General features: G+C 66.8%; 57 protein-coding genes (2 of these 57 running past the window's edge). 27 read left to right on the top strand and 30 right to left on the bottom strand.

From position 1 onward, the window contains the following. The 9 genes from ACORJG_RS14795 to ACORJG_RS14755 form a co-directional block, all read left to right on the top strand. Positions 1 to 433 carry the 3' portion of a CopD family protein gene (locus ACORJG_RS14795; RefSeq protein ID WP_427790194.1) on the top strand. Its footprint begins 35 nt before the window's first position, so only the last 433 of its 468 coding nucleotides appear in the window; its start codon lies beyond the left edge, outside the window; its stop codon occupies positions 431 to 433. Between the two features lie 271 nt (positions 434 to 704). Next, positions 705 to 2,201, top strand: a complete 1,497-nt coding sequence (gene rho, locus ACORJG_RS14790; RefSeq protein WP_427790192.1) for a transcription termination factor Rho — start codon at positions 705 to 707, stop codon at positions 2,199 to 2,201. A 126-nt stretch (positions 2,202 to 2,327) separates the two neighbouring features. Next, entirely contained in the window at positions 2,328 to 2,567 is a 240-nt protein-coding gene (locus ACORJG_RS14785; protein WP_003166554.1) for a DUF6489 family protein, read from the top strand. Positions 2,568 to 2,697: 130 nt separating this feature from the next. Beyond that, positions 2,698 to 4,011, top strand: a complete 1,314-nt coding sequence (mnmE, locus tag ACORJG_RS14780; RefSeq protein WP_427790189.1) for a tRNA uridine-5-carboxymethylaminomethyl(34) synthesis GTPase MnmE — start codon at positions 2,698 to 2,700, stop codon at positions 4,009 to 4,011. A 63-nt stretch (positions 4,012 to 4,074) separates the two neighbouring features. Beyond that, positions 4,075 to 5,988 carry a tRNA uridine-5-carboxymethylaminomethyl(34) synthesis enzyme MnmG gene (mnmG, locus tag ACORJG_RS14775; protein WP_427793073.1) on the top strand — a complete coding sequence of 638 codons (1,914 nt, stop codon included), beginning with the start codon at positions 4,075 to 4,077 and terminating at the stop codon, positions 5,986 to 5,988. Then, the gene (gene rsmG / locus ACORJG_RS14770; protein ID WP_427790187.1) at positions 5,988 to 6,608 is read left to right on the top strand and encodes a 16S rRNA (guanine(527)-N(7))-methyltransferase RsmG; all 621 of its coding nucleotides are present in this window, start codon (positions 5,988 to 5,990) and stop codon (positions 6,606 to 6,608) included. Before mnmG ends, rsmG begins: the two co-directional genes overlap by 1 nt. Further along, on the top strand, positions 6,598 to 7,419 hold the full coding sequence (locus tag ACORJG_RS14765; protein WP_427790185.1) for a ParA family protein: 822 nt from the start codon (positions 6,598 to 6,600) through the stop codon (positions 7,417 to 7,419). The genes rsmG and ACORJG_RS14765 overlap by 11 nt, the downstream gene beginning before the upstream one ends. A gap of 31 nt (positions 7,420 to 7,450) precedes the next feature. Beyond that, positions 7,451 to 8,338: a ParB/RepB/Spo0J family partition protein gene (locus ACORJG_RS14760; protein WP_427790183.1), complete on the top strand. Its 888-nt coding sequence runs from the start codon at positions 7,451 to 7,453 to the stop codon at positions 8,336 to 8,338. A 36-nt stretch (positions 8,339 to 8,374) separates the two neighbouring features. Next, entirely contained in the window at positions 8,375 to 8,566 is a 192-nt protein-coding gene (locus ACORJG_RS14755) for a hypothetical protein (RefSeq protein ID WP_427790181.1), read from the top strand. Between the two features lie 81 nt (positions 8,567 to 8,647). Here the strand turns inward: ACORJG_RS14755 and holA are convergent, their stop codons facing one another. The 4 genes from holA to ACORJG_RS14735 form a co-directional block, all read right to left on the bottom strand. After that, entirely contained in the window at positions 8,648 to 9,700 is a 1,053-nt protein-coding gene (holA, locus tag ACORJG_RS14750; RefSeq protein WP_427790179.1) for a DNA polymerase III subunit delta, read from the bottom strand. A 10-nt stretch (positions 9,701 to 9,710) separates the two neighbouring features. Beyond that, positions 9,711 to 10,199, bottom strand: a complete 489-nt coding sequence (gene lptE, locus ACORJG_RS14745) for an LPS assembly lipoprotein LptE (RefSeq protein WP_427790177.1) — start codon at positions 10,197 to 10,199, stop codon at positions 9,711 to 9,713. Next, positions 10,196 to 12,790, bottom strand: a complete 2,595-nt coding sequence (leuS, locus tag ACORJG_RS14740; protein ID WP_427790175.1) for a leucine--tRNA ligase — start codon at positions 12,788 to 12,790, stop codon at positions 10,196 to 10,198. The genes lptE and leuS overlap by 4 nt, the downstream gene beginning before the upstream one ends. Positions 12,791 to 12,895: 105 nt before the next feature. Further along, complete coding sequence (locus tag ACORJG_RS14735) at positions 12,896 to 13,345, bottom strand: DUF3576 domain-containing protein (RefSeq protein WP_427790173.1); 450 nt, start codon at positions 13,343 to 13,345, stop codon at positions 12,896 to 12,898. A 359-nt stretch (positions 13,346 to 13,704) separates the two neighbouring features. On the opposite strand from ACORJG_RS14735, the gene ACORJG_RS14730 reads away from it, so the two are divergent. Continuing rightward, positions 13,705 to 14,103 carry an NtrZ family periplasmic regulatory protein gene (locus tag ACORJG_RS14730; RefSeq protein WP_427790172.1) on the top strand — a complete coding sequence of 133 codons (399 nt, stop codon included), beginning with the start codon at positions 13,705 to 13,707 and terminating at the stop codon, positions 14,101 to 14,103. A gap of 15 nt (positions 14,104 to 14,118) precedes the next feature. Here the strand turns inward: ACORJG_RS14730 and ACORJG_RS14725 are convergent, their stop codons facing one another. Beyond that, positions 14,119 to 14,781 carry a thiamine phosphate synthase gene (locus tag ACORJG_RS14725; protein ID WP_427790171.1) on the bottom strand — a complete coding sequence of 221 codons (663 nt, stop codon included), beginning with the start codon at positions 14,779 to 14,781 and terminating at the stop codon, positions 14,119 to 14,121. Here ACORJG_RS14725 and ACORJG_RS14720 point away from each other — a divergent pair. The 4 genes from ACORJG_RS14720 to ACORJG_RS14705 all read left to right on the top strand — a co-directional run bounded on the left by ACORJG_RS14720 (position 14,780) and on the right by ACORJG_RS14705 (position 17,439). Next, complete coding sequence (locus ACORJG_RS14720; protein WP_427790170.1) at positions 14,780 to 15,490, top strand: YggS family pyridoxal phosphate-dependent enzyme; 711 nt, start codon at positions 14,780 to 14,782, stop codon at positions 15,488 to 15,490. The genes ACORJG_RS14725 and ACORJG_RS14720 overlap by 2 nt on opposite strands. A gap of 74 nt (positions 15,491 to 15,564) precedes the next feature. After that, entirely contained in the window at positions 15,565 to 16,251 is a 687-nt protein-coding gene (locus ACORJG_RS14715; RefSeq protein WP_427790168.1) for a response regulator transcription factor, read from the top strand. A gap of 28 nt (positions 16,252 to 16,279) precedes the next feature. Next, entirely contained in the window at positions 16,280 to 17,203 is a 924-nt protein-coding gene (gene gcvA, locus ACORJG_RS14710) for a transcriptional regulator GcvA (RefSeq protein WP_427790166.1), read from the top strand. Positions 17,204 to 17,316: 113 nt separating this feature from the next. After that, positions 17,317 to 17,439: a hypothetical protein gene (locus tag ACORJG_RS14705; protein ID WP_346529424.1), complete on the top strand. Its 123-nt coding sequence runs from the start codon at positions 17,317 to 17,319 to the stop codon at positions 17,437 to 17,439. A gap of 7 nt (positions 17,440 to 17,446) precedes the next feature. On the opposite strand, the gene ACORJG_RS14700 is transcribed toward ACORJG_RS14705, so the two are convergent. Continuing rightward, positions 17,447 to 18,358, bottom strand: a complete 912-nt coding sequence (locus ACORJG_RS14700) for a hypothetical protein (RefSeq protein ID WP_427790164.1) — start codon at positions 18,356 to 18,358, stop codon at positions 17,447 to 17,449. A gap of 86 nt (positions 18,359 to 18,444) precedes the next feature. On the opposite strand from ACORJG_RS14700, the gene ACORJG_RS14695 reads away from it, so the two are divergent. Continuing rightward, the gene (locus tag ACORJG_RS14695) at positions 18,445 to 19,833 is read left to right on the top strand and encodes an SLC13 family permease (RefSeq protein ID WP_427790162.1); all 1,389 of its coding nucleotides are present in this window, start codon (positions 18,445 to 18,447) and stop codon (positions 19,831 to 19,833) included. Between the two features lie 7 nt (positions 19,834 to 19,840). Here ACORJG_RS14695 and xth read toward each other — a convergent pair whose 3' ends face one another. From xth to ACORJG_RS14680, 3 genes are all read right to left on the bottom strand, one after another. Further along, positions 19,841 to 20,638 (bottom strand): exodeoxyribonuclease III, encoded by a 798-nt coding sequence (xth, locus tag ACORJG_RS14690; protein WP_427790160.1) that lies wholly within the window; start codon positions 20,636 to 20,638, stop codon positions 19,841 to 19,843. A gap of 252 nt (positions 20,639 to 20,890) precedes the next feature. Next, entirely contained in the window at positions 20,891 to 21,532 is a 642-nt protein-coding gene (locus ACORJG_RS14685) for a LolA family protein (protein ID WP_427790158.1), read from the bottom strand. 239 nt (positions 21,533 to 21,771) lie between these two features. Continuing rightward, entirely contained in the window at positions 21,772 to 24,276 is a 2,505-nt protein-coding gene (locus ACORJG_RS14680) for a DNA translocase FtsK 4TM domain-containing protein (protein ID WP_427790156.1), read from the bottom strand. 174 nt (positions 24,277 to 24,450) lie between these two features. Here ACORJG_RS14680 and ACORJG_RS14675 point away from each other — a divergent pair, with 174 nt between their 5' ends. After that, entirely contained in the window at positions 24,451 to 25,704 is a 1,254-nt protein-coding gene (locus ACORJG_RS14675; RefSeq protein WP_427790154.1) for a UbiH/UbiF/VisC/COQ6 family ubiquinone biosynthesis hydroxylase, read from the top strand. A 167-nt stretch (positions 25,705 to 25,871) separates the two neighbouring features. Here the strand turns inward: ACORJG_RS14675 and ACORJG_RS14670 are convergent, their stop codons facing one another. The 5 genes from ACORJG_RS14670 to ACORJG_RS14650 form a co-directional block, all read right to left on the bottom strand. Continuing rightward, positions 25,872 to 26,066, bottom strand: a complete 195-nt coding sequence (locus ACORJG_RS14670; RefSeq protein ID WP_427790152.1) for a Trm112 family protein — start codon at positions 26,064 to 26,066, stop codon at positions 25,872 to 25,874. A gap of 121 nt (positions 26,067 to 26,187) precedes the next feature. Further along, positions 26,188 to 26,847 carry an LON peptidase substrate-binding domain-containing protein gene (locus ACORJG_RS14665; protein WP_427790150.1) on the bottom strand — a complete coding sequence of 220 codons (660 nt, stop codon included), beginning with the start codon at positions 26,845 to 26,847 and terminating at the stop codon, positions 26,188 to 26,190. Between the two features lie 10 nt (positions 26,848 to 26,857). Next, on the bottom strand, positions 26,858 to 27,757 hold the full coding sequence (locus ACORJG_RS14660; RefSeq protein WP_427790148.1) for a tetratricopeptide repeat protein: 900 nt from the start codon (positions 27,755 to 27,757) through the stop codon (positions 26,858 to 26,860). Between the two features lie 310 nt (positions 27,758 to 28,067). Beyond that, positions 28,068 to 28,718: a hypothetical protein gene (locus ACORJG_RS14655; RefSeq protein WP_427790146.1), complete on the bottom strand. Its 651-nt coding sequence runs from the start codon at positions 28,716 to 28,718 to the stop codon at positions 28,068 to 28,070. 102 nt (positions 28,719 to 28,820) lie between these two features. After that, on the bottom strand, positions 28,821 to 29,369 hold the full coding sequence (locus ACORJG_RS14650) for a prolyl-tRNA synthetase associated domain-containing protein (RefSeq protein WP_427790144.1): 549 nt from the start codon (positions 29,367 to 29,369) through the stop codon (positions 28,821 to 28,823). An 86-nt stretch (positions 29,370 to 29,455) separates the two neighbouring features. Between ACORJG_RS14650 and ACORJG_RS14645 the strand changes: the two genes are divergently transcribed. Further along, positions 29,456 to 30,196, top strand: a complete 741-nt coding sequence (locus ACORJG_RS14645; protein WP_427790142.1) for a DUF6065 family protein — start codon at positions 29,456 to 29,458, stop codon at positions 30,194 to 30,196. Positions 30,197 to 30,384: 188 nt separating this feature from the next. Here the strand turns inward: ACORJG_RS14645 and ACORJG_RS14640 are convergent, their stop codons facing one another. The 3 genes from ACORJG_RS14640 to ACORJG_RS14630 form a co-directional block, all read right to left on the bottom strand. Further along, entirely contained in the window at positions 30,385 to 30,936 is a 552-nt protein-coding gene (locus ACORJG_RS14640) for a CC0125/CC1285 family lipoprotein (RefSeq protein ID WP_427790140.1), read from the bottom strand. 88 nt (positions 30,937 to 31,024) lie between these two features. After that, entirely contained in the window at positions 31,025 to 31,657 is a 633-nt protein-coding gene (locus tag ACORJG_RS14635; protein WP_427790138.1) for a LysE family translocator, read from the bottom strand. 123 nt (positions 31,658 to 31,780) lie between these two features. Continuing rightward, positions 31,781 to 32,248 carry a translation initiation factor IF-2 gene (locus tag ACORJG_RS14630; protein ID WP_427790136.1) on the bottom strand — a complete coding sequence of 156 codons (468 nt, stop codon included), beginning with the start codon at positions 32,246 to 32,248 and terminating at the stop codon, positions 31,781 to 31,783. Between the two features lie 116 nt (positions 32,249 to 32,364). Between ACORJG_RS14630 and ACORJG_RS14625 the strand changes: the two genes are divergently transcribed. Continuing rightward, positions 32,365 to 33,684 carry a PQQ-dependent sugar dehydrogenase gene (locus ACORJG_RS14625; RefSeq protein WP_427790134.1) on the top strand — a complete coding sequence of 440 codons (1,320 nt, stop codon included), beginning with the start codon at positions 32,365 to 32,367 and terminating at the stop codon, positions 33,682 to 33,684. Between the two features lie 22 nt (positions 33,685 to 33,706). Here ACORJG_RS14625 and ACORJG_RS14620 read toward each other — a convergent pair whose 3' ends face one another. Both ACORJG_RS14620 and metK read right to left on the bottom strand, forming a co-directional pair. Further along, positions 33,707 to 34,936, bottom strand: a complete 1,230-nt coding sequence (locus ACORJG_RS14620; RefSeq protein WP_427790132.1) for an argininosuccinate synthase — start codon at positions 34,934 to 34,936, stop codon at positions 33,707 to 33,709. Between the two features lie 188 nt (positions 34,937 to 35,124). Next, positions 35,125 to 36,324 (bottom strand): methionine adenosyltransferase, encoded by a 1,200-nt coding sequence (gene metK, locus ACORJG_RS14615; RefSeq protein WP_427790130.1) that lies wholly within the window; start codon positions 36,322 to 36,324, stop codon positions 35,125 to 35,127. Between the two features lie 242 nt (positions 36,325 to 36,566). On the opposite strand from metK, the gene ACORJG_RS14610 reads away from it, so the two are divergent. Next, complete coding sequence (locus ACORJG_RS14610; protein ID WP_427790128.1) at positions 36,567 to 37,829, top strand: Glu/Leu/Phe/Val family dehydrogenase; 1,263 nt, start codon at positions 36,567 to 36,569, stop codon at positions 37,827 to 37,829. A 21-nt stretch (positions 37,830 to 37,850) separates the two neighbouring features. Here the strand turns inward: ACORJG_RS14610 and ACORJG_RS14605 are convergent, their stop codons facing one another. The 4 genes from ACORJG_RS14605 to ACORJG_RS14590 all read right to left on the bottom strand — a co-directional run bounded on the left by ACORJG_RS14605 (position 37,851) and on the right by ACORJG_RS14590 (position 41,045). Further along, positions 37,851 to 38,657: an SDR family NAD(P)-dependent oxidoreductase gene (locus tag ACORJG_RS14605; RefSeq protein WP_427793071.1), complete on the bottom strand. Its 807-nt coding sequence runs from the start codon at positions 38,655 to 38,657 to the stop codon at positions 37,851 to 37,853. Between the two features lie 11 nt (positions 38,658 to 38,668). Then, positions 38,669 to 39,145, bottom strand: coding sequence for an Rrf2 family transcriptional regulator (locus ACORJG_RS14600; RefSeq protein WP_427790126.1), 477 nt, complete (start codon positions 39,143 to 39,145; stop codon positions 38,669 to 38,671). Between the two features lie 74 nt (positions 39,146 to 39,219). Continuing rightward, entirely contained in the window at positions 39,220 to 40,740 is a 1,521-nt protein-coding gene (gene glpK / locus ACORJG_RS14595) for a glycerol kinase GlpK (RefSeq protein WP_427790124.1), read from the bottom strand. After that, positions 40,737 to 41,045 (bottom strand): hypothetical protein, encoded by a 309-nt coding sequence (locus tag ACORJG_RS14590; RefSeq protein ID WP_427790122.1) that lies wholly within the window; start codon positions 41,043 to 41,045, stop codon positions 40,737 to 40,739. The genes glpK and ACORJG_RS14590 overlap by 4 nt, the downstream gene beginning before the upstream one ends. Positions 41,046 to 41,109: 64 nt before the next feature. On the opposite strand from ACORJG_RS14590, the gene ACORJG_RS14585 reads away from it, so the two are divergent. Together ACORJG_RS14585 and ACORJG_RS14580 are read left to right on the top strand one after the other, a co-directional pair. Continuing rightward, entirely contained in the window at positions 41,110 to 42,084 is a 975-nt protein-coding gene (locus tag ACORJG_RS14585; RefSeq protein WP_427790120.1) for a threonine ammonia-lyase, read from the top strand. A gap of 55 nt (positions 42,085 to 42,139) precedes the next feature. Next, positions 42,140 to 42,595, top strand: coding sequence for a MaoC family dehydratase (locus tag ACORJG_RS14580; protein WP_427790118.1), 456 nt, complete (start codon positions 42,140 to 42,142; stop codon positions 42,593 to 42,595). Positions 42,596 to 42,631: 36 nt separating this feature from the next. Here ACORJG_RS14580 and ACORJG_RS14575 read toward each other — a convergent pair whose 3' ends face one another. Both ACORJG_RS14575 and ACORJG_RS14570 read right to left on the bottom strand, forming a co-directional pair. After that, a complete protein-coding gene (locus ACORJG_RS14575) occupies positions 42,632 to 43,561 on the bottom strand; it encodes a Gfo/Idh/MocA family oxidoreductase (protein ID WP_427790116.1) in 930 nt (309 codons plus the stop codon). Positions 43,562 to 43,566: 5 nt separating this feature from the next. Then, positions 43,567 to 44,727, bottom strand: a complete 1,161-nt coding sequence (locus ACORJG_RS14570; protein ID WP_427790114.1) for a DegT/DnrJ/EryC1/StrS family aminotransferase — start codon at positions 44,725 to 44,727, stop codon at positions 43,567 to 43,569. Positions 44,728 to 44,926: 199 nt separating this feature from the next. On the opposite strand from ACORJG_RS14570, the gene ACORJG_RS14565 reads away from it, so the two are divergent. From ACORJG_RS14565 to ACORJG_RS14555, 3 genes are all read left to right on the top strand, one after another. Further along, positions 44,927 to 46,036: an AGE family epimerase/isomerase gene (locus ACORJG_RS14565; RefSeq protein WP_427790112.1), complete on the top strand. Its 1,110-nt coding sequence runs from the start codon at positions 44,927 to 44,929 to the stop codon at positions 46,034 to 46,036. Then, on the top strand, positions 46,033 to 46,539 hold the full coding sequence (locus ACORJG_RS14560; protein WP_427790110.1) for a D-glycero-alpha-D-manno-heptose-1,7-bisphosphate 7-phosphatase: 507 nt from the start codon (positions 46,033 to 46,035) through the stop codon (positions 46,537 to 46,539). Before ACORJG_RS14565 ends, ACORJG_RS14560 begins: the two co-directional genes overlap by 4 nt. 65 nt (positions 46,540 to 46,604) lie before the next feature. After that, on the top strand, positions 46,605 to 47,498 hold the full coding sequence (locus tag ACORJG_RS14555; RefSeq protein WP_427790108.1) for an alpha/beta fold hydrolase: 894 nt from the start codon (positions 46,605 to 46,607) through the stop codon (positions 47,496 to 47,498). A 54-nt stretch (positions 47,499 to 47,552) separates the two neighbouring features. Here the strand turns inward: ACORJG_RS14555 and ACORJG_RS14550 are convergent, their stop codons facing one another. From ACORJG_RS14550 to ACORJG_RS14540, 3 genes are all read right to left on the bottom strand, one after another. After that, positions 47,553 to 47,777 carry an alkylphosphonate utilization protein gene (locus tag ACORJG_RS14550; protein ID WP_427790106.1) on the bottom strand — a complete coding sequence of 75 codons (225 nt, stop codon included), beginning with the start codon at positions 47,775 to 47,777 and terminating at the stop codon, positions 47,553 to 47,555. 63 nt (positions 47,778 to 47,840) lie between these two features. Next, a complete protein-coding gene (locus ACORJG_RS14545; protein ID WP_427790105.1) occupies positions 47,841 to 48,443 on the bottom strand; it encodes a DUF4168 domain-containing protein in 603 nt (200 codons plus the stop codon). Positions 48,444 to 48,600: 157 nt separating this feature from the next. After that, a complete protein-coding gene (locus ACORJG_RS14540; RefSeq protein WP_427790103.1) occupies positions 48,601 to 50,652 on the bottom strand; it encodes an NAD(+) synthase in 2,052 nt (683 codons plus the stop codon). A 178-nt stretch (positions 50,653 to 50,830) separates the two neighbouring features. On the opposite strand from ACORJG_RS14540, the gene ftsY reads away from it, so the two are divergent. The 3 genes from ftsY to ACORJG_RS14525 all read left to right on the top strand — a co-directional run bounded on the left by ftsY (position 50,831) and on the right by ACORJG_RS14525 (position 53,300). Further along, the gene (gene ftsY / locus ACORJG_RS14535) at positions 50,831 to 51,766 is read left to right on the top strand and encodes a signal recognition particle-docking protein FtsY (RefSeq protein WP_427790101.1); all 936 of its coding nucleotides are present in this window, start codon (positions 50,831 to 50,833) and stop codon (positions 51,764 to 51,766) included. A 6-nt stretch (positions 51,767 to 51,772) separates the two neighbouring features. Further along, positions 51,773 to 52,417 (top strand): inner membrane-spanning protein YciB, encoded by a 645-nt coding sequence (locus ACORJG_RS14530; RefSeq protein WP_427790099.1) that lies wholly within the window; start codon positions 51,773 to 51,775, stop codon positions 52,415 to 52,417. 199 nt (positions 52,418 to 52,616) lie between these two features. After that, positions 52,617 to 53,300, top strand: coding sequence for a MarR family winged helix-turn-helix transcriptional regulator (locus ACORJG_RS14525; RefSeq protein WP_427790097.1), 684 nt, complete (start codon positions 52,617 to 52,619; stop codon positions 53,298 to 53,300). 69 nt (positions 53,301 to 53,369) lie between these two features. Here the strand turns inward: ACORJG_RS14525 and ACORJG_RS14520 are convergent, their stop codons facing one another. Together ACORJG_RS14520 and ACORJG_RS14515 are read right to left on the bottom strand one after the other, a co-directional pair. After that, complete coding sequence (locus ACORJG_RS14520; RefSeq protein ID WP_427790095.1) at positions 53,370 to 53,594, bottom strand: oxidoreductase; 225 nt, start codon at positions 53,592 to 53,594, stop codon at positions 53,370 to 53,372. Positions 53,595 to 53,716: 122 nt separating this feature from the next. Beyond that, on the bottom strand, positions 53,717 to 54,182 hold the 3' portion of the coding sequence (locus ACORJG_RS14515) for a MarC family protein (RefSeq protein ID WP_427790093.1). Its footprint extends 233 nt past the window's final position; the window shows 466 of its 699 coding nt (coding positions 234-699); its start codon lies off the right edge, out of view; its stop codon occupies positions 53,717 to 53,719.

Here is a 54,182-nt window from a genome sequence, read left to right as displayed (position 1 = left end):
CCTGGCGGTGATCGCCTGGATGGCCGGAATGCTCTTCCTGCCGCGCCTGTTCGCCTATGACGCCGAGCAGAACGCCAAGCCAGAGCCCCTGCGCGGCGAGATGCAGGCCCTGTTGCGGGTCTGGCAGACGCGCTTGCTGCGCATCATCATCAACCCCGCCATGATCCTGGCCTTCATCTTCGGCGGCTGGCTGTTGTGGCTGCGCAGCGGCGACGGCGCCGACTGGTCTTTCGCGCAGCAGCCGTGGATGGTTACCAAGCTGGTCGGCGTCTTCCTGCTGGCGGGCTGGCACGGCTTTCTGGCTGGTCAGCGCAAGAAAATCGCTGCCGGGACATCGAAATATTCCGGCCGTTTCTGGCGTATGACCAATGAGATTCCCTTCGTCCTGGCCATCATCATGGTGCTGTCGGTCACGCTGGAGTGGACATTCTAGAGGCCCTAACGCGAGCGACGCGGTCGCTCGCTGCTTGAGGGAGAGGGGCATCTTCTGCTTTCGCTTGACCCCGACCCTCCTTTCGTGGTTCCGCTGAGGTGAATCGTGCGGCCGATCCGTGCAGTGCGGTCCCTCTCTTTTTGCGACGCCTGCCGGTTTGAGCCTGCGGGAGACCGTCGCCCTCCCTCCCAGCCCCTGCGGCTGAAGCCATCGACGACCTTCTGCTCCTGGGCGCCCTGCGGTGTCCGGGCGCGCGAACGAGCACGCCATCATGACCGATACGCCTGACACTCCGGAAAACGAAGCCACTGAAAATGCAGGAGAAAATCCTGCTGAGCGTCCGCGCCGCACTCTGAGCCTGGGTGGAAGTCGCGCTGCGGCTCCGGTCGAGGAGGCTCAGCCTGAAGAGGCTGTCGCCCCGGTTGTCGCCGACCACGACGATCACGGCGTCGACACCACAGCCGAGGATGATGAGGACGACGACGGCGAGCCCATCGTCCCCAACGGCCGCATCACCCTTCAGGAACTGAACGAGAAGACGCCGGAAGATCTGGTCGCCTTCGCGGAAGGTCTGGACATCGAGAACGCCGGCAACCTGCGCAAGCAGGACCTGCTGTTCGCCATCCTGAAGACCCTGGCCGACGAAGAGGTCGAGATCATCGCCTCGGGCGTGCTGGAGATCCTGCCGGACGGCTTCGGCTTCCTGCGCAGTCCCGACGCCAACTATCTGCCGGGTCCGGACGACGTCTATGTCTCGCCGTCGCAGATCCGCCGCTTCGGCCTGCGTTCGGGCGACACGGTGCACGGCGCCGTGCGCGGCCCGCGCGAGGGCGAGCGCTACTTCGCCCTGCTGAAAGTCGACACGATCAACTTCGAAGATCCGGAGATGGTCAAGACCAAGGTCCTGTTCGACAACCTGACGCCGCTCTATCCTGAAGAGCGTCTGCACATGGAAATCCAGGACCCGACGCTGAAGGACCGCTCGGGCCGGGTCATCGACATCGTCGCCCCGCTGGGCAAGGGCCAGCGCTGCCTGATCGTCGCACCGCCGCGCGTGGGTAAGACGGTCATGCTGCAGAACATCGCCAAGTCGATCGAGCGCAACCACCCGGAAGTCTTCCTGATCGTCCTGCTGATCGACGAACGCCCCGAAGAAGTCACCGATATGCAGCGCACGGTGAAGGGCGAGGTCGTCGCCTCCACCTTCGACGAACCGGCCACCCGCCACGTCGCCGTGGCCGAAATGGTGATCGAAAAGGCCAAGCGTCTGGTCGAGCACAAGAAGGATGTGGTGATCCTGCTGGACTCCATCACCCGTCTGGGGCGCGCCTACAACGCCACCGTCCCGTCGTCGGGCAAGGTGCTGACCGGCGGCGTCGACGCCAACGCCCTGCAACGGCCCAAGCGCTTCTTCGGCGCCGCGCGTAATGTGGAGCAGGGCGGTTCGCTGACCATTATCGCCACGGCTCTGATCGACACCGGCAGCCGCATGGACGAGGTCATCTTCGAAGAGTTCAAGGGCACGGGTAACTCGGAAATCGTCCTGGACCGCAAGGTCGCTGACAAGCGCATCTTCCCGGCCATCGACGTGCTCAAGTCGGGCACCCGCAAGGAAGACCTCATCACGCCGAAGGACCAACTGGCCAAGACCTATGTTCTGCGCCGCATCCTTAACCCGATGGGTCCGCAGGACGCGATCGAGTTCCTGCTCGACAAGCTGCGCCAGTCGAAGAACAACGGCGACTTCTTCCAGTCGATGAACACATAATAAGGTCCCTATCGCCTGGCGCGCGGCGCCAGGCTGCTTGAGGGAGGTTCTCTCAAGCAGCCGCACGCCGCGCGTGCGGGGGTAGAGAATCAGGAATGTGTTTCACGTGAAACAGGAGCGTGGGTCATGAAGCTGAACATTGAGATCGACTGCACCCCCGCCGAGGCTCGCGCCTTTCTGGGCCTGCCGGATGTGACGCCGCTCAATGACCATCTGGTCGCTGAAATGCAGAAGCGCATGGACGCCAACATGGCCGCCATGCAGCCCGATGAACTGATGAAGACCTGGACCAGCTTCGGCGTTCAGGCCCAGGACCAGTTCCGCCGCCTGATGGAAGCCGCCGTCACGGGCGCGGCCAAGCCGTGATCCGCTTTTCCTCCCCATGCAATGGGGAGGGGGACCGCGAAGCGGTGGAGGGGCTCTTCCACCGTTGCCCCTTCGTCTCGTCGCCTTCGGCGTCCATGCACCTCTCCATGAAATGGGGAGGAGAAAAGATATGACCGACACCATCTTTGCCCTAGCCACTCCGCCGGGGCGCGGCGCCATCGCCGTGTTGCGCTTGTCCGGACCGGCTACGGAAAGCGCACTGACGGCGCTGGGGGCAGGGGGACTGACCCCGCGTCTGGCCTTTGTGCGCGCTCTGCGTCACGACGGCCGTCTGATCGACGAGGCGCTGGTCCTGCGTTTTGTCGCCCCACGATCCTATACGGGCGAAGACTCGGCCGAACTGCATCTGCACGGCGGCCGCGCGGTGATCGAGGCCGCCAGCGTGGCCCTGATTGCATTGGGTCTGCGTCCGGCTGAGCCGGGCGAGTTCACCCGTCGCGCCTTCCAAAACGGCCGTATGGATCTGGCGCAGGCTGAGGCTGTCGCTGATCTGATCGACGCAGAAACTGAGGCGCAGAAGTCTCAGGCTCTGGGCCAACTCGACGGCGCCCTGTCGGCGGCATACAGCGGATTCCGTCGCGATCTGCTGAAGGCACTTTCGCTGGTCGAGGCCGAGATCGATTTCCCTGACGAGGAAGTGCCGGACAATCTGGCGCGCACGGCTGGACCGGTTCTGGATCAGCTCGCGGCTGACCTGAGGGCTGCATTGGCGGATAGCGATCGCGGACGACGGGTGCGCGAGGGCTATCGCATCGTCCTGATCGGCGAGACCAACGCCGGCAAGTCGTCCTTGTTCAACGCGCTCGTAGCGCGTGAGGCGGCTATCGTCACGCCCATCGCCGGAACGACGCGCGACGTTCTGGACGCCGACATCATGATCGGCGGTTACGCGGTGACCCTGTCGGATACGGCGGGTCTTCGTGACAGTGATGATCCCGTTGAGGCCGAGGGCATCCGCCGCGCCCGACTGCGCGCCGAGGGCGCCGATCTGCGTCTGTGGGTGCGTTCGCCGTCTTCACAGGACGTCGAGGACCCGGCCGCGGCCTTTGTGGGGCCATCTGATCTTCAGGTTCTGAACAAGGCGGATCTGGGCGCGGTGACGCCGACGGCGAGTCTGCAATCCCTCACGGTCAGTACGACGACGGGGCAGGGGCTGCTCGAGTTGCACGACTGGATCGCTGCGCGTCTGGCCAGAGACCTGTCGGGCGCCGACTTCCCCGCCGTGACACGCGAACGGCATCGCCGCCGCTTGGCGGAAGCCTTGGCTGATGTTGAGGCCGGGCGCCGTGCGCTCGACCTCGCGCCCGAGATGGCGGGGGATGACCTGCGCCGTGCAGCCGACGCTCTGGCGCGCGTCACCGGGGGCATCGGCGTTGAGGACATTCTGGGCGAGGTCTTCTCCTCCTTCTGTATCGGTAAATAGGCCCGGCTTAAGCCTGTTTCACGTGAAACAATGGTTCTTCAGCCGGTGGCGATTCCGGCTCGAATGGACTATGTGAACGCCATGAGTTCGACCCCCGATCACACCTTCGACGTCGTCGTTATCGGCGGCGGTCACGCCGGATGCGAGGCCGCGACGGCGGCTGCTCGCGCAGGCGCTCGCACACTGCTTCTGACGCAGAAGCTGGAAACCATCGGCGAGATGAGCTGCAATCCTGCCATCGGCGGTCTGGGCAAGGGCCACCTGGTGCGCGAGATCGACGCTCTGGACGGCGTCATGGGCCGGTTGGCGGACGTGTCGGGCATCCAGTTCCGGATGCTGAACCGCTCCAAGGGCGCTGCGGTGCGCGGTCCCCGCAGCCAGATCGACCGGCGCCTGTATCGCGAGGCCATGCAGGCCGAACTGGCGGACTATCCGAACCTGACCCTTATGGCGGGCACGGCCGAGGGACTGGTCCTGAACGGCGACCGCGTGGTCGGCGTGAAGACGGGGGTGGGGGAGACCATACGCGCGGGGGCTGTGGTGCTGACAACCGGCACCTTTCTCAACGGCGTGATCCATCGGGGCGACCTGCGTATTCCGGCGGGGCGCTATGGCGAAGACCCGTCGACGGGTTTGGCCGGCGACCTGCATTCTGCTGACCTGATGATGGGGCGGTTGAAGACCGGCACGCCCGCACGTCTGGATGGTCGCACCATCGGCTGGGAGCGGCTGGAGATGCAGGCCGCGGACGATCAGCCTGTACCTTTCAGTTTCCTGACCGACCGGATTGAGGTGCCGCAGATCGCTTGCGGTGTCACCCATACGACGGAAGAGACGCACCGCATCATCGCCGATAACCTCGGTGAAAGCGCTGTCTACGGCGGGCGTTTGTCGGGTCGCGGACCGCGCTACTGCCCGTCGATCGAGGACAAGGTGGTCCGTTTCGCGGACAAGACCAGTCACCAGGTCTTCCTGGAGCCGGAAGGGCTGGATGATCCCAGTGTCTATCCGAACGGCATTTCTACGTCGGTGTCTGACGCCACCCAGATGGCGTTTCTGCGCACCATGCCGGGCCTGGAGCAGGTCGAGGTCTTTCGCTTCGGCTACGCCATTGAGTATGATTACGTCGACCCGCGCGAGTTGACCCCCGCGCTAGAGGTGAAGAAGCGGCCCGGCCTGTATCTTGCCGGACAAATCAACGGCACGACCGGCTATGAAGAGGCGGGGGCGCAAGGCCTCATCGCCGGCCTGAACGCTGCCCGAGTCGCCGCCGGTTCTGACCCGCTGATCCTCGGCCGGGATCAGGCCTATATCGGCGTCATGATTGATGACTTGGTGACGCGGGGCGTTACTGAACCCTATCGTATGTTCACAAGCCGGGCGGAGTATCGGTTGACTCTGCGTGCCGATAACGCCGACCAGCGCCTGACGCCGATTGGGATTGAGGCGGGGATCGTCGGCTCAGAGCGCGCGCGGGTATGGCTGGATAAGGTCGACCGGTTAGACCGGGCGAACCGTGTTTCACGTGAAACGCAGTTCACGCCGAAGGAGGCGGGCGCCCTTGGAATCACCGTCAACGCCGATGGCCAGCGCCGCTCGATCCGCGATCTGTTGGCCTTTCCAAACGTGACGCTGGATCAGTTTGTCGCCATCCGTCCGGAGATTGCTGACTGGTCGCTTTCGGTGCGTGAGCAGGTCGAGATCGACGCTGTTTACGCGGGCTATCTGGACCGTCAGGCGCAGGACGCTGAGGCTTTGCGTCGTGAGGAGGGCTTGGCTCTGCCGGCTGATCTGGACTATGCCGCGATCGGCGCCCTGTCGAACGAGGTGCGCGAGAAACTGGCCATGATCCGCCCACTGACCCTTGGCCAGGCCGGACGGATCGAAGGCATGACCCCGGGCGCGCTGACGGCGCTTCTGGCCCATGTGAAAAAGGTCAAAGCCGTGCAAGCCGACCTTGCGGCGGTCGTCGCCTGATGTCCGAAGCTATCCAGACTTTCCGCGATCAGACAGGCGCCAGCGACGCCAACATCGCCGATCTGCAGACCTTCCTCGGCATGCTGAGCGAAGCCAATGAGGTGATGAATCTGGTGGGGCCGGATACCCTGCCTGACTTCTGGAACCGCCATGCGTGGGATAGCGCCCAACTGCTGAACCTCGCGCCTGATGCAAAGACCTGGGCGGATCTGGGTGCCGGAGCCGGGTTTCCCGGCGTGGTTCTGGCCATCCTGCTGAAGGGCCGCCCGGGCGCCTATGTCTGGCTGGTCGACAGTCTGGGCAAGCGGTGCCGCTTCTTGCGGACCATCGTCGATGCGCTTGAACTGCCCGCCACGGTGGTCAACGGCCGTGCGGAAGAGCAGGCGATTACGGTGGATGTCGTCACCGCTCGCGCCGTCGCAGCGATGGAGAAACTGCTGGGTTATGCACAGCCCTACTTCCAACGCGGTGCAAAAGGCCTGTTTCTCAAGGGAGAGAAGGCCGAGGCTGAGTTGAAAGAGGCCCGTCGGGTCTGGCAGTTTGATGCTGAGCTTACGGTCTCGCGCAGTGATCCGCGCGGCCGCATCGTTTCACTGGGGAGCCTCCGCCGTGTCCGTTGAGTCCGTAAAGCAGCCCCGGATTTTAGCCGTCTCCAACCAGAAGGGCGGGGTGGGCAAGACCACGACAGCGATAAACCTCGGCACCGCCCTTGCGGCCATCGGCGAGAAGGTTCTGATCGTCGACATGGACCCGCAGGGCAATGCCTCGACCGGGCTGGGTGTTCCACGTGAAACACGGCGGGTGACCATCTATGACGTCATCGTCGACGGCCGTCCGGTAGATGAGGCGGCCATAGAAACCGCTGTGCCGGGCCTGTTCATCGTTGCGGCCGACGCTGACATGTCGGGCGTCGAAATCGAGTTGAGCCAGTCTGATCGTCGCTCCTACCGCCTGCGCGACGCCTTGGCGAAACAGGGGGGGCATGGTCATTCGCGGTATGATTATGTGCTGATCGACTGCCCGCCGTCGCTGAATCTGTTGACGCTGAACGCCATGGCTGCGGCTGATGCGGTTCTGGTGCCGCTGCAGTGCGAGTTCTTTGCTCTGGAAGGCCTGACCCAGTTGATGCGGACCATCGACATGGTGCGTCAGAGCCTGAACCCGGCGCTGGAAATCCAGGGGCTGGTGCTGACCATGTATGACCGTCGGAACGCCCTGTCGGGGCAGGTGGCGGCCGATGTGCGCGCTCACTTCGGCGACAAGGTCTATGACAGCGTCATTCCTCGTAACGTCCGGGTGTCGGAGGCGCCGTCGTTCGGCAAGCCCGCGCTCATCTATGATCTGAAGTGTGCGGGCAGTCAGGCCTATCTGAAGCTGGCCCGGGAAGTGGTGGCGCGTGAGCGTCAGCGTCGTCAGGCCATCGCGGCTTGATCAAATCTAATAAGTAAACGGAAACAGCATCTTGTCTGAACGTCAGCGTGGTCTGGGCCGGGGTCTCTCGGCGCTCATGGGTGAAAACGCGCAGGAGCCTGTCGCCGTTGATGCGAGCGGCCCGGCGCCTGCGGGCGTGCACCGTGCGCCTATTGAGACGCTGAAGCCTAACCCGGACCAGCCGCGCAAGATCTTCTCGAAGACGGATCTGGAAGAGTTGACGGCCTCCATCCGCGACAAGGGCGTGCTGCAGCCCATCCTGGTTCGCTCTCAGCCGGGCGAGCAGGGCGTATGGCAGATCATCGCCGGCGAACGTCGCTGGCGGGCCGCTCAGGCTGCGCGGCTGACCCAGGTGCCGATCGTCGTGCGCGAGATGGACGATATCGAGGTGCTGGAAGTCGGCGTCATCGAAAACGTCCAGCGCGCCGACCTGAACCCGATGGAAGAGGCCAATGCCTATGCCTTGCTGATGGAGCGTTTCGGCCGGACGCAGGACGCTTTGGCGGGCGTAGTGGGCAAGAGCCGTAGTCATGTCGCCAACACCCTGCGCCTGTTGCAACTGCCTGAAGCGGTGCGTGAGCATGTGGTGCGGGGCGATCTGTCGGCCGGACACGCGCGGGCGCTGATCACCGCTCCGAACGCCGAAGAGTTGGCGCGGGATGTCATCGCCAAGGGCTTGAACGTTCGTCAGACCGAGGCGCTGGCTCGTCGCGCTGCCGAGGGGCCCAAGCCCGTCAAGACGAAGGCGGTCCTGAACGGCGAGGGCGCTGCTGACATCGCGGCGCTGGAGCAGGATCTGTCTGACGCTTTGGGCCTGAAGGTGTCGCTGGCCGACAAGGGCGGCAAGGGCGAGATCACCGTCAAATACGGCACGCTGGAACAGCTTGACGATCTTTGCCGTCGTTTGATGCGGGGCTGAGGCGCTTTCCGGCGCTATTCATGCCAAGGTGAGGGCATGACTGAAAACTCAGATAAAAACAGTGCAGCTGATGCGCTGAAACGAGCCCTGGCCGCGAAGAAAGCCGCCAGCCGAAATGCCGGAGCCTTTGGCGGCGACACCGGCGCCATCACGTCCGGAAAGTCTGTTCAGCGTGCTTCTGTGGCGCTGAACAAGCCTGCTTTCCGGCGCGCATCCAAGCGCGGGTGATATTTCAGGTTTCTTGAGCGGGTATGAAAGGGCCGGAAATGGCGCTTCCTGCTCTGCTGCGTTCAAGCTCGGGGCGCTGTATCAGAGTCCCATCCGCTTGGCGCGGGCGGCGATTTCAAGCAGCAGGCGTTCGGCGATCAGGGCCTCGGGCATGCCTGTGGTCTTCGTCATGATGTCGGCCGTGTTGATGCTGTCCTGCACCTGATCGAGCAGGTCCAGACGCCAGCCGCGCGCCTGACGCAGCATTTCGGCCTCCTGCTTCCAGAAGACGCCGGCGGCCTTGGCGGCTTCCTTGGCGCCTGCGCCATTGGCCTGCAGGATATTGATTCGACGCAGTTTTCCGAGATGAATTGAGGCCATGCGGACGGCCATGACAGCGCTTTCGCCCTCGGCCAGCGCGCGGCGCAGGCCTGATTGGGCGGGGCCGGGGCGACCGCCGAAGGCCTGAAGCGCGGCGTCGGACAGGGAGGCGTCGGGTTCGACCCCCAGATGGGCGTCCAGTTCCTCGACATCGATGGTGCGGCCGGATCCGGGGCCGATGTAGAGGATCAGTCGCTCGATCTCCTGACGCATCAGGCCGCGTTCGCGGGGCAGGCGGGCGACGAAGCGGTCCAGGGCGTCGGAGCTAAGGCCGACTTTGTCGGCGCCCAGAGCCTCACGCGTCATGCGGGCCACGTCGCCGACCTCGTCTTCATAACAGGCGATAGCCACTGCGCCCTGAGCCTTTTCTGCGGCTTTACGCAGGGCGGATTCGCGGCCCAGAGCCCCGGCCTCGATCACCAGCATGGCGTCGGGATTATAGGCGCCCTCGGCGTGGGCCGTCAGGGCGGCGGCGACCGCCTTGTCCACCCCTGCCTTGCCGTCTGACAGACGGATGCGGACCAGACGCCGCCCGCCGATCATGCTGAGCGCCGTCAGCGCCTCTTCCAGCCGCACCGCGTCGCCGTCGATGTCGGTCTCGGTCAGCAGGGTGACGTTGAAGGGGTCGTTCAGATCCGGCGTGATCGCCTTGCACAGCGTCAGGGCGCGTTCGGTCACGCCTGAACGGTCCTTGCCGTGGATGACGGCGGCGCGGACGCCTGCGTCTGGCGCCTTCAGGAAGCGGTCGACGTCGGGCCGCCGGGACAGGATCATGCGGCGGCCTTCAGCGTCCGGCCAGGACGCGCATCATGTCCATGCGGATCAGACGCGCCAGGTCGGCGGCGGCGCGGTCCTCGCCATCCTGCTGGGCGGCGATGGCGGCGTAGGGCTGGTCGGCGGCGGCATAGGTGACCGTGGTGGTCTGTACGCCCTTCACCGTTTCACTGCCTGCGACAGGGGTCAGGGACCAGGCGGCCCTGACGGTCAGTTCATAGCGGCTGGCGGTGTCATCGATGCGGCGGCCCAGCGGGCGGCGGCGGTGTTCGACCTCGGTCGACAGGCGATAGAGCGGCGCCTGGGCGCCGTCGCGGCCGAAGGCGTCTTCCAGCTGCTCGCGCAGGCGATAGCCCAGACGGTCGTCCGGCGTGGTCACGGCGATCCGCGACAGGCCGCCGCTGACGCCGGTTTCGCCGTACATGGGCGTGAAGCCGCAGCCGGACAGCAGAACCGTCCCGGCTAGGGCCAGCAGGAGGCGACGCCCGCCGGGCATCATCCGGCCACCAGATTGACGATACGGTCGGGCACGACGATCACCTTGCGGATGCTGAGGTTGTTGGCGGCAAGGTAGGCCTGAACCGTCGGATTGGCGAGAGCGGCGGCCTCGACCGTCGCATTGTCCGATCCGCGCGGCAGGACGACCTCGCCCCGACGCTTGCCGCCGATCTGGACGGGCAGGGTGACCTGATCGTCGGCGGCCAGGGCGGCGTCATAGGCGGGCCAGGGCGCATCCAGAACCATTCCCGCTTCGCCCAGCTGGCTCCAGCATTCCTCGGCCAGGTGCGGGGTGAAGGGCGCCATCAGCCGCGCCAGGGCCGACAGGGCGGTCTTCTTCGCCTCGGCGCCCGCCTTGTCGTGCTGACGGATGGTCGCCAGGAAGGCGTAGAGCTTGGCCACGGCCGAGTTGAAGCGGAAATGCTCGACGCCTTCGCTGACGGCCTTGATGGCCTTGTGCGTCTCGCGGATCAGGGCGGCGTCGACATCGGCGTTGGCGGGCGCGGCGGCGTCGAAGGCGGCGTATTCGCCCCAGACGCGCTGGACGAAGCGGGCGGCGCCCTCGACCCCGCCGGTCGACCACTGAATGTCACGCTCGGGCGGGCTGTCGGACAGGATGAACAGGCGTCCGGCGTCGACGCCATAGGCGGCGATGATGTCCTGCGGGGCGACCACGTTCTTCTTGGACTTGGACATCTTTTCGATGTCGCCGATCGAGATGGCGGCGCCGGTGGACAGGCGGGTGGCGACGCGTTTGCCGTCCACCGACTCGATGCGCACGTCCGACGGCTCGACCCAGCGCGGCTTGCCGCTGTCTTCATGGCCGTCGAAATAGGTCTCGTGGACCACCATGCCCTGGGTGAACAGCCCGGCGAACGGCTCCTTCACGTCCATCAGACCGGCGTCCGACAGGGCGCGGGTGATGAAGCGGGCGTAGAGCAGGTGCAGGACCGCGTGTTCCACGCCGCCGATATACTGATCGACCGGCAGCCATTTGGCGGCGGCGGCCTTGTTGATCGGCTCGGCGGCCTTGGGGTCGGCGAAGCGGGCGAAATACCAGGAGCTGTCGACGAAGGTGTCCAGCGTGTCCGTCTCGCGCCGGGCGGCGGCGCCGCACGACGGACAGTTGACGTGTTTCCATGTCGGGTGGCGGTCCAGCGGGTTGCCGGGGACATCGAAGGTGACGTCCTTGGGCAGTTCGACCGGCAGCTGATCGGCCGGGACCGGCACGACGCCGCAGGTTTCGCAGTGGATGACCGGGATGGGGCAGCCCCAGTAGCGCTGGCGGCTGACGCCCCAGTCGCGCAGGCGGTAGATGGTCGCGCCTTCGCCGGTTCCGGCGGCCTCGACCCGGCGGATGGCCTCGGCCTTGGCGGTCTCGATGTCCAGACCGTTCAGGAAGTCGGAATGGAAGATGGAGCCGGGGCCGGTATAGGCCTCGTCCGTCACGGCGAAGTCGTCGCCCGCGCCTTCAGGGCGGACGACCGGGATCACCGGGAGGTCGTATTTGCGGGCGAAGTCCAGATCGCGCTGGTCATGCGCCGGGCAGGCGAAGATGGCGCCCGTTCCGTAGTCGGACAGAATGAAGTTGGCGATCCACACCGAAACCTCGGCGCCGGTGAAGGGGTGGATGACCTTCAGCCCCGTGTCCCAGCCGATCTTTTCGGCCTGTTCGATGTCGGCCTGGCTGGCGCCGCCCTTGCGGCATTCGGCGACGAAGGCGGCGACCTTGGGGTCAGCCTCGGCCAGTTGCTTCGAGATCGGATGATCGGGGGCCAGGCCCATGAAGCTGGCGCCGAACAGGGTGTCCGGGCGGGTGGTGTAGATCTCCAGCCCGTCGTCGAAACCAACCGGGGCGGCGCCCGCCCAGGCCCATTTCATCTGCAGACCCTTGGATCGGCCGATCCAGTTTTCCTGCATCAGGCGGACTTTCTCGGGCCAGCGGCCTTCCAGCTCGGCCAGGCCGTCGATCAGATCATCCGCATACTGAGTAATGCGCAGGAACCACTGGTTCAGCTTGCGCTTCTCGACCACGGCGCCCGAGCGCCAGCCGCGCCCGTCGATGACCTGTTCGTTGGCCAGAACGGTGTTGTCGACCGGGTCCCAGTTGACCACGCCGTCCTTGCGATAGACCAGACCGCGCTTGAACAGTTCGAGGAACCATTCCTGCTGCTTGCCATAATATTCGGGATCGCAGGTGGCGAACTCGCGGCTCCAGTCCAGCGACAGGCCCAGCAACTTGAGTTGGTCGCGCATCGTGGCGATGTTGGACCAGGTCCAGTCGCCGGGGTGGACGCCGCGCTCCATCGCCGCGTTCTCGGCGGGCATGCCGAAGGCGTCCCAGCCCATCGGGTGCAGCACGTCGTAACCGCTGGCCCGCTTCCAGCGCGCCACCACATCGCCCATCACATAGTTGCGGGCGTGGCCCATGTGGATGTTGCCCGACGGATAGGGGAACATCTCCAGCACATAGTATTTCGGGCGGCCGGTATCGGCGTTGGACACCGAAAAGGCGTCAGCCTCGGCCCAGCGGGCCTGCTGGCGGGGTTCGGCGGTCTTGGGCTCGTAGCGGGACGGGCTGGAGGGGGCCACGGCGTATCCTGAAGCGGCGCCTCAGGCGCGAAGCTTGAGGCGGGCCTGAGAACGCATTGAAGACGAAGGATGAGAGGCCGCCGGTCTTGGGCGGCGGCCTGTATTTTAGCGGCGCGCCGCGTTGGCGAGGTTGAGCTGGCGCGCCTTGGTCAGGATGGCGTTTTCCAGATCGGTTTCGGTCTGGGCCGCGACCGGGGCCGAAACCCAGGCGCCGGATGCATCCTTGGCCTCCTTGGTGATGGAGACGTTCAGAGCGTCGGCGCGCAGGCGGCGATCCAGGATGAAGACGGTCGCCTTGAAGCGCTCGTTCGGCGCCTGCGGATTGACGTACCAGTCATAGTTGACCACGCCGCCCCACGGGTCGGCGCTGTCCAGGGGCATGAAGGACAGGGTGTCCAGCGTGGCGCGCCACAGATAGGCGTTCACGCCGATGCCCAGCTGGGCCTCCATCGTGGGCGCCTTGGCCTTCGACCCGCCGAACGGCAGGCTGGAGCAGCCCCCGAGCAGCAGGCCCGAGGCGATCAGGGCGACCGCAGCGCCGCGAACAAGAGCCATTCGGTGATCTCCGTAAAGGGTTTGACGGCGCGTGAGGGAAACATCGCTCGGCGACGCTCTCGCACACATACGTCAGCAACGCTCTATAACACGGTGAAAAGGGGCGATGACAAGGCGATCCGACGCCGTGGCATTCCGAATGAGCGTCAGATGGCGACCCGGACCATGCCTGATGTGACCTGCAGGCGTGACACAGGCGCCACAGCCCCGCCCGGAGTCGTCCTTAACCTCGGCCATAAGGGCATCTGCGCGTTGACCGGGCGGATGCAGTCCATATGTTATCCCCAGCCTCATAAGGGGCGGAAGACTTCTAACGAAGGATCGGCGCAACAGACGTCTGATCCATTTGGGTAGGTGGAATGCGCATCGTCGCCGTCATCGCTGCAAGCGTGGGCGTCCTGGCCTTGGCCGGGACGGCGACCGACGCTGCCGCACAGACGCGCGGTCGGGCGCCTGCCGTCTCTCTCGCCGACGCCGCCGCCCAGTCGCCCAGCACCCCCGCCGCCACGCAACGTCGCGGCCTGCGCTGGAACGAGAACGGTCGCTGGGGCCTGAACTTCAACCTGAACCAGCCCGTCGGCCGCGAAGCCGACTGGGGCGATGTCGAGGCCGGGGCCTATTACCGCCTCAGCCCGCGCCTGCGCGTCGGCGCCGCCGCCAACCTGGCCTCGCCCGAAGTCGATCCGGCCCGCGCCCCGGAAAGCAGCGACCGCCGCGCCGCGCCGCGCGTCCGCCTCGAAACCATCTTCAAGTTCTGAATGTCGCTTCCTGCTCTATGGGCGGGAAAAGGCGGTCTGGATCGCGTCGACGCCTGCCAGTCCGCACGCGCCTGATTCGTTCAAGGCTTCGACGTTGCGCGCCGTGATCCCGCCCAGCGCATAGACGGGGCAGGGGGCCTGCGCCGCCAGATCTGCAAATCCCTCAACGCCCAGCGCAGGTTTGACGGATGATGCCCCGCCCGCCGGAAAGACCGGCGACACGACAAGGGCGTGCAGGTCGCGGGCGCTGCGCACAGTCTCGGGTGAATGGGCCGCCCCGGTCAGCAGCCAGTCCGGTCGCCGTCCCGAAAGAGCATAGGCCGCCGACAGGGCGCGCTCAGGCAGATGGACGCCGTCCGCCTGGATCTGCTCCGCCAGTTCGGCGTCCAACCCGACCAGCAGGACAACGCCCGCCGCGCGTGTCGCCTCACGCAGGCGAAGTCCCGTCTCAACGGCGTCGGCGGCCCCGAAAGCGCGATAGACCACCCCGGCGCCCGTCGGCAGGCGTGCGGCCGTCTCCCACGGGCGGGGGGTGCGCGTCGGGTCGGTGAAGAACAGCAGGGGCGGCAGGGGGCGCGGGCTGACAGCCGCCGCCACGGGGGCTAAAGATCGCGACAGGGCCAGCGCCGCCGCCCACAGTGCGCGCGCATCCTCGGCCATGAAATCGGACTGGGTCATGACCGCCACTAATCCCGCTTCAGCCGCTTCGTCCATCGCTGACCGTTTCGAACAGGTCCGCCGCCGTATTCATGAGGCGGCCGTAGCGGCGGGGCGCGACCCGGCCTCGATCATCCTGACCGCCGTGTCCAAGACGCAGGGCGACGCCGCGCTCGACGCCGCCCTGTCGGCGGGGCAGCGGGTGTTCGGCGAGAACCGGGTGCAGGAGGCGCAGGCCCACTGGAGCGCCCGCCGCGCGGTCCTGCCGGACCTTGAACTGCGCCTGATCGGCCCGCTTCAGACCAATAAGGCGCAGGAAGCCGTCGAACTGTTCGACGTCATCGAGACGCTGGACCGGGCGCGTCTGGCCTCGGCGCTGGCGGCGGCGATGACGAAGACCGGACGCCATCCCCGTCTGTTGGTTCAGGTCAACACCGGCGCCGAGCCGCAGAAGGCGGGCGTCCTGCCCGATGACGCGGACGCCTTCATCGCCGCCGTGCGCGACGGACACGGCCTGACGATCGAGGGGCTGATGTGCATTCCCCCGGCCGATGAAGACCCGGCGCCGCACTTCGCCCTGCTGGCGCAGATCGCCCGCCGCAACGGTCTTAGCGTGCTGTCGATGGGCATGAGCGGCGACTATGAAACCGCGATCGCGGCTGGCGCGACCCATGTTCGGGTCGGTTCTGCACTCTTCGGGGAACGAAATATGGCCCCTGCGACCTCTTAGACGACAATATAGACCCAGAAACCTGTCCGGCGCCCTTGGCGTTCGGCCCAAGCCTCGCCATTCTTAAAGGCACCATGCGCACGCCAAAAACCATTCTGATCATCGACGACGACAATGACCTGCGCGAAGCCCTGGCCGAGCAGCTGGCGCTTCACGAGGAATTCCGTCCGGCCCAGGCTGCGACGGCGACTGACGGCGTGCGTCAGGCCAAGGAGACGCGCGCCGATCTGATCCTGCTGGACGTCGACCTTCCGGACATGGACGGCCGCGAGGCGTGCCGCCTGATCCGCAAGGCCGGGATTTCGACCCCGGTCATCATGCTGACGGGGCAGTCGTCGGATTCAGACGCCATCCTCGGGCTGGATTCCGGCGCCAATGATTACGTCACCAAGCCTTTCCGGTTCGCCGTCCTGTTGGCGCGCATCCGCGCCCATCTGCGCAGCCACGAACAGTCCGAGGACGCCGTCTTCCAGGTCGGTCCCTATGAGTTCCGTCCGGCCTCCAAGCTGATGGTCGACGACAAGGGCAAGAAGGTCCGGCTGACGGAAAAGGAAACCAACATCCTGAAGTATCTCTATCGCGCCGGGGCCAAGCCGGTGTCGCGCGAAGAGCTGTTGACCGAGGTCTGGGGCTACAACGCCGGGGTCACCACCCACACGCTGGAAACCCACATCTATCGCCTGCGCCAGAAGATCGAGGCCGAGCCGGGTCAGGCGCGGCTGCTGCTGACGGATGCGGGCGGCTACCGCCTCCAACCCTGAACTTCGCGCATCTGAAAGGGCGTCGATCATGAGCGACCGTCGCCCCACACCGCCGCTTGTGGCCCTGCGCGCTTTCGATGCTGCGGCGCGTCTGGGCAGTTTTCGTGAGGCGGCGGCCGAACTGGGCGTCACCCCCGGCGCCGTCAGCCGACACATCAAGGCGCTGGAGATGCGGTTGGGCCTGCGGTTGTTCGACCGCTTCAACCGCTCTGTACGCCTGACCGCTGACGGCAAACGTCTCGCACAGGGTGTCGCCGACGCCTTCGAGCGGCTGGAGGCGGCGCTGGAGGCCGTGCGGCCGGGCCGTTCGCGCCAGCTGCGGATCACCGCCCTGCCGTCGTTGGCCAGCAAATGGCTGTCGCCGCGCCTGCATCGCTTCAGCGAGGAAAACCCCGATCTGGACCTGATCGTCTTCGCCGAGGACCGGGTCGTGGACCTGGCCAATGGCGAAGCGGACGTGGCCCTGCGCTATGGCGAAGGCCCCTATCCCGGTCAGGTGGCGCGGCGTCTGGTCAATGAGCGCCTGATCCCTGTGTGCGCCCCGTCCTTCGCCGCCGGGCGCCGCCTGAGCCAGCCAGCCGATCTGCTGGACGTGGTGCTGATTCACGAGACCTGGCACGACATGCCCTATGCCGACCGCATGGGCTGGAAGGCGTGGTTCGAGAGCGCGGGGGTCGATGATCCGCGCGTTCAGAGCCTGCGCGGCCCCCACTTCAGCCACAGCTATCTGGCGCTGGAGGCGGCCCTGTCGGGTCGCGGGGTCACCCTGACCTCGGCGCCGCTGGTGACCGATGAGTTGCGCGAAGGGCGCCTGATCCAGCCGGTCGACCACGCCCTTACCAACGACTTGGCCTATTGGGCGGTGGTCCTGCCTGAACGGGCCGATGAACCCAAGCTGCGGCGCTTCATGAACTGGATAGAGGCGGAATCCCGGCCGGATCGCGACGTTTGAAGGGATCGGGTGATCTCAGGTCATTCGATGCGGCCTAACCGTGGTTTGTCCACAGGCCATGCCCCGCCTATCTTGAGACCATTCGGAACTCCCCCGCCGAAAGGAACTCAATCATGAAACTCGTGCATCCCCGCGCTTCGGGCTTCTCGTTCGAAGGTCTGGTCGTCTTCACCGGCAGCGTCACCCTGATCCTGCTGGGCGTGCTGGCCGGCGCCGCCCTGATGGGAGCCGCCTGATCTTAAATCAATGCGGGCGCCATTCGCTGAGAACGGCGCCCGTGGCTCCATCCTCGAAGGCCAGTCGGTCCAGCCGCAGGGCGGCGACGCAGACCGGACGGCTTTCGGCGTCCTGCTGGACGCAATGGACGGCCTTGCCGTCCGCGAAGGCGGTCAACCGTCCTTCAAGCCGTAGCGCATAGCCGCCCGGCGCAGGCGTCGCGTTGGCGCCCTTTTCTCCCCGGATCACATGGACATAGGCCTGCCCCTGACGGCGGCCCAGACGCGAGCCGCCGCTCTCCATGACGGCGGCCAGCCCGGCGCTGCGCTCGGGTCTGCTGAGCGGTGCGGTGGCGGTCGGCGCGTCGCTTGGGGCCTTGTCGCTCAAGGCCTTATCGGGCGCATCGTCTTCAGGCGTCGTTACTGCGGCGGCGGCCTGGCGCGGCGCGCAGGTTTCCAGCCCGCTCCACGGGCGAGGGATCCAGAAGCCCTCGATGGCTTCCCATTTGCTGGTCGCGTCGCTCGTGGCCGCGCCATTCTTGTCTATGCCGGGCGCCCCGATCAGGGCTGAGGCGCTCAGATCCTCGGGCGACACTGTCAGCATCAACCCCCCGTCGGCGCCGCGCACGACGGACGGCAGGCCCGCCTCGACATGATCCGCTGCGCCAGCGCCTTCACAGCCGAAGGGCAGGCGCACCGACACCGTCCGGCCGTTCAGCGCGGCGTCGCGCGGGCGGCCGTCGGCCGTGGCGGCCCGCGCCTCGGTCAGGGCGGCCAGCAGGGCGGCGCGGTTCAGGGTGGAGTCCAGAACGACCGTCGGCGTCTCGGGCGCCGGAGCTTCAGGCGCGGCAGGTTCGGGCGGCCGCTGGCACCAGGCCAGAAAGGGCAGGGCCGCCGCGACGGCGAGCGGTGCAGCAAGACGGGTCGTTGTTATCGCCATGGAAGCAGCCTAACACGGGAATGACGGATTGGCGTCCCGGCCTGTGATCGGGTTCGGCGTCAGGCGGAAGAGGGGCCCTTGCGCGGGTGACGCTGGACCAGATTATCGCTCTCGTCGTCCTGGTCGTCGTGGTCGGGGTGATGATCCACGGACGCCTGCGGTCCGATGTGGTGGCCCTCAGCGGCGCTGCGGCCCTGCTGCTGTTCGGCGTGGTGCGCCCGGTCGAGGTGCAGGGCGCCTTCGCCAGCCCGGCCATCATGGCGCTGGCGGGTCTGTTCGTCATCGCCTACGCCATGGAGCTGTCGGGCCTGCTGGCCTGGCTGATCCGCAAGGCCATGGGCCTGACCCGCGTATTCGGACGGCACGCGGTCTGGATCGTGATCGGGCTTTGCGGTTCAGTCGGGGGCTTTCTGAACAATACGCCCGTGGTGGTGCTGGCGGCGCCGGTGATTCGCGATATGGCGCTGTCGCTGGGCCTGTCGCCCAAGCGGTTCCTGATGCCGCTCAGCTATGCGGTCATCATGGGCGGGCTGCTGACGCTGATCGGCACCTCGACCAATCTGCTGGTCAGCGATATGGCGCGCAATGCGGGCCAGCCGGTCTTCTCCCTGTTCGAGATCACCGGCGTGGGGCTGTGCATCGCCACGGTCGGCGGCCTCTATCTGTATTTCATCGGCTCCCGCGTGCTGGAAAAGACCGCCGCGCGCGACGAAGCCGAGATGGCGGCCCGGCGCGAAGCCGAGGCTGAAAAGAGCAAGCGCAGCCTGTTCTCCTCTCTGCGCCTGCCGTGGTTGATGGAGCAGCGCGCCAGCCCCGGCGGGTCGGGCGATGCGGTGCTGGGCAATGTCGACCTGTATGAAAAAGGCGCGGATCGCCCGCTGGAGCTGAAGCGCGCCGTGGCGTCGCTGGCCGTCTTCGTCGCCGTGGTCGTGGCGGCGGCCCTGGGTCTGGCGCCGATCGCCGCTTCGGCCTTTGCGGGGGCGGTGGCGCTGATCCTGATGCGGGTCATCACGGCTGAGGAAGCCTATGCCGGACTAAGGCCGGAAATCCTGCTGCTGGTCGCGGGCATGGTGGTCATCGGCTCGTCGCTGGAGGTGACAGGTCTGGCGCAGGCCGGGGCCGACGCCCTGATCGACGTGATCCGTCCCTATGGGCCGTGGGCGGCGCTGTTCGTCTTTTATGGCGTGACGCTGTTTTCGACGGACATCCTGTCCAACGCCACGGTGGCGGTGCTGTTCTCGCCCATCGCCGTTGCCATCGCGGCGGCGTTGGGCGTGGATGCGCGGCCGTTTCTGGTGGCGGTGATGATGGCCGCCTCGGCCGCCTTCGCCACGCCCTTCAGCTATCAGACGAATGTGCTCGTCTATCAGATGGGCAATTACAGCTACATGGACTTCGTGAAGGTCGGCCTGCCGCTGAACCTGATCACCTGGGCCACGGGTATGGCGGCGATCCCGATCTTCTTCCCGTTCTGAGGCGGGTTCAGACGTCCAGATCCATCACGACCGGGGCGTGGTCGCTGGGCCGTTCCCATTCGCGCACGGTGTCGAGGATGCGGGCGCTGCCCTTGACCACGGCGGGCGTCAGGCCGGGCGAGGTCCACAGATGGTCCAGCCGCAGGCCCCGGTTCGACTTGCGGAAATCCTTGGCGCGATAGCTCCACCAGCTGGCCAGTTTGACCGGGTCGTGGATCTGGTCGCGCAGCACGTCGGTGAAACCGCCTGCGTCCTGAAGCCGATACAGGGTCTCGACCTCGATCGGGGTGTGGCTGACCACCTTGGACATGAAACGGTGGTTCCAGACGTCGTTCTCGCCCGGCGCGATGTTGAAGTCCCCGGCCAGAACCAGAGGCCGCTGGCGATCGCGGGTCTTCATCTCGGCGGTCAGCCGCTCATAGAAGTCCATCTTGTGATCGAACTTGGGGTTCAGTTCGCGGTCGGGCAGGTCGCCGCCCGCCGGGACGTAGAAGTTCTGCACCTCCACCCCCTCGACCACGGCCGAGACGCAGCGGGCGTGGCCCTCGCGACAGACGTCCAGCCTGGGGCTGTCAAGGATGGGCAGGCGACTGGCGATGGCCACGCCGTGCCAGCCCTTCTGGCCGCCAATCCGTAGGTAGGGCAGGCCCATGTCGATGAAGGCCTGACGCGGGAACTGGTCCTCGGTGCATTTGATCTCCTGCAGGCACAGGACGTCCGGGGCGTGCTCGGCGACGAAACGGGCGACCTGATCGATGCGCAGGCGGACCGAGTTGATGTTCCAGGTGACGATGCGAAGGCTCATGCGACCGGCCTTAGCAGCTTGGCGGCGCGGGGTCTAAAGCCGACGACCCGGGAGGCCGTCGGCTTAATAAAAAGACGCCCGGAGCAGGGCTCCGGGCGCTTGAAGTTCGTCTCTCTCGCCGCCAGGCGGGGATGAATCCGTGGCGGGCGGGACGGCCGCCGCCGTCCTGTGCCCAAAGTGTCACGGGCAACAAAAAAGGTCAAACTATCATCGTTGTAATTTATGTGTGCCGATCACGTCACGTTTGTGACGTCAGTCGCGGCGGTTGCGACGGGTCGGATCCCTCAGCTGGAACAGGCTGGCGGCCAAGCCGGGCGCAGGGTCCAGCGTGGTCAACTGCACCCGCGTGCGCGAGCCCTGCGCATCGGTGATGGTCCATTCCTGAAGGCGCACGGGCGATCCGGCGAAGGCGAGGATGACCGAGCCCTCGTTCGGCCGTTTGGCGTCGCGGGCGGTAATGGCGAAGGCGCCCGAATCCATGCGCGTCACCCGGTCGATGGTCACGCCCTGATCCAGCCGGACCTCGCGCGCGAGGAAGGTCGACAGCGGCGTCTGCCCCAGCGGCGCCTGACGGAACACGTTCAGGCGCGGATCCCACCGGCTGACGTTGTTGCCGTCGGCCACAACCAGCAGGCCCTCGGGATCGGTGTATTCGAACCGCATCTTGCCGGGTCGTTGCAGATAATAGCGGCCGGTGCGGCGCTGATTGTTCGGCCCCGTCTCGACGAAGGTTCCTTGGGCCGTCGTCATGCCGGTCAGATAGGTCTGGGCCTGACGCAGCACGGCCTGATCGTCCGCGGACAATCCGGCTTGCGCGAAGACGGCGGCGGGGGCGGCGGCGAGCGCGACCAGGGCGGCGGAGCTGAGGCCGAAGGCGCGGCGGGAAATGCTCATGTCTTTTCTTCTCCCGTTCTGAACGGTTTTCGACCTGATGAGGATGAGGGCTTCATCCGGCAGGCTGATGACGCCAGCCTGACCATATTCCGGCGCTCCGATGAAGCGGCGTTCATTGTTTAGTGTCCTAGCGCTCGCCGCGCGGCGGCTCGCTGCTTGAGGACGAGAGGCGTTTAAGCGTCGATTGAACCGCGGGGTTCCCAAGCGTGGACTCGTGAGTAGCGCCTCGGCGAAGCCGATCACACCATAGGCGGCGGGCCGGCCAGTACTTCGCGCTTGCCCGCATGGTTCGCCGGGCTGACGACGCCTTCCTGCTCCATGCGTTCGATCAGGGTGGCGGCGCGGTTGTAGCCGATCTGAAGGCGGCGCTGGACGTAAGAAGTTGAGGCCTTGCGGTCGCGCGTGACCACGGCCACGGCGCGGTCATACAGGTCGTCGCCGGTGCCGCCGCCGTCTTCGCCCATGGCGCCGTCGCCATCGCCGTCCGGTTCGTCGGTGATCAGGTCGAGGTATTCCGGCTCGGCCTGGGCCTTCAGGTGTTTGCAGACATCCTCGACTTCCTGATCGCCGACGAAGGGGCCGTGCAGGCGGGTGATGCGTCCGCCGCCCGCCATATAAAGCATGTCGCCCTGACCCAGCAGCTGCTCGCCGCCCTGTTCGCCCAGGATGGTGCGGCTGTCGATCTTCGACGTGACCTGGAAGGAGATCCGGGTCGGGAAGTTGGCCTTGATGGTGCCGGTGATGACGTCGACCGACGGGCGCTGCGTCGCCATGATCAGGTGGATGCCCGCCGCGCGCGCCATCTGGGCCAGACGCTGCACGGCGCCTTCCACGTCCTTGCCGGCGACCAGCATCAGGTCGGCCATCTCGTCCATGACCACGACCAGATAGGGCATGGGCTCGGGACGGATCTTCTCGCTCTCGTAGACGGGGCGGCCCTGTTCGTCGAAGCCGGTCTGGACGGTGCGCTCGAAATGCTCGCCCTTTTCCTGGGCCTCGCGGGCGCGCTCGTTGTAGCTGGCGACGTTGCGCACGCCGAGCTTGGACATCCGGCGATAGCGGTCCTCCATCTCGCGCACGGTCCACTTCAGGGCCACGACCGCCTTCTTGGGATCGGTCACGACCGGCGCCAACAGGTGCGGAATGCCGTCATAGACCGACAGCTCCAGCATCTTGGGGTCGATCATGATGAAGCGGCACTCGGCGGGCGAGTGGCGATACAGGATCGACAGGATCATGGCGTTGACCCCGACCGACTTGCCCGAGCCGGTGGTGCCCGCGATCAGCAGGTGAGGCATCCGCGCCAGATCGGCGACATAGGGCTCGCCGCCGATGGTCTCGCCCAACGCCAGCGGCAGCAGATGGCTCTTCTTGTCGTATTCGCCCGAGGCCAGCAGATCGCGCAGGAAGACCGTCTCGCGCTTGGCGTTGGGCAGTTCAATGCCGATGGCGTTGCGGCCCTGAACCACGCTGATGCGACAGGCGCGGGCCGACATGGAGCGGGCGATGTCGTCGGCCAGCGCCACGACGCGGCCGTGCTTCACGCCGGGCGCGGGGACCAGTTCATACAGGGTGACGACGGGGCCGGGGCGGATCTGGTCGATCTGGCCGCGCACGCCGAATTCCTGAAGCACGCCTTCCAGCATCTTGGCGTTGGCCTTCAGCGATTCCTCGTCGACGGCGCCGCCGCGCTGGCCGGGCTTGGCCAGAATGCCCAGCGGCGGCAGTTCGAAGCCGCCCTCATTGGCGAAGTCGAAGGCCTGCTGGTCGGCGTCGCTGCGGACGGGCTTGGGCGCCTTGACCGCCGCGACCTTGGGCTCGGCCGGGCGGTTCGGCCGGGCCGAGGGCGGGGCGATGGGGGCCGGGGCGGCTTCTTCCCACGGCGGGGTGTAGGCGTCAGCCTCGTCGGCATAGGCGTCCGCGTCGTCATGCGCTTCGGATGGGGGCGCGAAGGCGGCTTGAGCCGGAGCTTGGGCAGGCGCGGCGAGGGGGCCCTCGGCCTCCATTTCGTCCGCCTCTGGCAGGCGATGGCGCGGCTTGCGGGCCGGGGCGGCGGCCTCGGCGACGGCGCGCGGCGCCTTGCCCGACTTGGCGGCCTTGGCCGGTCGTGCGGCGCGGGCCTCGGCGCCCTTCTGGGCGGCCCAGCCGGCGGTGTCGGTGAAGTCGCGCAGGCGCAGGCCCACGGTATAAGCCAGGCTCCACAGCGCCAGCGCCAGGAACAGCAGGCCCAGAATGATGCGCGCGCCGGGGACCTTCAGTGCGCCCAGACCATTGGCGGTCAGGCCGGTGACGGCGTCGCCCCACAGCCCGCCCATGCCCGCCGCCAGCGGCCATTTGGCTGGCGCCGCCGGCGCCGACAGGGCGGCCGACAGCAGCAGCACGCCCGCGACGGCGCAGAAGATCTTGAACGGCGTCGGCTGAAGCCGGTGCTGCAGGGCGTCGCCGATCGCCACCGCCAGCCCGAAGGCGATCAGCAGCAGGACGGCGGGCCATGCCGCCAGCCCCAGCGACTGCATGATCAGATCGGCGAAGGTCGCGCCCGCGCCGCCCAGCCAGTTGGTCGGCGCCTGCGCCGAAGACGCGTTCCAGCTGGGGTCCGCCGGGTTCCACGAGATCAGGGCCACCAGCAGCAGTGCGGCCAGCATGGCCTGCAGCACGCCCCTGAACCGCACGGCGAAGGGCGCCGCCCAGACGATGCGGACGGTGCTCCAGACGCGTTGGCCGAGCGCGAGGGCGGCGGACATGAAGGCGGATCCCTGAAATGGCGCTGAAAGCGGACTCCCGTCCTTAGTGCCTCGCATAAGGTTAAAGCGGCATTTACCTGCCCGGTCTTTGCCGACGGGGATGAGCCCTTATGTCCCAAGGAAGCCCGCGGGCTTGAGGTGGCGTGACGCGCGATAGGGGCCTAGAACGAGATCATGAGCGGATCGGACGACTACGACATCATCATCGCCGGCGCCGGGCTGGTCGGGGCGACCTTTGCGCTGGCGGCGGCGCAGGGCGGCCTGCGCCCCGTCATGGTGGACCCCCAGCCTTTTGACGCCCAGATGGCGCCGACCTTCGACGGGCGGGCGACGGCCATCTCCTACGCCAACTTCCGCATGTTGAAGGCGCTGGGGCTGGGCGAGGCTCTGGAGCCGCACGCCTGTCGCATGGACCGTATTCTGGTGACGGACGGTCGCCGTCCCGGCGCCGCCAGCCGCAAGCCCTCAGCCGCCTATATCCGCTTCGACGCGGACGAGATCGGCGACCGCAACGGCGGCGAACCGCTGGGCTATATGGTCGAGAACCGCCGCCTTCGTTCTGCCCTCGCCGAGCTGGTCAATGCACAAGGGCTGGAGGTCCGCGCCCCCGCCGCCGTGGCCGATGTGGCGGTCGGGCCGGGCCGGGCGACGGTGACGCTGAAGGACGGCTCTACCCTGTCGGCGCCGCTGGTGATCGGGGCCGAGGGCCGCAACTCGACCGTGCGCCGCGTGGCGGGCATCGACGTCTTCGGCTGGACCTATCAGCAGAGCGGCGTGGTCTGCACCGTCCGCATGGAAAAGCCGCACGGCAACGTCGCCCATGAATATTTCCTGCCGGACGGCCCCTTCGCCATCCTGCCGCTGACGGAGAACCGGGCCAATCTGGTCTGGACCGAAAGCACCCGCAGGGGCGAGGCCCTGCGCTCGGCCTCGGACGAGGCCTTCCACGCCCATCTGACGCGCCGGTTCGGCGACTTTCTGGGCGGGCTGACGATCGAGGGGCCGCGCTTCGTCTATCCCCTGTCGCTGCAGCTGGCCGAGAGCCTGACCGCGCCGCGCATGGCCATCATCGGCGACGCCGCCCACGGGGTGCACCCGGTGGCGGGGCAGGGGCTGAACATGGGCCTGAAGGACGTCGCCGCCCTGTCGGAGGTGTTGACCGAGGCTGCGCGCATCGGCGAGGACATCGGCTCGGAGCTGGTGCTGGAGCGTTACGCCCGCTGGCGCCGGTTCGACACGGCGGCGCTGGCGGCGGGGTTCGACGGCTTCGTGCGCCTGTTCTCCAACGACGTGGCCCCAGTGCGGCTGGCTCGCGATCTGGGCATGGCGGCGGTCAACCGCATCGCCCCCCTGCGCCGCGCCTTCATGCACGAGGCGGGCGGGGCGACGGGGGATCTGCCGAGGCTTCTTCGGGGCGAAGCGCTTTAAGAGAGGCCCTATCGCTCGCCGCGCGGCTTCTCCTCCCCATGAAATGGGGAGGTGGATCGGACGCGATAGCGGCCGAGACGGAGGGGCAACTTGGTTCCGCTGTTCTAAGAGGCCCCTCCACCGCTACGCGGTCCCCCTCCCCATGAAATGGGGAGGAAAGCATAGGCTCAATCCAGTGGGCGGGCGTCTTCGGCCAGCATGATCGGCACGCCGTCGCGGATGGGGAAGGCCAGTTTGGCGCCTGCCGAGACCAGCTCATTGCGCTCGCGGTCATAGGACAGACGGCCGCGCGTGACGGGGCAGACCAGCACTTCCAGCAGGCGGGGATCGACCGAGACGGGGGTGTTGAAGGCGTCGCTCATAATTTAAGGGCCCTATCGCTCGCGCCGCGGGCGCTCGCTGCTTGAGGGCGCCGGGCGCCCGGATGGCTGCCGCACGGAGCGGCTGTATTGATGGCGTTCTATCGTCTGGCGTTGGTCGACGCTACTGCATCGCCGGACCGGGCTCGTCGTCGTCGGGAGCAATGGCTTCGATGCGCAGGAGGGCGGTCAGTGCGGCTTCGCGGTCGGTCAGGGTCAGGGCTTCCAGCAGGGCCTGCTTCTCGGGCGGATCAAAGGGCAGGCCCATGGCTAGACTGTTGACCAGCGCCTCCTGCGGGGCTGCGCGCGCGGTGTCCCAGTCGATGTCCATCCCGCGTCCCGCCAGATAGGGCGCCAGGGCCGACAGGAAGGGTTCGCGGTCGAAATCTTCGGCCGGGTCCGGGGCGCGCAGGTCGTTCTCATAGGGATGAAAGTCGACCCGCACCTGACGATAGGGGGTCCGCACCTGCATCTCGGTCGCCACGACGAAGCGGCACACCCCGGTCAGGGTGATCAGATAGCGCCCGTCGGAGGTCTCGGCGAAGCTGGTGATCCGCCCGGCGCAGCCGACGCGGGTGAGGGGCGGGTTCACTCCGGCAGGGCCGACCGGCTGGATCAGGCCGATCACCCGGTCGCCCGCCATGGCGTCGTCCACCATGTTCAGATAGCGCGGCTCGAACACGTTCAGCGGCAGCTGGCCCCGCGCCAGAAGGATGGACCCCGGCAAGGGAAACACCGGAATCACCTGGGGAAGTTCGCTGGCCTTGACGTAGCCCTGAGCCATGATCGCGCCGTTATGAGAACAGGATGGAGGACAGGCGTCGTCGTCCGTCGCGGGCGACTTCGCTGTTGGGGCCGGCGGCCTCGAACACCGTCAGCAGCTGCTTGCGCGCGGCCTGGTCGTTCCACTCGCGCTCGGCCTGAACGATGGTCAGCAGGTGGTCGACCGCCCCCTTCAGATCGCCCGCCGAGGCCAGGGCCTGAGCGAGGTCGAAGCGGGCCTCGTGGTCGTTCCTGTTCGCCGCCAGTCGGGCTTCCAGCTCGGCGGTCGCGCCGGTCGGGGCGGCCGAGGCCAGCAACAGCTGGGCGCGCACGGCCTGAACCGTCGGCTCGGTGGAGTCGGCCGGGGCCATGGCGATGGTCTGGGCCGCCTGCTCGGCGTCGCCCTCGGCCAGATAGACGCGGGCCATGCCGGCGATGGCTTTCTGATTGTCCGGCTCCATCGTCAGGACGTGGGCGAAGGCCTGGGCGGCGCCGCCCAGATCATTGAGCGTCAGGGATTCCTCGCCCAGCGACAGCAGTTGTTCGACGTCGGTGTTGACGCCTTCGCCGCCGGTCAGCTTGTCGATGAAGGCCTTGATCTGGCTGTCGGGAATGGCGCCCTGAAAGCCGTCGACCGGCTGGCCGTTGACGAAGGCGTAGACGCTCGGGATCGACTGCACCCGCAGCTGGCCCGCATAGGCCGGGTTGGCGTCGACGTCGATCTTGACCATCTTCACCGCTCCCTTGGCGGCGCGCACGGCCTTTTCCAGAGCCGGACCCAGCGTGCGGCACGGGCCGCACCAGGTGGCCCAGAAGTCGACGATGACCGGCTGATGCTTAGAGGCCTCGATCACATCGGTCATGAAGGAGGCGTCCGTGCTGTCCTTGATGAGGTCGGGCGGGGTGGTCAGGGACGGGTCGGCGAAGGTCATGGTCGGGTCCGAATGGGGATCGAAGGAAGGTAACGGATCAGATGGCGTCGGGATGCCTGTCCATCAAGCCGAAAGCGCGCCTTGCCGCAGGGGAAGCCGCCCGGATCGGGAAAAACAGAGTCCAATTCGTCTGAATCGTCTGAAATCGACCCTGTGGATCGCGTGTATTTCTGACCTTAGCAGTGTGCGGCGCCAGAAGAGGTCGCGGGCGAAGTTTTCCGGCGAGGCGAGTCCATGTTCCCCTTTGACAGTCATGATGCATGGGCCGCGAGAAGACAGGCTAAATGGCAGCTGAGCGGGGATAACGGTCCTAGATTTTTGTTACGAAAGCGGTCGTCCACGGCGACAGGACCGTCCATCCCATGGTCACGTAGAGGTCGCGTCCCTGATTCGTCGCTACCAAGGCTTGGCGAGAGTTTGGGGTTTCGCGGGCTGCGCCAAGCATCGTCATGACTACCCGCGCTAACCCCCGACGCCTATGCGCCTCATCGGTGAAAATTCGATCATACACGAAGCAGTTACCCGCCTGTGCTGCAAAGCCTCTGGCGGCTATTACTCCGTCCATAGTGCGCACGTTGGCTTCTACAACATCGCCCTTCGTAACGACGTTTGCCTCATACTCAGGAGGTAATTCCGGGACTGGCCCCATGTCGCCGGACAAAACCATGAAATGCCCTTCGGACCTAACCTGCCATCTGGGAGGTAGCACCGAGCGCATCGCCCTTTCCGAGCCGAGCAATTTGAGAAGAATCTTCGGCTCGTCGATGGACTGTCCGATGTTTTCCAGACCGCTCACTGTATCGGCAAAAACATAGCGGCGCACCTCATCTGGCGCCCCTGTCTCTACGCGCCAGCCTCCGCTATCATTGATCGGCTTCGGAAGTCCTCGCGCGATACAACGTCCCGCTAGCCAGTCTTTGACGACAGCTGCCGTCGATCCAACGGGTTCGTTTTCGACCATCCATCCTTTTTAGCGGAAGTTTCGGGAACACGGTATGGGTCGAAAGCCGAGCGAGGCCTCTATCCTCAAACCGTGACGCACGGTCGGATCGACCGCTCCGCCTCAGTCCGGCGCGCTGAAGTCCACCACGATCGGCTGCCGCTCCAGAGCGTCCAGCACGCGGCGGAAGGCGTTCTGGCTCAGGGCGGTGGTGGCTGTGTTGGTCAGGGGGTGGAAGTTCACGATGTCGGCGTCCCACAGGCGCTGGTCCAGCACGAAGGTCACGCGGCGGTCCGTGTCGTTGATGAGGCCCAGCGCCGTGACAGAGCCGGGGCGCACGCCCAGTGTTGACCACAGCAGGGTCTCATTACCGAAGGACAGGCGGTCCGAGCCCATGGCGCGGTGGGCGCGCTTCAGGTCGATGACGGTGTCCTGGGCGGCCGATATCAGCCACAGGCGGCCCTTCTTGTCCTTGAGGAACAGGTTCTTGGTGTGGGCGCCGGGCAGGGCGGCCTTCAGCTCAAGCCCTTCCTCGACGCGGAAGACGGCGGGGTGGTCGTGCGTGGTCTGGTCGATGGCGTTCGCGGCCATCCATTCCAGCAGGCGCGCGCGGTCGTAAGCCGGATCGTGCGCAGGTTCGGGGGACGGTTCGGGAACGGCGGAGTCTGTCATCTTGGCCTTGTCGGGCGGGCGGCGGGGGCGATAGGGGGAGGGGACCTTATCGTTACCCCCTGTTCGACAAGTTTGGGAGCCGCGTCTTGGAACTGGAATGCTATCCGATGAATGCGCGTCCGTGCGACCTGGCGCCGGGCCGCCAGTCGCGCAACTGGATGGACGCCTTCGCCAGCCGACACCCCTATCGCTGTCTGCCGCTGACCATGGCCAACACCACGGGCTGGGAGATCCTGTGCCCCTTCAGCTTTACGGCCGAGTGGAACGGCGGGCCGTCGCAGACCGACATCACCATCAAGCCGGACCAGCCGCAGCGCGAACTGGATCACTTCGTCACCTCGCACTTCTCGCGCGGGGTGCTGACCATGCACCCGCAGTATCTGTTCCGCACCCCGCCGGGCTGGGGCCTGATCGCGCAGGGCTCGCCCAACCACGTCAAGGACGGCATCCAGCCGCTGACGGGCCTGATCGAGACGGACTGGCTGCCGTTCCCCTTCACCATGAACTGGATCTTCACGCGGCCGGGCCGCATCCGGTTCGAGAAGGGCGAGCCCTTCTGCTTCATCCTGCCGGTCGAGCATCGCAAGGTGGAGCAGTTCGAGCCGGTGATCCGCTCGCTGGAGTCCAATCCCGGCATGAAGGGGCAGTTCGAGGCGTGGAACCGGGCGCGGACGGACTTCAACACCCGCCTGGCCTCGGGCGATCCCGACGCGGCCAAGGAGGCGTGGCAGCGCTTCTACTTCAAAGGCGAGGTGCCTGAAGCGCTGGGCACGGCGCCCGCCACCCACGCGAACAAGCGCCGCCTGAAGAACCCGCGCGTGGGGTGAGGCGCGGATTTCCTCCCCATGAAATGGGGAGGTGGCGCGGTGCGCAGCGTCGTGACGGAGGGGCGGCTCGGTTCCGCTGTCGTTGACCCTTCCACCGCTACGCGGTCCCCCTCCCCATTGCATGGGGAGGAAAAAGAAACGCCCGCCTCCGGTGACGGAAGCGGGCGTTGTCTTAGCGGCCTCTTAAATCAAGAAACCGGCCGCGCTACGCGTGGCCCGAGGTTGTTGATGACCTCGCGGGCGTCGAAGGCGTTCATGTCGCCGGCGGGCTTGGCGCCGCGGCCCATGACGATCTCGGCCGTGGCCTCATAGCGGTCGACCTGGCGGATGTCGCGCTCGCGGCCCCAGTAGGGGTCCCAGGTGCTCCAGTAGCCGCGCTGGTAGAAGCGCCACGACGGACCCCAATAGGGACCGTAGCGATCATAGTAGAAGGGGTCCGGCGTCGAGTAGAACCGGGTGTCGCGGTCGGTGGCGCGGTTGACGGTGGCGAACCAGTCAAAGCCCTGCTCGACCGTCAGTTCGGCCGAACGCAGCAGCAGCGACATCTCGACCTGATCGCGCGAGGTGACCGAATTGCCCGAGAAGCTGACGGCGTAGCGGTTGGATTCAAGGCGCTGCTCGGCATAGCCGCCCTGACCCTTGGCCCCGACGGGCTGATAGGGGGTGGCCGTCGCGCACGCGCCCAGAGCCAGCGCGCCTGCGAGGGCGATCAGCACCGGGGTTTGGCGAAGCTTCATCATGGAAAAATCTCCTTGAGCGCTCATTGAACGCCCTGCGGTCTGAACGAGGGGTGAATGGTCAAGTTCCGAAACGCTCATCTTGATCCGATCACAGGCGCGAGACGATCAATATGGCGGCCAGAAGCAGAAGGCATCCCACCACAATGCCGAAACCCTTGCGGAAACGCGGCGCGGTCATCTGTCGCGCCAGCGCCGCCCCGCCCAGGCCGTAGCCGGACATGGACAGGCCGTCCATGGCGACGGTGGTGACGGCGAACAGGGCCAGCTGAGGCGCCAGCGGGCGGTTGATGTCCAGAAAGGGCGGCAGGACGGCGGTGAAGAACAGGATGGCCTTGGGGTTGGCGATCTGGACCATGAAGCCGTCGATCAGGGCGCTGCGCCCGCGCTTGACCTCGATGTGCGCGGGTTCGGCCGCCGTGGCGAAGGCTCCGCGCAGGGCCTTTACGCCTAACCATGCGACATAGAGGGCGCCCAGAACGGCGATGATGCGGAAGACCTGGGGGAAGGCCATCACCAGTGCGCCCAGACCCAGGGCGGCGGCGGCGAACCAGACCAGGGTGGCCGTGTTCATGCCCAGAACGGCGGTCAGGGCGGCGGCCTTGCCCTTTTCCATGCCGGTGGCGACGGCGAAGATATTGGCCGGGCCGGGGGTCACCGCCATCACGGCCATGATCCCCAGATAGGCGGCGTAGAGGTGCGGATCGACGGGAAGCGTGGCCATGAGGCGGTTTCTGCTTCGTGGGCGTGCGGGTCAAGCGCCTGCGCGTCGAAAGCCTATGTTGCACAGCCTGAAACTGCGATCAGGCGACGGCGCCCGCGTGGGACGCCGTCGCCGTTCGGCGGATCAGTTGGCGGCGGGCGCGGCGGCTTCGGCCAGGGCGGCGCTGATGGCGGCGCGCAGCTGGGTCGGGACGGCGCGCAGGGCGGCGGGACCGGCCTCGGCGGCGCTCAGGATCTGGGCCTTGTTCTCGGCGTGCTCGGGCTTTTCGGCCATGGCGCGCATGAAGGCGTCATACTCGTTGGCGAAGGCCATGAAGGTCGGCTCGTAGCGGTCCAGGACGGCGTCTGTGCGGGCCTTCTTGGTCGCGGCGTCCAGGCTCTCGTCGCTCATGATGTTTTCAAGCTCGGCGCCCATGCGCTCGGCTTCGGTCTCGAAGGCTTCGCCCTTGGCCTGGAAGGCGAGTTCCTCTGGCGAGGGCGGCGCCTGATCGGTGAGGGCGGGCGCGGGCGGCGGCGGGTCCTGAACCACGGCGAAGGCGGGGGCGGCGCACAGGGTCAGGGCCGCGGCGGCGGCGAGGGCGATACGGTTCACAGGATGGCTCCGGCTGGCGACGGCGGGGCCGTCAGAGAGAATACGCCGGCCGGTCGACCGGAGATGGATGAAGGTTGGCCTTGCCACAAGCCCGGCGCAAGCGCCAGCATGGGGGCATGAAGCTGAATTCCCTTGCGACCGTCCTGACATTCGCCGTGGCGAGCACCCTGATGACGGGGGGTTCCGGGCCTGCCGCCGCCCAGACGACGGCGCGGACCTATGCCGTCGAGGGCGACTGCGACGGCCGCCCGGCGACCGGGGTGCGGATGGCGCCCGGCTATTGTCTGGGGCTGGTGTGGCAGGGATCAGCGCGGGAGGCGGGGCCGCAGATGCCGCGCGGCCTGATGCCTCTGGACGGCGGCGACTGGCTGGTCACCGATCTGGGCGCCTGGGAGGCGGGCAAGGGGGCGGTCTGGCGGCTGTCCTTCGCCGCCGATGGAAGCACGCGCTGGCGACGGCTGGCGGGCGGGCTGTCCATGCCGCACACGGTGAAGCGCGGGCCGGACGGGCGCATCTATGTGTCCGAGATGAACCGCATCCTGACGCTGGACCCTGACGCGATGGATCCGCAGGCCAGCGTCCGCACCGTCATCGGCGACCTGCCGGACAACCGTCTGCATGACAACCGCCACCCCCTGTCCAGCTTTGTCTTCGACGGGAACGGCGATCTGCTGGTCAATGTCGGGGCGCCGAGTGACCGCTGCCTCGACGCGACGGGCAAGCCGAAGACGGATGCGCGCGGGGCCTGCGTGGAAGATGCGGCGACGGCGCAGGTACGGCGCCACGCCTATCTGGGGAACGGCCGCTGGGCGGAAGACAGCACCGTCTTCGCTTCAGGCTTGAGGAACTCCATCGCCCTGGTGCGGCACCCATCGGGCACGGTGCTTCAGGCCGAGAACTCGGTCGATCTGGAGACGCCGGATCATCCCTATGACGAGATCAACGTGCTGACGCAGGGGCGTCATTACGGCTGGCCCTATTGCGTCGATCTGGCGACGCCCCTGCCGGGCTGGCCTGCGCGTCAGGCGCGCTGCAGTGAGCGCGAGAAGCCGATCGCCCTGCTGCCGCCGCACGCGGCCCCGCTGGACCTGATCTATTATGAGGGGGCGATGTTCCCCGAACTTCAGGGGCGGCTGCTGATGACCTGGCACGGTTTCCGCCGCACGGCCGGACGTATCGTGGCGGCTGAGACGGACGAGGCGGGGCGGCCTCTGACCGATATCGGCGGGCGCTACGCCATCTATCCGCGCGGGGCGCTGTCCTACCCGGCGGGGGCGCCCAGCGTGAACGGCAAGGTGCTGACGCCGGGCTGGGACAAGGTCGTCGGGCGTCATCCGCGCGGCTCGCCGGTGACGATGGCGACGGCGCCGGACGGCTCCATCTGGGTCACGGATGACAGAAGCCGGGCGATCCTGAGAATCGCCCGGCCCCGGTAGGCTTGGGTTTTAAGAGGGCGTTTTAGCCCTTCTGGCCGTCCCGCTTGGCCAGAACACGCAGGCGCAGGGCGTTCAGCTTGATGAAGCCTTCGGCGTCCTTGTGGTCATAGGCCTGGACGCCCTCCTCGAAGGTCACCAGATCCTGATCGTACAGGCTGTTGGGGCTCTCGCGGCCGATGATGGTGATATTGCCCTTATAGAGCTTCACGCGGACCACGCCCGAAACCTTCTCTTGGCTCTTGTCGATGGCGGCCTGCAGCATCTCGCGCTCGGGGCTGAACCAGAAGCCGTTGTAGATGAGCGAGGCGTATTTCGGCATCAGCTCGTCCTTCAGGTGCATGGCGCCGCGATCCAGCGTGATCGACTCCATGCCACGGTGGGCGGCCAGCAGGATGGTCCCGCCCGGGGTCTCATAGACGCCGCGCGACTTCATGCCGATGAAGCGATTCTCGACCATGTCCAGACGGCCGACGCCGTTGTCGTGGCCCAGCTGGTTCAGTTTGGTCAGCAGGGCGGCGGGCGACAGGGCCTCGCCGTCGATGGCGACCGGATCGCCCTTTTCATAGGTGATGGTGATGATGGTCGGCGTGTCGGGGGCGTCTTCCGGCGCGATGGTGCGCTGGTGCACGAACTCGGGCGCCTCGACGGCCGGGTCTTCCAGCACCTTGCCCTCGGACGAGGAGTGCAGAAGGTTGGCGTCGACCGAGAAGGGGGCCTCGCCCAGCTTGTCCTTGGCGATCGGGATCTGGTGCTTCTCGGCGAACTCCAGCAGGGCCTCGCGGGACTTGAAGTCCCACTCGCGCCACGGGGCGACGACGCGGATGTCGGGCTCCAGCGCATAATAGCCCAGCTCGAAGCGGACCTGATCGTTGCCCTTGCCGGTGGCCCCGTGACATACGGCGTCGGCGCCGACCATGCGGGCGATCTCGATCTGGCGCTTGGAGATCAGCGGGCGGGCGATCGAGGTGCCCAGCAGATACTGGCCCTCATAGACGGTGTTGGCGCGGAACATCGGGAAGACGAAGTCGCGCACGAATTCTTCGCGCAGGTCGTCGATGAAGATGTTCTCGGGCTTGATGCCCAGCTTCAGCGCCTTCTCCTTGGCGGGGGCGAGCTCCTCGCCCTGACCCAGATCGGCGGTGAAGGTCACCACCTCGGCGTTATATTCCGTCTGAAGCCACTTCAGAATGATCGACGTGTCCAGCCCGCCCGAATAGGCGAGGACGACTTTCTTGGGGGCGGGCTTGCTCATCGGTCGGAGAGTCCTTTCAGAAGACGCGGATCAAGAGACGCGGGGGAGGCGTTCGGCGCGCTTAAAGGACCAGACGCGCCGCGATGCAAGGGTGTGATTGGGGCGAAGGGGGCTGAATGCATCAGGGGCGCCGCGATCAGACCCGCGGCGCCCCCGTTTCAGGCTGGATTTTCAGCCGTTTGAGGGCGTCAGGCCGTCAGGGCCTTGAGCTGGTCGACGAGGTCGGTCTTTTCCCACGAGAAGCCGCCGTCGGCGTCGGGCGTGCGGCCGAAGTGGCCATAGGCGGCGCTGCGGCGGTAGACCGGCTTGTTCAGGCCCAGATGCTCGCGGATGGCGCGCGGCGAAGCGCCGCCGATCAGACGGGGCAGTTCACGCTCCAGCACCGCCTCGTCGATCCTGCCCGTGCCGTGCAGGTCGACGTGGACCGACAGGGGCTTGGATACGCCGATGGCGTAGCTGATCTGGATGGTGCAGCGGTCGGCCAGACCCGCCGCGACGACGTTCTTGGCCAGGTAGCGGCAGGCATAGGCGGCCGAGCGGTCCACCTTGGTCGGATCCTTGCCCGAGAAGGCGCCGCCGCCGTGCGGAGCCGCGCCGCCGTAGGTGTCGACGATGATCTTGCGCCCGGTCAGCCCGGCGTCGCCGTCCGGCCCGCCGATGACGAAGGTGCCGGTCGGGTTGATGTGCCATTCGGTCTCGGCGGTGATGAAGCCTTCCGGCAGCACCTGTTCGACATAGGGCTTCACGATGGCCGCGACCTGATCCTGGCTCAGGTTCGCCTTGTGCTGGGTCGAGACGACGATGGAGGTCGCGCGCACCGGGCGGCCGTCTTCGTAGTGCAGCGTCACCTGGCTCTTGGCGTCGGGCTCGAGACCCGGCTCCCTGCCCGAATGGCGGGCCTCGGCCAGAGCCTTCAGGATGTTGTGGCTGTAAGCCAGCGTGGCCGGCATCAGTTCGGGCGTCTCGTTCGAGGCGTAGCCGAACATGATGCCCTGATCGCCTGCGCCCTCGTCCTTGTCGGCGGCGGCGTCGACGCCCTGGGCGATGTGGGCCGACTGCGGGTGCAGGTGGTTCCGGAACTCCAGCGTCTTCCAGTGGAAGCCGTCCTGCTCATAGCCGATGTCGCGAACGACGCCGCGAACAGTGTCTTCGATTTCCTGCTGCACGCCGGGCGCCCAGTTGCCTTCGACGTCCATGATGCCCTTGCCGCGGATCTCGCCGGCCAGCACCACCAGATTGGTCGTCGTCAGGGTTTCACAGGCCACCCGCGCCTCGGGGTCCTTGGACAGGAACAGGTCGACGATGGCGTCCGAAATCTGATCGGCGACCTTGTCAGGATGGCCTTCCGAGACGCTCTCGGAGGTGAAGAGGAACGACGAACGGGCCAAGGCAGGCTCCCGGGGTGAGGATAAGTCCGTCAGACATATAAAGATATGCTTATACCTGCAAGGCGGCTTCTCGCCTTTGCACTTTAAGGCGGCGCCGGGCGACGATGAGATCTGCGCCTTCGCACGTGCAAGATAGTTCTTGCGCTGCAGCATTCTCCGTGTCAGCAAATTCCAGTTCTTCGTGAACTGAGTACAATTTCGTTCTTTTGACCTGAGTAATTGCCTAGACGTTTGGAAAGATAATGCCCAACCCGAACATTCTCGACTCGGCTTTGACGCGCCTTGATGAGGCGGCCCGCCATGTTCAGATCGACAGCGATGTGCTGGAGAAACTGAAATACCCGCGCGAGACGATGAAGGTTCGGTTGCTGATCCGCATGGACGACGGGTCGCGCAAATCCTTCCTGGCGTGGCGCTGCCGCTATGACGACACACGCGGCCCGACCAAGGGCGGCATCCGTTTCCATCCCGACTCCACGGTGGAAGAAGTCGAGACCCTGGCCTTCTGGATGACGGTGAAGTGCGCCGTGACCAACCTGCCCTACGGCGGCGGCAAGGGGGCGGTTCAGGTCGATCCCAAGAGCCTGTCCAAGGCCGAGCTGGAGCGGCTGTCGCGCGCCTATGTCCAGGCTTTCGCGGGCATCATCGGCCCGGATCGCGACATCCCGGCGCCCGATGTCTACACCAACGCCATGATCATGGGCTGGATGGCCGATGAATACGCCTCCATCCAGGGCGAGGCGGCCCCCGCCGTGATTACCGGCAAGCCGATCGCGCTGGGCGGTTCGGTCGGGCGCGAGGATGCGACGGCGCGCGGCGGTTTCTACCTGACCTGTCACCTGACCGAACGGCTGGGTCTGCCCACCGAAGGCCTGCGCGTGGCGGTGCAAGGCTTCGGCAATGCGGGCCAGCATGTGGCGCGCCTGTTCCGCAGCATCGGGGCCAAGATCGTCGCCGTGTCGGACTCGGGCGGAGCGGTCTACGCCGCCGCGGGGCTGGACCTTGACGCTCTTCTGGCGGCCAAGGCGGCGGGGCAATCGGTGGTTCAGGCTGAACACGGCGGCAAGACCATTTCGCCTGAAGACCTGATCGCCGTCGAGTGCGACGTCCTTGCGCCTTCGGCGATGGAGGACATGATCCACGACGGCAATGCCGCCTCAGTGCAGGCCCGGGTCGTGCTGGAACTGGCCAATGGCCCGATCACGCCCGAAGGCGACCGCATCCTGGCCGACAAGGGCGTGGTGGTCCTGCCTGACATTCTCGCCAATGCGGGCGGGGTGACGGTGTCCTATTTCGAGTGGGTCCAGAACCGTCAGGGCTATTACTGGACGCTGGACGAGGTACAGTCGCGCCTTAAGACCATCATCGAAACCGAGGGCGACGCCGTCTGGTCCATCGCCGAGGACAAGGGCGTCACCCTGCGCACGGCGGCCTATATCCACGCGCTGGGTCGCCTGGCTGCGGCCATCGAGGCGCATGGCACCCAGCAGTTCTTCACCAGCTAGGAGCGGGCAGGGCGGCTGCGTCTACAGGCGGTCCAATCGCCTGGCGTGACCGCCAACCATCTTCAGTGCGAGCGTGTCGGGCAAAAGGCCGCCCAGCGCCGCCAGCACAGTGTTGGCGAAGCCCGGCGTCACGCGCGGGCGGTTCGCCTCGACCGCGTCCCAGCCGATGCGGGCGACGCGGTCGGCGTCCATCCACATCCACTTCGGATAGGCGGCCGAGACCTGATCGCGTGAGCCGTTGACGTCGTGGAACTCGGTGTAGGTGTAGCCGGGGCACAGGGCGGTGACGTGCACGCCCGTCCCGCGCGTCTCCAGCCAGAGGCCCTGCGACGCCTTGATCAGGAAGCTCTTGATCGGGCCGTAAAGGGTGTCGCCGCCGGTCGCGGGCATCTGTCCGGCCAGAGAAGCCACGTTCAGCACCCGGCCCCAGTCGCGTGCGACCATGCCGGGCAGCAGCAGGCGCGACAGCTCGACCGGCGCGTTCAGCATGACGCGGATCATGGCGGCGTGGTCGGCCGGATCGGTGGTCAGAAACCCGGTCGTGCGGCTGAAGCCTGCATTGTTGATCAGGCCGTCGACGTTCAGGCCCCGCACCGCAATCGCCTCGACAAGACGTGCGGGCGCGTCAGGCTCGGCCAGATCGGCGGAAATGACGGTCGCGACGACGCCGTGGGCGGCGGACAATTCCTCAGCCAAGGCCGTAAGCGGGCATTCGCGCCGGGCGGTCAGGATCAGATCGTATCCTCGCGCGGCGCAGACGCGGGCCAGCGCCGCGCCGATGCCCGCCGAGGCGCCGGTGATCAATATGGTGCGGCGCGCTCCCCCCAAAGCCGCCACCGTCAGGCCGCGTCGGCGTTGGGGCAGCAGGGGTGCGGCGCATAGGGACGCAGCACCTCGGGATCTTCAGCCAGAAGATCGGCGATGGTGATCTTCGACAGGGCCGCGCCCGCCGCCTGATCCGCTGCGGTCAGGGCCTTGGCCACCTGACGCGGAATGTGTTCGCCGACCGGGCAGCCCTTGGCCCCCGCAGGCGGCGAGCCCAGGTGTGCGCAGCCGTTCACCGCCTTCAGCACCTCGTCCAGACAGATGTCCTCGGGCCGCCGCAGCAGCCACGACCCGCCCGAGGCGCCCGGCCGCGTGGCGATCAGCCCGGCCTTGGCCAGCAGGGCGGTCACCCGGCGGATCACCACCGGATTGGTCGGCACCGAGGCGGCCAGAACGGCGCTCGGCTCGGCCTCGGTCGCCGAATAGGCGCCCTTGTGGGCCAGATAGGCCAGGGCGTGGGCGGCGACGGGGAAACGTTGGCTGTCAGACATCTGGGTTCATGCTCCAGACCGATAGGTAGGCCTTCCGCTCACGTTTAACAAATCCATCCGCAACAAAAACTGTTTTATATGGTGTCGAGGGTCTCTTCTTCCGGCCGGGCGGCGGCGACGGCGGCCCGAACGGCGCCGCGCCAACCTTTCAGCAACCGCGCCCTGTGCGCCTCATCCATGCGCGGTTTCCAGACGGCGGGCGATTCCGCAGGCGCGGTCCACAGTTCGTCCGTCAGGCCGACGCCAAAGGCCGCCAGCCGCGCCGCGCCCATGGCGGTCATCTCCTGAAAAGCGGGGCGCTCCACCTCGACTTCGCAGATGTCGGCGATGAACTGCATGGCGAAGGCGTTGGCGGTGACGCCGCCGTCGACCTTGAGCCGTTTCAGCGGCGGCGCCCCGTCCTTCGTCAGGGCGTCCAGCAGGTCGCGGGTCTGATAGGCCAGGCTCTCCAGCGCGGCGCGGACCATGTGCGCCGGGCCGCTGTCGCGGGTCAGGCCGACGATGGTTCCGCGCGCCTCCGGCTCCCACCAGGGCGCGCCCAGGCCGGTGAAGCCGGGGACCAGATAGACCCCGCCATTTTCCGTCAGCGACTGGGCCACGGCCTCGGACTGGCGCGAGTCCGACAGCACCTTCAGCCCGTCGCGCAGCCACTGGATCGCCGACCCGGCCGAGAAGATGGAGCCCTCCAGTGCATAGGCGGCTTCACCTCCCGCTGCATAGCCCAGCGTGCCCAGCAGGCGCGAGGTCGAGGCCACGGGCGCCGCCCCGACATTGGCCACCAGAAAGGCGCCGGTGCCATAGGTGATCTTGGCGTCTCCCGCCGTCAGAGCCCCATGCCCGACCAGCGCCGCGTGCTGATCCCCCGCCGAGCCGTGAATGGGCAGGGCGCGCCCCAGCAGCGACGGGTCCGCGTTCCCCAGCAGGGCGTCGCAGTCGCGGATTTCCGGCAGGGCCTCAATCGGCACGCCGAACAGGTCGCACAGGTCCGGCCGCCACGCGCGCGTCGTCAGATCCATCAGGCTGGTGCGGCTGGCGTTGGTGGCGTCGGTGACGTGGCTTTGGCCGCCGGTCAGCTTCCAGATCAGCCAGGCGTCGATCGTGCCCAGCTTCACCTCGCCTCGCGCCGCCCGTTCGCGCGCGCCGGGCACAGCGTCCAGCAGCCAGGCGTATTTCGAGGCCGAAAAATAGGGATCGAGGATCAGGCCCGTCGCCGCCTGCACCCTCGCCTCATGCCCCTGCGCCGCCAGCTTGCCCGTCGCCTCAGCCGTGCGCCGGTCCTGCCAGACGATGGCGCGATGCAGAGGCTCGCCTGTCGCCGCGTCCCAGATCACCGAGGTCTCGCGCTGGTTGGTGATGCCGATGGCGACGAAACGGCCGACGCCGCCCGCCTTGCGCGCCACCTCGCGACAGGTCTGAAGGGTCGCGCGCCAGATCTCGGCGGCGTCATGCTCGACCCAGCCCGACTGCGGGAAATGCTGCGCCAGATCAATCTGGCTGACCGCAACGGCGTTGAACGCCCCCTCAGACGAGACTTCAAACGCAATCGCCCGCGTCGAGGTGGTGCCCTGATCAATGGCGAGGATGAGACGGTTCATGAGACGCGGCTTTTCCAGATTTCGATCTGATCGATGGCCAAGGCCAGAAGGCTGTCGAGTTCATCAATTCCGCCCCGCCAGACCCGCTCGAAGCTCTGATCGTCATTCGTGTCTACAGAGCAAGCGGTCACGACAAGGGCGTCCATGACAGGAGGCGCAATCGAGACCTGAAAACAGTCATGACGCTCATGCCCCGGAATATAGAAGAATCGGGCGGGAGCGTTCGCCCATTCCTTGAACATGACCCAGCCCTTTGCAGCGGCCTGACGGTCCAGTTGCGCGTCAATAAGCAAATAGGGATTCATGAGACCGTATCCTGCGTGGCGCATAGGAACTCGACAAGCCGACAGATGAAGGTATCGATTTCTCATGCATACGCCCTCCTTCTCAGGCGTCGTCGACGCCGCCCGCCAGATCGCCTCCGCCGCCGTCCGCACGCCGCTGATCGAACATCCGGCCCTGAACGAGGCCGTCGGCGGCCGTGTCCTGATGAAGGCGGAAACGTTTCAGGTCGCGGGCGCCTTCAAGTTCCGCGGCGCCTATAACCGCATCAGCCGCCTGACCGACGAAGAGAAGACGCGCGGCGTCGTAGCCTATTCCTCCGGCAACCACGCGCAGGGGGTGGCGGCGGCGGCCCAGGCTGTCGGGACGCCCGCCCTGATCGTCATGCCGTCCGACAGCCCGGCGGTGAAGGTCGAGGGCGTCCGCGCCTTCGGCGGCGAAGTGCGCTTCTACGATCGCTGGACCGAGAGCCGCGAAGCCATCGGCGCCGAGATCGCGGCCGAACGGGGCTCGGTGCTGGTCCCGCCGTTCGACGATCCCTTCATCATCGAGGGCCAGGGCACGGTCGGGCTGGAGATGCTGGAACAGGCGGGGGCGCCGATGGACCAGCTGCTGTGCGGCGCCTCGGGCGGCGGGCTGATCGCCGGGATCAATCTGGTCATGGCCGAACAAAGCCCCGCGACCCGCGTCATCGTGGTCGAGCCCGACGCCTTCGACGACACCCGCCGCTCGCTGGAGGCAGGCCAGCGCACCGCCCATCCGCAAGGGGCGCCGTCCATCTGCGACGCCCTGATGGCGCCCATGCCGGGCGAACTGACCTGGCCGATCAACCGGCGTCTGGCGGGCGCTGCAATCGTGACCGACGCCGAAGTCGCCGAGGCCATGCGCTTCGCCTTCCGCTGGCTGAAGCTGGTCATCGAGCCGGGCGGCGCCGTGTCGCTGGCGGCGCTGCTGTCCGGCAAGGTCGAGGCGAAGGGGCTGACCACCGGCATCGTCCTGTCGGGCGGCAACGTCGATCCCGGCCTGTTCAGCGCGATCATCGAGGGGCGGTTCGAAGGGTAGACCCTTGCTTCCGCCCCCTCCGCGCGCAAGGCTGGCGTAAACGGGAGGATGTCATATGACCAAGGCCAGCGAACTACAGTCCCTGATCGATCAGGAGGTCGGCGTCAGCCGCTGGTTCGCGCTGGATCAGGCGCGCATAGACGCCTTCGCCGGACTGACCGAGGACGAGCAGTTCATCCACGTCGACCCTGAGCGCGCCAAGGTCTCGCCCTTCGGCGGGACCATTGCGCACGGCTTCCTGACCCTCAGCCTCGCTTCGGCGATGAGCATGGATGCAGTCGCTCCGCTGGATGATCTGGTCATGGGGGTGAACTACGGCTTCGACCGGCTGCGCTTCCTCGCCCCGGCGCCGTCGGGATCACGCGTGCGCGGCCGCTTCAAGCTGTTGTCGGCCGAGGACAAGGGGGGCGGCCGGTGGCTGCTGAAGCACGAGCTGACCGTCGAGATCGAAGGCGGCGACAAGCCCGCCCTGATCGCCGAATGGCTGACGATGCAGGTGGTGAAGGCCTAAACCTCGCCGCTCATCCGAGCGAAAGCGAATAGGCGCCTATTCGCCCAGACACCTCAGCGCCACTTCCAGATTGCGCAGGCCGTCTTCGCCGCTGACCGCCGCCGTCTCGCCGGTGCGGATGGCGTGGATGAAGGCTTCGTGCTCCTTCTTCAGCGGCTCGGCGGGCCAGGCGTTCAGCATCCGCGTGGAGTATGAGCCGTCCGGCTGCTGGCCGAAGAATTCCGTCACCTGGCGGGTGATCAGATCGGCGACGATGAAGCGGCTCTTGGTCGCCACCTGCAGGACGCGGGTCTTGTAGGGCGTGACCCAGTTGGTGGTGATGTGGGCGATCACCCCATTGTCCATGCGGAACTGCAGCAGGGCCGAGTCCTCGCGCGAGGCGTGGGTGTGGCCCAGCAGGGACTGGACCTCGGTCATCTCCGACCCCGTCAGATGGCGGATGATGTCGATGTCGTGCACGGCCAGGTCGATGACCACCCCGACCTCGCCCATGCGCGGCGGGAAGGGGCCGACGCGGGTGATCTGAATGGAGATGATCTCATCGCCGTCGATGGCGCGCTTGACCGTCTCGACCGCCGGGTTGAAGCGCTCGACGTGGCCGACCATCAGCACGCGCTCATTCGCCTTGGCCGCGTCGATCATGGCCTGAGCATCGGCGAGGGTGGCCGCAATCGGCTTTTCCACCAGCACATGGACGCCCGCGTTCAGCAGGGCCACGCCCAGTTCGGCATGATAGCGGTTCGGCGTGGCGATGACGGCGGCGTCCAGACCGGCGGCGACGAAGGCCTCGGCGGTCGTCACGGCGGTCGCTCCATAGGCGGCGGCCACGCCCTCGGCCGTCACGGCGTCAGGATCAAAGACGGTCGTCAGCTCGACATCGCGCAGTTCGGCCAGAACGCGGGCGTGGTTGCGGCCCATGACGCCGGCGCCCGCGACGCCGATCTTGAGGGGGGTCTGCTGGTGCATGGGGATCAGGCCTTGAAGCTGGCGACGGCGGCGATGATGCGGTCCTGCGTCTGCGCATCCAGATCGGCGTGCATCGGCAGGCTGACGACCACGTCCTTCAGCCGCTCGGTGACAGGCAGGCCGCCCGCGCCGCGCGGATAGTGCTCATAGGCGGGCTGCAGGTGCAGCGGGATCGGATAATAGACCGCCGTCGGCACGCCCTGATCCTTCAGGTGCGCGGCCAGACCATCGCGATCCAAATGCTCGACCGTGTACTGCGCCCAGTTGGAGACGTTACCTGCCGGGACGTCCGGAACCTTGGCGACGTGTGGGCGCAGGCCCTCGCTGTAGCGGGCGGCGGCGGCGTTGCGCCACTCGATCTCCTGGCCGAAGACCTTCAGCTTCTCGATCAGAACAGCGGCCTGAATGGTGTCCAGACGGCTGTTCAGGCCGATGCGCATGTTCAGATATTTGGGGTCGTGGTCGAAGGTGCGGTCCTTCAGATCGACGCCGACCGCCTTGCCGTGAACGCGGATGGAATCCATCAACTGGGCGAGGTCGTCGTCATTCGTCAGCACCGCCCCGCCGTCGCCGTAGCAGCCCAGCGGCTTGGCCGGGAAGAAGCTGGTGGTGGTCACATCAGCCCATTTCAGCGGGTGTTCGCCGTTGATGGTGCAGCCGAAACCCTGCGCCGAATCCGAGATCAGCTTCAGGCCGTGCCTGTCGCAGATCTCCTTGATGGCCGGATAGTCGGCGGGCTGGCCGAACAGGTCGACGGAGATGACCACGCGCGGCTTCAGACGGCCCTCGGCCTTGATGCCTTCGATGGCGCGCTCCAGCGCGGCCGGGTCCATGTTGTAGGTGTTTTCGTCCACGTCGACGAAGACCGGTTCGGCGTCGAACCAGGGCACGACCTCGGCCGTGGCGGCGAAGGTGAAGCTGGGCACGAAGACGGCGTCGCCGCGCCCGATCCCCCAGGCCATCAGCGGCAGGGCCAGGGCGTCGGTGCCGTTGGCGCAGCCCAGGGCGTGCTTGGCCTTGCCGAAGGCGGCCAGGTCGGCCTCGAACTGGCGCACCTGCGGGCCCATGACCCAGGCGCCGCCGACGACGGCTTCCTGAACGGCGGCCTCTATCTTGCCGCCGAGGCGCAGGCGCTGGGCCTGAAGGTCGATGAAGGGGATGGTCATTGCGATGTCGCTCTCTCGATAGGGTCTGCGCGGCGCGGGTCGTCTTCTGGGGCGCGGACGCGAAGGCGGGTCGTCTGTATCAGTCTGCGTCCTACCAAAGCGGCGGGGTGCTGAACAAACCCCCCGGGGTCACTTCGCGTTGCGCGATGCAACGAAAGGGCGGCTTGGCAAAGACATGGACGCCGCCTAAGCCGGGGTCATGCGCTTCGATCCCGCCGCCAAGAAACAGGTTCGCGACTGGCTGTTCGGCCAGGCCCTGCCGCTGTGGGCCAGAGCCGGCGTCGACGCCGACGGACGTTTCTTTGAGAAGCTGGATTTCGATGGACGGGCCGTCACGGGCGTCCCGCGTCGGACACGGGTTCAGGCGCGCCAGATCCATGTATTTACCGAAGCCTCGGCGTTGGGCTGGAGCGAGGGCGAGGCGATCGCTCGCGCCGGACTGGACGCCATGATCGACGGCGCCCGTCGCGACGACGGCCTGTGGGCGCGGGCCACGGATGATGCAGGCGCGGTCATCGACGCCACGCCTGACCTGTATGATCTGGCCTTCGTCCTGTTCGCCCTGGCCGGGGCGCATCGGGTGCTGAACGATGAACGGGCGCGACCTCTGGCGCTTGAGACCCTGGCCGTCATCCAGACGCAGATGGCCGACCGGGAGCATGGCGGCTGGCAGGAGGCCCTGCCGCCCGTCCTGCCTCGCCGCCAGAACCCGCACATGCATATGCTGGAGGCGTTGCTGGCCTGGCAGGCGGCGGCGCCGGATTCCGCGTTCGAGACGGCGGCCCGTTCGATTCTGGACCTGTTCAGCCGACATTTCTTCGACCGCGAGCATCTGATGCTGGGCGAGTTCTATGAGCGCGACTGGCGCGTGCGGCCCGGCTCTGAGGGCCAGTGCATAGAACCCGGCCACCACATGGAATGGGTCTGGCTGCTGGACCGGGCGAAGCGTATCGGCCTGCCGGATCACGACGCGGCGGCGCGGGCGCTTTATACCAGCGCCTTGACCTGCGGGGTCCGCGCCGATGGTCTGGCCGTGCGTGAGATCAGCCGGATCGGCCAGATTCGCGACGGCGGCGTGCGCCTGTGGGCCCAGACGGAACTGTTGCGCGCCCTGCATCTGCGCGGTGATCAGGACAGGGCGGTCCGACTGGTCGACCGCCTGTTCAAAACGCATCTGGCCACCGACATTCCCGGCCTGTGGTTCGACGCCTTCGACGTCGACGGCCAGCCGCAGGATGCAGCCGTTCCCGCCTCGACCTTCTACCACCTGATGACGGCCTTTTCGGCCCTGCTGACGGAGCCTTCATGAGCCCCCCTGCCGCCTTCCTCGACCGTGACGGCGTGCTGATCGTCGACTGCGGCTATCCGCACCGGCCTGACCAGCTGGTGCTGATCCCCGGCGCGGCCGAGGCGGTGAAACGGCTGAACGACGCAGGCTATGTGACGGTCATCGTCACCAACCAGTCCGGCGTGGCGCGCGGCATGTTCAGCGAAGAGACCATGCACGACTTCAACCGCCTGCTGATCGAGCGGCTGGCCGAGGGCGACGGGCGCATCGACGCCGTCTACGCCTGTCCCTTCCATTCCGAGGCGGCGGATGAGCGCTATCGCCACCCGGATCATCCGGATCGCAAGCCCAATCCCGGCATGTTGCTGCGGGCCGCGGCCGAGCATGATCTGGACCTGCCGCGCTCGCTGATGATCGGCGACCAGCCGTCGGACATGGAGGCGGCGCGGCGCGCGGGCGTGGCGGGCCATCGCTTCACCGAGGGCGATCTCGATCAATTCATCCGCGATCTGCTCTCCGCCTGATCGCTATTCCCCATGCGATGAATTAACCTTCTCCCGAGCAAGACTGACTGCCCGGAGACGCCCCCATGACGATGACCACCCCGCTGGCCGACCGCTTTGTCGAGCGGCGCTGGACCTCGCCGGACGGCCTCAGCCTCTACGCCCGCGACTACGCCCCGGCCGAGGGTCCGGCGCGCCTGCCCGTCATCGCCATCCACGGTCTGACGCGCAACAGCGCTGATTTCGGCGTCATCGCCGGACTGATCGCCCACAGCGGCCGCCGCGTTCTGGCCGTCGACGTGCGCGGGCGCGGCCAATCGGATCGGGCGCCCGATCCCATGACCTATACGCCGGACGTCTATGCAAAGGATGTCGTGGCCCTGATGGAGCAACTGGGGATCGACAAGGCGATCTTCCTCGGCACCTCCATGGGCGGGCTGATCACCCTGGCGCTGACAGGCATCAAGCCCAAGGCCATCGCCGCCGCCATCCTAAACGACGTCGGTCCCGAGGTCGCCGTCGAGGGCCTGACCCGCATCGCCGCCTATACCGGCCAGCCCGTCGTGATCGACAGCTGGGACGATGCTGCGGCCTACGCCCGGCGGATCAATGAAACGGCCTTTCCCGACTATACGGACGCCGACTGGATCGCCTTCGCCCGCCGCATCTTCCGCGAAGGGACTGAGGGCGCGCCGGTGCTGGACTACGACCCCGACATCTCGGCCCCGATCAAGGCGGCCGGGTCAAAGGCCCTGGTCCCCAATCTGTGGCCCGCGTTTCGGGCGCTGGCGCGCAGGAAGCCGACGCTGGTGGTGCGGGGCGGAACCTCGGACCTGCTCAGCCCGGCCATCGTCGACAGGATGAAGAAGGCCGCGCCCGCCATGTCCTATGCCGAGGTTCCCGGCATAGGCCACGCGCCCATGCTGGACGAGCCCGAGGCGCGCGCGGCCATTTTCGAGTTTCTGGCGGGCGTGGGGTGAGACGCCACGCCAACCGAGCCTCAAATAGCGCGAAGCGCGGTAGGCCTTCTTAAATCAGGCCTTCTTCACGAACTCCGTGCGCAGGACCAGGCCGCGCACCTTTTCGACATTGGCTTCGATTTCTTCGGGATCGCCGGTCAGGCGGATGTTCTTGACCAGGGTTCCGCGCTTCAGCGTCACCCCGCCCGAGCCCTTGACCTTCAGATCTTTGATCAGGGTCACGCTGTCGCCGTCCGACAGGATGTTGCCGTTGGTGTCCTTGGTGACGTCGTCGCTCATGATCGGTCCTGCATAAAATAGAGACAGGGCCGCCGCATCCGCGACGGCCCTTCCTCATAAGGCCTATGCCCCCCGGCGCGCCTGAGCAAGGCCGATGCGCGCACGAAGGTGCTCATCCTCGGCCGTGGCGCCGGAAATGGCGTTGAAACGCTCGATATCGAGGCCAGAGTTCTCGATGGCGGCGGCCATCTGAGCCTGCTGCTCCTCGTTCGGCTGGGCGCCGCCCAGAGCGCGGGCGATGCCCGAGATTTCAGACATGGCGGCGGCGAACTGGGCGGCCTCGGCGTCGGTGACGCTGGCGCCGACCGAACCCGGCGCCGACGGCGTGGCGCCCGCGACGGCGGCGCGGGCCTGCAGCACCGGATCGGCCGAGACGGCGGTGGAGATGGCGTTGAAGCGTTCGATGGCCAGACCGGAGTTCTGGACGGCGGCCGACATCTGGGCCTGCTGGTCTTCGGTCGGGGCGCCGTTCTGGACGGCGGCGGCCACGCTCTGGACCGTCTTCATGGCGGCGGCGAACTGGGCCAGTTCGGCGTCGGTCGGTTCACCGGCTGCGACGGGCGCAGCGGCGGGCGGAGGGGGCGCGTCCTGCGCCATGGCGGGCGCAGCGGTCAGGAACAGGGCGGCCAGAATGGCGGTCGGGGCGGCGGCCGTTGCAAAGCGCATGGCGTATCCTTCTTCAGTCCCGAACGCTCAGCCCCAAGGCTGACCCGGACTGGTCCGGGCTCTCCCGCACGACCGGGCTATGTCAGTCTCACAGAGGGCGGGGAGGTCGAAACGCTAACCCGCGTCATGCAGGCGGGTAAACCCCGCAGCGGCGCTTTCAACCTTCAGGGGTATTGGCGTCCAGTTCGTCCAGCCACGCCCGCGCCGAGGAATCCGACGGCGCGCGCCAGTCGCCGCGCGGCGACAGCGACCCGCCCGTGACCACCTTCGGCCCGTTCGGCACGGCCGAGCGCTTGAACTGGCTGGTCTGGAAGAAGCGGATTAGGAACTTCCGCAACCAACCCTTGATGGTCGGCAGGTCATAGGCGACGCGCTCCGCCTGCGGCAGACCGTGCGGCCAGCTTTCCCTCGTCGCATCGCCCCAGGCCTGATGGGCCAGATAGGCGACCTTGGACGGCTTCAGACCGAACCGGCTGATGTAGAACAGGAAGAAGTCGTTCAGCGCATAGGGACCGACGATGGACTGCGTCGACTGGATCGCCCCGTCGGCGCCCGCCGGCACCAGTTCGGGCGAGATCTCCGTGGCCAGAATGGCGGCCAACGTCGGCGCCGCCGCCTCGCCCACCAGACCCCGCTCGGCCACCCAACGGATCAGGTGCTGGATAAGGGTCTTCGCCACGCCGCCGTTGACGTTGTAGTGGCTCATGTGGTCGCCGACGCCATAGGTGCACCACCCCAGCGCCAGTTCCGACAGGTCGCCGGTGCCCAGAACGAACCCATTGTTCTGATTGGCCAGTCGGAACAGATAGTCGGTGCGCAGACCCGCCTGCACATTCTCGAACGTCACATCATGCACCGGCTGTCCGTCCGCGAACGGATGGCCGATGTCGCGCAGCATCTGTTCGGCGGCGGGACGGATGTCGATCTCGGCGCCGGTGACGCCCACCGCATCCATCAATGCCCAAGCGTTCGACTTCGTCCCGTCCGAAGTGGCGAACCCCGGCATGGTGAAGGCCAGAATGCCGGTGCGCGGCAGCTCCAGCCGGTCAAAGGCGCGACAGGCGACCAGCAGCGCCTGCGTCGAATCCAGCCCGCCCGAGACGCCGATCACCAGGGTCTTCGCCCCCGTTGCGGTCATCCGCCGCATCAGGCCCTGAACCTGAATGTTGAAGGCCTCGAAACAGTCCTGATCCAGACGCGCGGCGTCGTCCGGCACGAAGGGGAAACGGTCCAGCGGACGGATCAGGGCGTCGCCCGGCCCCTCTCCCGACTCGAATGGAACCACGGTCGCGGCCTCGCCTTCCAGCCGGGCGCAGTCGGCGAAGGTGCCGTTGCGCAGACGGTCCAGCCCGATGCGGTCCACGTCCACGTCGGCGATCGTCAGATGACTGTGCAGGGCGAAGCGCTCGCCCTCGGCCAGCCGCGCGCCCAGTTCATGAATGGTCGCCTGACCATCCCACGCCAGATCGGTCGTGCTCTCGCCCCAGCCCGAGGCGGCGAAGACATAGGCCGACAGGGTGCGCGCCGACTGGCTGGCGCACAGCAGGGCGCGCTCGTCGGCCTTGCCGATGACGATGTTGGAAGCTGACAGGTTGCACAGGATGCGCGCGCCTGCGAGCGCCGCCCGCGTCGACGGCGGCTGCGGCGCCCAGAAGTCCTCGCAGATCTCCACCGCGAAGACGAAGCCGGGTCGGTTGGTCGCCTCGAAGATCAGGCCCGGCGCGAAATCGACGCGCTCGCCGTTCAGGACGACGACGTCCTCGCTGCGGCTGGCGGCGGAGGCGAACCAGCGCTTCTCATAGTATTCGCGATAGTTGGGCAGATAGGTCTTGGGGACCACGCCCAGCACCTCGCCGCCCCCCAGCACGACGGCGCAGTTGAACAGGGCGTCGCCGTTGCGGATCGGCGCGCCGATCACGGCGATGACGCCTGCCGCGTCCGCGACCTCGGACAGCCGCGCGATCTGGCGCTCGACCTCTTCCAGCAGGGCCGCCTGCATATGCAGGTCGTCGATGGCGTAGGCGCTCAACGACAGTTCGGGGAAGACCAGCAGGTCCACGCCCTTCTCGCCCGCCTGATGGATCAACCGCTCATGCTCTTCGGCGTTGGCGGCCGGGTCGGCGATATGGACCACAGGCGTCGCGGCGGCGACGCGCACGAAGCCGTGGCTGCTCGGGGCGTGGAAGGAATGCGTCTTGGACTTCGCCATCAATCTTTCCGCTCATCCCGGCGGACGCCGGGACCCAGTGAGAGCTACAGGCACAGACCTTGCAGCCTTTCTGATCAATATAGGGTTGCGCGATGAAGCCAAAGCACTGGATCCCGGCGTCTGCCGGGATGAGCGGTTTATAGTGACCTGCGAACCGCTCTCGGCTAAGGCTCACCCCATGAGCGATACGCCCAAAAAAGGCTGGTTTCAGCGACTGAGCGCGGGCCTGTCCCGGTCTTCGAAACAGATGACCGATCAGGTCGTCTCGACCTTTGTGAAGGAGCCTCTGTCCGAAGAGGCGCTGGAGCGGCTGGAAGAGCATCTGATCGAGAGCGATCTGGGCCCCGCCGCCTCGGCCCGCATCGTCGAGCGGTTCCGCGCCCTTCGCTTCGGCAAGACCTCCGACGAACGCGAGGTCAAGGAGGCGCTGGCCGAGGCCGTCGCCGCCGAACTGACGCCGCGTCAGGCGACCTTCGACCCGCTGTCGGGACCGAAACCCTATGTCGTCCTGTTCGTCGGCGTGAACGGCTCGGGCAAGACGACGACGCTGGGCAAGATCGCCTCGGACCTGACGGGCAAGGGCGCCAAGGTGATGATCGTCGCCGGCGACACCTTCCGCGCCGCCGCCCGCGAACAGCTCAAGGTCTGGGCTGACCGCGCCGGCGCCCATTTCGAAAGCCGCCGCGACGGCGCCGACGCCGCAGGGTTGGCCTTCGACGCCTTCACCAAGGCCAAGGAAGAAGGCTTCGACGTCGTGCTGATCGACACCGCCGGGCGGTTGCAGAACAAGTCGACCCTGATGGACGAACTGCTGAAGATCGTGCGCGTGTTGAAGAAGGTCGACCCTGACGCCCCGCACGAAACCCTGCTGGTGCTGGACGCCACCGTCGGCCGCAATGCGCTGGAGCAGGAAAAGATTTTCGGCCGCACCGCCTATGTCTCGGGCGTGGTGATGACCAAGCTGGACGGCACCGCGCGCGGCGGCGTCCTGGTGCCGGTGGCGCAGGCCTCAGACGCCCCGATCAAGCTGATCGGCGTCGGCGAAGGGGTCGAGGACCTTCAACCGTTCGACGCGCGCGCGTTTTCCCGATCGCTGGTCGGGCTTGAGGACTGATTGCCTATGAGTGAAGCGACCAAAACCAAGCGCCCGCAGTGGATTCGCCAGGCCGTCGATTTCGGCGCCCTGGTCGCTTTCATGGCCGCCTATTTCATCACCCGCGACATGATCAAGGCGACCTGGGTTCTGGTCATCGCCTCGATGATCGCCCTGGCTGTCGGCTTCATGCTTGAGCGGCGCCTGGCGCCCATGCCGCTGATCACCGGCGGCTTCGCCCTGGTGTTCGGCGTCCTGACCATCGTCACCGACGACGACCTGTTCGTGAAGCTGAAGCTGACGGTGCAGAACGGCCTGCTCGCCGCCGTCCTGCTGGGCTCGCTGCCGCTGGGCAAGTCGCCGTTCAAGGCCCTGCTGGGCTCCGCGCTCAAGGTGACGGATGAAGCCTGGCGCAAGCTGACCTTCCGGTACGGCCTCTATTTTCTGGCCGTCGCCATCGCCAATGAGGTGTTCCGCAGCCCGACCGCCGTCACCGCCATCTGGTCGGCCCTGAACCTCGGCACGCCTGACCCGAACGGCGTCTGGACCGCGTTCCGTGGCGTGCTGTGGATCGCCGCCTCCGTCTTCGGCCTGTCGCAGGTGCCCTTGATCATGAAGAATATGATCAAGGACGAAGAGCCCGGCCCCATCTCGCCCGACACGGGTCTCTGATCCAGAGGAGTGGCGCATAGCGCGACCTTGCAGAGGTCCCGCCTATCGGGCCTCAAGTAGGGCGAAGCCCGGTAGGCCCACTAACTAAATGTCTTCAAACCGTCAGCCTTAACGTCGTCAAAGCGTTAAGGGGGGCTGTTAGCTGTTGCAGCATCATCCGGCCACGGCCGGTAATCGGGCTGGTTCGGGAACGAAGACAATGATCAAGTCGGGCAAGCAGGCGAAGATCAAGGGCGGACTGGCGGAATCGCCCAGCCACCTGATGCACCGCGCCTTACAGTTGGCGCTGGACATCTACGCCGAGGAGGCCGGGCCGGACGGCCTGACCCAGCGCCAGTTCGCCGTGCTGGAGGCCGTGGCCGCCCGCTCCGGCCTGACTCAGACCGATCTGGTCAAGGCCACCGGCATCGACCGCTCGACCCTGGCCGATCTGGTGGCGCGCATGACGACCAAGGGCCTGCTGGAGCGAGAACGCTCGACGCTGGACGCCCGCGCCAAGGCCGTGCGCCTGTCGCCCGAGGGCGAGGCCGCCCTGATCGTCGCCCGTCCGCGCGTCGAGGCTGCCGACAAGCGCATCATGGGCCTGCTCCCCAAGTCCAAGCGCGACAGTTTCCTGGATCTGTTGTGCAGCCTGTCCGACGCCGCCGACGCCGCCCCCGAACAGGCCCGCGCCGAGATCAAGGCGGCGAAAAAGGCCGCCAAGGACGCCAGGAAGGCTGAAAAGGCTGCGCGCAAGGGCGACGGCAAAACAGGCAGTCGCGGCAAGAAAAAGAAGAAGACTGTCGCTGAGGTCGTCCTGACGGGCGAACTCTCGACCGCAACGTCGGACGTAAATCATGCCGGCACGGAGACCGCTTCGTCTTTTGATAAGTCGCAAAGCTGACGCCCAAGGGGGCGTTTCCAACAACACACTAATGGGGTGCGAGCCCGAATGAACGTTGGGGCCGACAGCTCAGGCGGCCAGTCGACGGGCTTGCCTGTTCGGTATCAGGTCTGCAGGGGCGAAGCTGCGGACTTCGTGATTGCCGCGATAGAGGTCAATGCGTTCCAGGCGAGGCCACTCACGCGCCACGTCGTTCAGACCACGCACAGCTTCACATTCCGTGACGCCGGGCAAGACGCACAGCTCAGGCGTAATCGCCTCGGGCGTGTGGACCAGGCAGTAGAAGACATCCATGGGGCGCGCTCCCGGCGTTCAGGCGCGGCCTCCTTGCCCGGAGATGATGACAGGCGATCGCGGGAAAGACGACGCTTTGAAGAAGATCGAGCGGACGCTTACCCTTGCGGCGCTGCGGGGGTCTAATGGCCGCCGGAAGGGTAGGGGGTGGTGACGCCCGCGCTGAACATGCCCGGCAGGGCCTCGCCCAGACCCATCAGGATGAACTGGATCGCCAGGGCGCACAGTATCAGGCCCAGAACGCGCACCACGATGGCCATGCCGACGTCGCCCAGCAGGCGGCTGATCGGGCCGGTGGCCGAGAAGCACAGAAAGGTCACGACGCAGGCCGCGCCCATGGCGACCAGTGAGGCGACCGTGCCGGAAAAGCCCAGTTTCTGCGCCTCGCCGGACTGGATGATGATGGCAGAGATGGCGCCGGGGCCGATCATCAGGGGAATGGCGAAGGGCACGATCAGACGCTTGAACCGGCGCTTGGCGTAGCCGCGCACGTCCTGGGCGTCGGTCGCGGCGTCGGCGTCGGCGAAGATCTTCAGGAAGTCCTCGCGCGCCATGTCCAGACCCAGCAGCAGCAGCAGGATGCCGCCC

Origin of the sequence: Brevundimonas diminuta (assembly GCF_050310045.1) — a bacterium.
GTDB lineage: Bacteria > Pseudomonadota > Alphaproteobacteria > Caulobacterales > Caulobacteraceae > Brevundimonas > Brevundimonas diminuta_F.
This window is presented reverse-complemented; position numbering and strand designations above follow the sequence as displayed.

What these genes read in the sequence shown, in the direction of transcription:
- ACORJG_RS14580 (WP_427790118.1), top strand. Translation starts at nt 42,140, where the DNA reads ATGACCAAGGCCAGCGAACTACAGTCCCTGATCGATCAGGAGGTCGGC.
- holA (WP_427790179.1), bottom strand. Translation starts at nt 9,700, where the DNA reads ATGATCCTGTCCCGGCGGCCCGACGTCGACCGCTTCCTGAAGGCGCCA.
- ACORJG_RS14730 (WP_427790172.1), top strand. Translation starts at nt 13,705, where the DNA reads ATGCGCATCGTCGCCGTCATCGCTGCAAGCGTGGGCGTCCTGGCCTTG.
- ACORJG_RS14655 (WP_427790146.1), bottom strand. Translation starts at nt 28,718, where the DNA reads ATGGTCGAAAACGAACCCGTTGGATCGACGGCAGCTGTCGTCAAAGAC.
- ACORJG_RS14625 (WP_427790134.1), top strand. Translation starts at nt 32,365, where the DNA reads ATGAAGCTGAATTCCCTTGCGACCGTCCTGACATTCGCCGTGGCGAGC.
- mnmE (WP_427790189.1), top strand. Translation starts at nt 2,698, where the DNA reads ATGACCGACACCATCTTTGCCCTAGCCACTCCGCCGGGGCGCGGCGCC.
- ACORJG_RS14635 (WP_427790138.1), bottom strand. Translation starts at nt 31,657, where the DNA reads ATGGCCACGCTTCCCGTCGATCCGCACCTCTACGCCGCCTATCTGGGG.
- ACORJG_RS14545 (WP_427790105.1), bottom strand. Translation starts at nt 48,443, where the DNA reads ATGCGCTTTGCAACGGCCGCCGCCCCGACCGCCATTCTGGCCGCCCTG.
- ACORJG_RS14700 (WP_427790164.1), bottom strand. Translation starts at nt 18,358, where the DNA reads ATGGCGATAACAACGACCCGTCTTGCTGCACCGCTCGCCGTCGCGGCG.
- ACORJG_RS14670 (WP_427790152.1), bottom strand. Translation starts at nt 26,066, where the DNA reads ATGAGCGACGCCTTCAACACCCCCGTCTCGGTCGATCCCCGCCTGCTG.
- mnmG (WP_427793073.1), top strand. Translation starts at nt 4,075, where the DNA reads ATGGACTATGTGAACGCCATGAGTTCGACCCCCGATCACACCTTCGAC.
- ACORJG_RS14660 (WP_427790148.1), bottom strand. Translation starts at nt 27,757, where the DNA reads ATGACCTTCGCCGACCCGTCCCTGACCACCCCGCCCGACCTCATCAAG.
- ftsY (WP_427790101.1), top strand. Translation starts at nt 50,831, where the DNA reads ATGAGCGATACGCCCAAAAAAGGCTGGTTTCAGCGACTGAGCGCGGGC.
- ACORJG_RS14555 (WP_427790108.1), top strand. Translation starts at nt 46,605, where the DNA reads ATGACGATGACCACCCCGCTGGCCGACCGCTTTGTCGAGCGGCGCTGG.
- gcvA (WP_427790166.1), top strand. Translation starts at nt 16,280, where the DNA reads ATGAGCGACCGTCGCCCCACACCGCCGCTTGTGGCCCTGCGCGCTTTC.
- lptE (WP_427790177.1), bottom strand. Translation starts at nt 10,199, where the DNA reads ATGATGCCCGGCGGGCGTCGCCTCCTGCTGGCCCTAGCCGGGACGGTT.
- ACORJG_RS14715 (WP_427790168.1), top strand. Translation starts at nt 15,565, where the DNA reads ATGCGCACGCCAAAAACCATTCTGATCATCGACGACGACAATGACCTG.
- ACORJG_RS14785 (WP_003166554.1), top strand. Translation starts at nt 2,328, where the DNA reads ATGAAGCTGAACATTGAGATCGACTGCACCCCCGCCGAGGCTCGCGCC.
- ACORJG_RS14685 (WP_427790158.1), bottom strand. Translation starts at nt 21,532, where the DNA reads ATGAGCATTTCCCGCCGCGCCTTCGGCCTCAGCTCCGCCGCCCTGGTC.
- ACORJG_RS14520 (WP_427790095.1), bottom strand. Translation starts at nt 53,594, where the DNA reads ATGGATGTCTTCTACTGCCTGGTCCACACGCCCGAGGCGATTACGCCT.
- rho (WP_427790192.1), top strand. Translation starts at nt 705, where the DNA reads ATGACCGATACGCCTGACACTCCGGAAAACGAAGCCACTGAAAATGCA.
- ACORJG_RS14540 (WP_427790103.1), bottom strand. Translation starts at nt 50,652, where the DNA reads ATGGCGAAGTCCAAGACGCATTCCTTCCACGCCCCGAGCAGCCACGGC.
- ACORJG_RS14600 (WP_427790126.1), bottom strand. Translation starts at nt 39,145, where the DNA reads ATGTCTGACAGCCAACGTTTCCCCGTCGCCGCCCACGCCCTGGCCTAT.
- ACORJG_RS14650 (WP_427790144.1), bottom strand. Translation starts at nt 29,369, where the DNA reads ATGACAGACTCCGCCGTTCCCGAACCGTCCCCCGAACCTGCGCACGAT.
- ACORJG_RS14585 (WP_427790120.1), top strand. Translation starts at nt 41,110, where the DNA reads ATGCATACGCCCTCCTTCTCAGGCGTCGTCGACGCCGCCCGCCAGATC.
- ACORJG_RS14665 (WP_427790150.1), bottom strand. Translation starts at nt 26,847, where the DNA reads ATGGCTCAGGGCTACGTCAAGGCCAGCGAACTTCCCCAGGTGATTCCG.
- ACORJG_RS14640 (WP_427790140.1), bottom strand. Translation starts at nt 30,936, where the DNA reads ATGATGAAGCTTCGCCAAACCCCGGTGCTGATCGCCCTCGCAGGCGCG.
- ACORJG_RS14610 (WP_427790128.1), top strand. Translation starts at nt 36,567, where the DNA reads ATGCCCAACCCGAACATTCTCGACTCGGCTTTGACGCGCCTTGATGAG.
- ACORJG_RS14720 (WP_427790170.1), top strand. Translation starts at nt 14,780, where the DNA reads ATGACCGCCACTAATCCCGCTTCAGCCGCTTCGTCCATCGCTGACCGT.
- ACORJG_RS14590 (WP_427790122.1), bottom strand. Translation starts at nt 41,045, where the DNA reads ATGAATCCCTATTTGCTTATTGACGCGCAACTGGACCGTCAGGCCGCT.
- ACORJG_RS14560 (WP_427790110.1), top strand. Translation starts at nt 46,033, where the DNA reads ATGAGCCCCCCTGCCGCCTTCCTCGACCGTGACGGCGTGCTGATCGTC.
- ACORJG_RS14755 (WP_427790181.1), top strand. Translation starts at nt 8,375, where the DNA reads ATGACTGAAAACTCAGATAAAAACAGTGCAGCTGATGCGCTGAAACGA.
- ACORJG_RS14570 (WP_427790114.1), bottom strand. Translation starts at nt 44,727, where the DNA reads ATGACCATCCCCTTCATCGACCTTCAGGCCCAGCGCCTGCGCCTCGGC.
- ACORJG_RS14620 (WP_427790132.1), bottom strand. Translation starts at nt 34,936, where the DNA reads ATGAGCAAGCCCGCCCCCAAGAAAGTCGTCCTCGCCTATTCGGGCGGG.
- ACORJG_RS14565 (WP_427790112.1), top strand. Translation starts at nt 44,927, where the DNA reads ATGCGCTTCGATCCCGCCGCCAAGAAACAGGTTCGCGACTGGCTGTTC.
- ACORJG_RS14705 (WP_346529424.1), top strand. Translation starts at nt 17,317, where the DNA reads ATGAAACTCGTGCATCCCCGCGCTTCGGGCTTCTCGTTCGAAGGTCTG.
- ACORJG_RS14530 (WP_427790099.1), top strand. Translation starts at nt 51,773, where the DNA reads ATGAGTGAAGCGACCAAAACCAAGCGCCCGCAGTGGATTCGCCAGGCC.
- ACORJG_RS14550 (WP_427790106.1), bottom strand. Translation starts at nt 47,777, where the DNA reads ATGAGCGACGACGTCACCAAGGACACCAACGGCAACATCCTGTCGGAC.
- xth (WP_427790160.1), bottom strand. Translation starts at nt 20,638, where the DNA reads ATGAGCCTTCGCATCGTCACCTGGAACATCAACTCGGTCCGCCTGCGC.
- ACORJG_RS14675 (WP_427790154.1), top strand. Translation starts at nt 24,451, where the DNA reads ATGAGCGGATCGGACGACTACGACATCATCATCGCCGGCGCCGGGCTG.
- ACORJG_RS14575 (WP_427790116.1), bottom strand. Translation starts at nt 43,561, where the DNA reads ATGCACCAGCAGACCCCCCTCAAGATCGGCGTCGCGGGCGCCGGCGTC.
- glpK (WP_427790124.1), bottom strand. Translation starts at nt 40,740, where the DNA reads ATGAACCGTCTCATCCTCGCCATTGATCAGGGCACCACCTCGACGCGG.
- ACORJG_RS14725 (WP_427790171.1), bottom strand. Translation starts at nt 14,781, where the DNA reads ATGACCCAGTCCGATTTCATGGCCGAGGATGCGCGCGCACTGTGGGCG.
- ACORJG_RS14735 (WP_427790173.1), bottom strand. Translation starts at nt 13,345, where the DNA reads ATGGCTCTTGTTCGCGGCGCTGCGGTCGCCCTGATCGCCTCGGGCCTG.
- ACORJG_RS14525 (WP_427790097.1), top strand. Translation starts at nt 52,617, where the DNA reads ATGATCAAGTCGGGCAAGCAGGCGAAGATCAAGGGCGGACTGGCGGAA.
- rsmG (WP_427790187.1), top strand. Translation starts at nt 5,988, where the DNA reads ATGTCCGAAGCTATCCAGACTTTCCGCGATCAGACAGGCGCCAGCGAC.
- ACORJG_RS14680 (WP_427790156.1), bottom strand. Translation starts at nt 24,276, where the DNA reads ATGTCCGCCGCCCTCGCGCTCGGCCAACGCGTCTGGAGCACCGTCCGC.